General features: G+C 40.9%; 59 protein-coding genes and 1 riboswitch (2 of these 60 cut by a window edge). Of the genes, 1 reads left to right on the top strand and 58 read right to left on the bottom strand.

What is annotated here, in order from left to right; genetic code table 11:
* Both rimO and ACZ449_RS06145 read right to left on the bottom strand, forming a co-directional pair.
* Positions 1-454, bottom strand: the 5' portion of a protein-coding gene (rimO, locus tag ACZ449_RS06150) for a 30S ribosomal protein S12 methylthiotransferase RimO (RefSeq protein WP_464260171.1). Its footprint begins 875 nt before the window's first position; only the first 454 of its 1,329 coding nucleotides appear in the window; its start codon is at positions 452-454; the stop codon falls past the left edge of the window.
* Positions 455-538: 84 nt separating this feature from the next.
* Positions 539-1,570 carry an ABC transporter substrate-binding protein gene (locus ACZ449_RS06145; RefSeq protein ID WP_464260170.1) on the bottom strand — a complete coding sequence of 344 codons (1,032 nt, stop codon included), beginning with the start codon at positions 1,568-1,570 and terminating at the stop codon, positions 539-541.
* 191 nt (positions 1,571-1,761) lie between these two features.
* Here ACZ449_RS06145 and ACZ449_RS06140 point away from each other — a divergent pair, with 191 nt between their 5' ends.
* Complete coding sequence (locus tag ACZ449_RS06140; protein WP_464260169.1) at positions 1,762-2,151, top strand: hypothetical protein; 390 nt, start codon at positions 1,762-1,764, stop codon at positions 2,149-2,151.
* Between the two features lie 3 nt (positions 2,152-2,154).
* Here the strand turns inward: ACZ449_RS06140 and ACZ449_RS06135 are convergent, their stop codons facing one another.
* The 56 genes from ACZ449_RS06135 to ACZ449_RS05860 form a co-directional block, all read right to left on the bottom strand.
* Positions 2,155-4,047 carry a YgiQ family radical SAM protein gene (locus ACZ449_RS06135; RefSeq protein WP_464260168.1) on the bottom strand — a complete coding sequence of 631 codons (1,893 nt, stop codon included), beginning with the start codon at positions 4,045-4,047 and terminating at the stop codon, positions 2,155-2,157.
* Positions 4,048-4,068: 21 nt separating this feature from the next.
* The gene (locus tag ACZ449_RS06130) at positions 4,069-4,845 is read right to left on the bottom strand and encodes a helix-turn-helix domain-containing protein (protein ID WP_464260167.1); all 777 of its coding nucleotides are present in this window, start codon (positions 4,843-4,845) and stop codon (positions 4,069-4,071) included.
* A gap of 5 nt (positions 4,846-4,850) precedes the next feature.
* Positions 4,851-5,894 carry a tRNA 2-selenouridine(34) synthase MnmH gene (gene mnmH / locus ACZ449_RS06125; RefSeq protein ID WP_464260166.1) on the bottom strand — a complete coding sequence of 348 codons (1,044 nt, stop codon included), beginning with the start codon at positions 5,892-5,894 and terminating at the stop codon, positions 4,851-4,853.
* A 57-nt stretch (positions 5,895-5,951) separates the two neighbouring features.
* The gene (locus tag ACZ449_RS06120) at positions 5,952-8,120 is read right to left on the bottom strand and encodes an FtsK/SpoIIIE family DNA translocase (RefSeq protein WP_464260165.1); all 2,169 of its coding nucleotides are present in this window, start codon (positions 8,118-8,120) and stop codon (positions 5,952-5,954) included.
* Between the two features lie 94 nt (positions 8,121-8,214).
* Positions 8,215-8,448 (bottom strand): YlzJ-like family protein, encoded by a 234-nt coding sequence (locus ACZ449_RS06115; protein WP_464260164.1) that lies wholly within the window; start codon positions 8,446-8,448, stop codon positions 8,215-8,217.
* Entirely contained in the window at positions 8,448-9,239 is a 792-nt protein-coding gene (locus ACZ449_RS06110; RefSeq protein ID WP_464260163.1) for a ClpP family protease, read from the bottom strand. Before ACZ449_RS06110 ends, ACZ449_RS06115 begins: the two co-directional genes overlap by 1 nt.
* A 162-nt stretch (positions 9,240-9,401) precedes the next feature.
* Positions 9,402-11,021 carry a ribonuclease J gene (locus ACZ449_RS06105; RefSeq protein WP_464261824.1) on the bottom strand — a complete coding sequence of 540 codons (1,620 nt, stop codon included), beginning with the start codon at positions 11,019-11,021 and terminating at the stop codon, positions 9,402-9,404.
* 274 nt (positions 11,022-11,295) lie between these two features.
* Entirely contained in the window at positions 11,296-12,177 is an 882-nt protein-coding gene (gene dapA / locus ACZ449_RS06100; RefSeq protein WP_464260162.1) for a 4-hydroxy-tetrahydrodipicolinate synthase, read from the bottom strand.
* 15 nt (positions 12,178-12,192) lie between these two features.
* Positions 12,193-13,413, bottom strand: a complete 1,221-nt coding sequence (gene dapG / locus ACZ449_RS06095) for an aspartate kinase (protein WP_464260161.1) — start codon at positions 13,411-13,413, stop codon at positions 12,193-12,195.
* A gap of 10 nt (positions 13,414-13,423) precedes the next feature.
* Positions 13,424-14,455 carry an aspartate-semialdehyde dehydrogenase gene (locus ACZ449_RS06090; protein WP_464260160.1) on the bottom strand — a complete coding sequence of 344 codons (1,032 nt, stop codon included), beginning with the start codon at positions 14,453-14,455 and terminating at the stop codon, positions 13,424-13,426.
* 73 nt (positions 14,456-14,528) lie between these two features.
* Positions 14,529-15,323 (bottom strand): 4-hydroxy-tetrahydrodipicolinate reductase, encoded by a 795-nt coding sequence (gene dapB / locus ACZ449_RS06085; RefSeq protein ID WP_464260159.1) that lies wholly within the window; start codon positions 15,321-15,323, stop codon positions 14,529-14,531.
* Between the two features lie 119 nt (positions 15,324-15,442).
* Positions 15,443-15,613, bottom strand: a riboswitch (Lysine riboswitch).
* A 117-nt stretch (positions 15,614-15,730) separates the two neighbouring features.
* Positions 15,731-16,411, bottom strand: coding sequence for a general stress protein (locus ACZ449_RS06080; protein ID WP_464260158.1), 681 nt, complete (start codon positions 16,409-16,411; stop codon positions 15,731-15,733).
* A 75-nt stretch (positions 16,412-16,486) separates the two neighbouring features.
* The gene (locus ACZ449_RS06075) at positions 16,487-16,750 is read right to left on the bottom strand and encodes a YlmC/YmxH family sporulation protein (RefSeq protein WP_464260157.1); all 264 of its coding nucleotides are present in this window, start codon (positions 16,748-16,750) and stop codon (positions 16,487-16,489) included.
* Positions 16,751-16,758: 8 nt separating this feature from the next.
* Positions 16,759-17,079, bottom strand: a complete 321-nt coding sequence (locus tag ACZ449_RS06070; RefSeq protein ID WP_464260156.1) for a hypothetical protein — start codon at positions 17,077-17,079, stop codon at positions 16,759-16,761.
* Between the two features lie 75 nt (positions 17,080-17,154).
* Positions 17,155-17,598, bottom strand: a complete 444-nt coding sequence (locus ACZ449_RS06065) for a dCTP deaminase/dUTPase family protein (protein WP_464260155.1) — start codon at positions 17,596-17,598, stop codon at positions 17,155-17,157.
* Positions 17,599-17,611: 13 nt separating this feature from the next.
* A complete protein-coding gene (locus ACZ449_RS06060; RefSeq protein ID WP_464260154.1) occupies positions 17,612-18,865 on the bottom strand; it encodes a M16 family metallopeptidase in 1,254 nt (417 codons plus the stop codon).
* 200 nt (positions 18,866-19,065) lie between these two features.
* Positions 19,066-19,956 (bottom strand): N-acetylmuramoyl-L-alanine amidase family protein, encoded by an 891-nt coding sequence (locus tag ACZ449_RS06055; RefSeq protein ID WP_464260153.1) that lies wholly within the window; start codon positions 19,954-19,956, stop codon positions 19,066-19,068.
* Positions 19,957-19,983: 27 nt separating this feature from the next.
* Complete coding sequence (locus ACZ449_RS06050; protein WP_464260152.1) at positions 19,984-21,222, bottom strand: glycosyl hydrolase family 18 protein; 1,239 nt, start codon at positions 21,220-21,222, stop codon at positions 19,984-19,986.
* Positions 21,223-21,403: 181 nt separating this feature from the next.
* Positions 21,404-22,126, bottom strand: coding sequence for a polysaccharide deacetylase family protein (locus tag ACZ449_RS06045; RefSeq protein WP_464260151.1), 723 nt, complete (start codon positions 22,124-22,126; stop codon positions 21,404-21,406).
* A 114-nt stretch (positions 22,127-22,240) separates the two neighbouring features.
* Positions 22,241-24,352 carry a polyribonucleotide nucleotidyltransferase gene (locus ACZ449_RS06040; RefSeq protein ID WP_464260150.1) on the bottom strand — a complete coding sequence of 704 codons (2,112 nt, stop codon included), beginning with the start codon at positions 24,350-24,352 and terminating at the stop codon, positions 22,241-22,243.
* Positions 24,353-24,485: 133 nt separating this feature from the next.
* Positions 24,486-24,752, bottom strand: coding sequence for a 30S ribosomal protein S15 (gene rpsO, locus ACZ449_RS06035; protein WP_464260149.1), 267 nt, complete (start codon positions 24,750-24,752; stop codon positions 24,486-24,488).
* 143 nt (positions 24,753-24,895) lie between these two features.
* Positions 24,896-25,816 (bottom strand): bifunctional riboflavin kinase/FAD synthetase, encoded by a 921-nt coding sequence (locus ACZ449_RS06030; RefSeq protein WP_464260148.1) that lies wholly within the window; start codon positions 25,814-25,816, stop codon positions 24,896-24,898.
* A gap of 48 nt (positions 25,817-25,864) precedes the next feature.
* A complete protein-coding gene (gene truB, locus ACZ449_RS06025; protein ID WP_464260147.1) occupies positions 25,865-26,749 on the bottom strand; it encodes a tRNA pseudouridine(55) synthase TruB in 885 nt (294 codons plus the stop codon).
* Positions 26,727-27,716 carry a DHH family phosphoesterase gene (locus ACZ449_RS06020; RefSeq protein WP_464260146.1) on the bottom strand — a complete coding sequence of 330 codons (990 nt, stop codon included), beginning with the start codon at positions 27,714-27,716 and terminating at the stop codon, positions 26,727-26,729. Before ACZ449_RS06020 ends, truB begins: the two co-directional genes overlap by 23 nt.
* A 7-nt stretch (positions 27,717-27,723) precedes the next feature.
* On the bottom strand, positions 27,724-28,077 hold the full coding sequence (gene rbfA / locus ACZ449_RS06015) for a 30S ribosome-binding factor RbfA (protein WP_464260145.1): 354 nt from the start codon (positions 28,075-28,077) through the stop codon (positions 27,724-27,726).
* 30 nt (positions 28,078-28,107) lie between these two features.
* Positions 28,108-30,954 (bottom strand): translation initiation factor IF-2, encoded by a 2,847-nt coding sequence (gene infB / locus ACZ449_RS06010; RefSeq protein ID WP_464260144.1) that lies wholly within the window; start codon positions 30,952-30,954, stop codon positions 28,108-28,110.
* A gap of 38 nt (positions 30,955-30,992) precedes the next feature.
* Positions 30,993-31,298 carry a L7Ae/L30e/S12e/Gadd45 family ribosomal protein gene (locus tag ACZ449_RS06005; RefSeq protein ID WP_464260143.1) on the bottom strand — a complete coding sequence of 102 codons (306 nt, stop codon included), beginning with the start codon at positions 31,296-31,298 and terminating at the stop codon, positions 30,993-30,995.
* On the bottom strand, positions 31,295-31,558 hold the full coding sequence (gene rnpM / locus ACZ449_RS06000; RefSeq protein ID WP_464260142.1) for an RNase P modulator RnpM: 264 nt from the start codon (positions 31,556-31,558) through the stop codon (positions 31,295-31,297). Before rnpM ends, ACZ449_RS06005 begins: the two co-directional genes overlap by 4 nt.
* The gene (nusA, locus tag ACZ449_RS05995; protein ID WP_464260141.1) at positions 31,555-32,634 is read right to left on the bottom strand and encodes a transcription termination factor NusA; all 1,080 of its coding nucleotides are present in this window, start codon (positions 32,632-32,634) and stop codon (positions 31,555-31,557) included. Before nusA ends, rnpM begins: the two co-directional genes overlap by 4 nt.
* Positions 32,635-32,663: 29 nt before the next feature.
* A complete protein-coding gene (locus ACZ449_RS05990; protein ID WP_464260140.1) occupies positions 32,664-33,122 on the bottom strand; it encodes a ribosome maturation factor RimP in 459 nt (152 codons plus the stop codon).
* Positions 33,123-33,355: 233 nt separating this feature from the next.
* The gene (locus tag ACZ449_RS05985) at positions 33,356-37,033 is read right to left on the bottom strand and encodes a PolC-type DNA polymerase III (protein WP_464260139.1); all 3,678 of its coding nucleotides are present in this window, start codon (positions 37,031-37,033) and stop codon (positions 33,356-33,358) included.
* 35 nt (positions 37,034-37,068) lie between these two features.
* Positions 37,069-37,740: an MgtC/SapB family protein gene (locus ACZ449_RS05980; RefSeq protein WP_464260138.1), complete on the bottom strand. Its 672-nt coding sequence runs from the start codon at positions 37,738-37,740 to the stop codon at positions 37,069-37,071.
* 89 nt (positions 37,741-37,829) lie between these two features.
* Positions 37,830-39,545 carry a proline--tRNA ligase gene (locus ACZ449_RS05975; protein ID WP_464260137.1) on the bottom strand — a complete coding sequence of 572 codons (1,716 nt, stop codon included), beginning with the start codon at positions 39,543-39,545 and terminating at the stop codon, positions 37,830-37,832.
* The gene (gene ispG, locus ACZ449_RS05970; RefSeq protein WP_464260136.1) at positions 39,545-40,618 is read right to left on the bottom strand and encodes a flavodoxin-dependent (E)-4-hydroxy-3-methylbut-2-enyl-diphosphate synthase; all 1,074 of its coding nucleotides are present in this window, start codon (positions 40,616-40,618) and stop codon (positions 39,545-39,547) included. Before ispG ends, ACZ449_RS05975 begins: the two co-directional genes overlap by 1 nt.
* Before the next feature lie 14 nt (positions 40,619-40,632).
* The gene (gene rseP / locus ACZ449_RS05965) at positions 40,633-41,664 is read right to left on the bottom strand and encodes an RIP metalloprotease RseP (protein ID WP_464260135.1); all 1,032 of its coding nucleotides are present in this window, start codon (positions 41,662-41,664) and stop codon (positions 40,633-40,635) included.
* A 29-nt stretch (positions 41,665-41,693) separates the two neighbouring features.
* Positions 41,694-42,851 (bottom strand): 1-deoxy-D-xylulose-5-phosphate reductoisomerase, encoded by a 1,158-nt coding sequence (locus ACZ449_RS05960; protein ID WP_464260134.1) that lies wholly within the window; start codon positions 42,849-42,851, stop codon positions 41,694-41,696.
* A gap of 24 nt (positions 42,852-42,875) precedes the next feature.
* Positions 42,876-43,703 carry a phosphatidate cytidylyltransferase gene (locus ACZ449_RS05955; protein WP_464260133.1) on the bottom strand — a complete coding sequence of 276 codons (828 nt, stop codon included), beginning with the start codon at positions 43,701-43,703 and terminating at the stop codon, positions 42,876-42,878.
* Between the two features lie 9 nt (positions 43,704-43,712).
* The gene (locus tag ACZ449_RS05950; protein WP_464260132.1) at positions 43,713-44,495 is read right to left on the bottom strand and encodes an isoprenyl transferase; all 783 of its coding nucleotides are present in this window, start codon (positions 44,493-44,495) and stop codon (positions 43,713-43,715) included.
* Positions 44,496-44,702: 207 nt separating this feature from the next.
* Complete coding sequence (locus tag ACZ449_RS05945; RefSeq protein WP_021167616.1) at positions 44,703-44,876, bottom strand: DUF362 domain-containing protein; 174 nt, start codon at positions 44,874-44,876, stop codon at positions 44,703-44,705.
* A 3-nt stretch (positions 44,877-44,879) separates the two neighbouring features.
* Positions 44,880-45,083: a hypothetical protein gene (locus tag ACZ449_RS05940; protein WP_464260131.1), complete on the bottom strand. Its 204-nt coding sequence runs from the start codon at positions 45,081-45,083 to the stop codon at positions 44,880-44,882.
* Between the two features lies 1 nt (position 45,084).
* Positions 45,085-45,645 (bottom strand): ribosome recycling factor, encoded by a 561-nt coding sequence (gene frr, locus ACZ449_RS05935; protein WP_464260130.1) that lies wholly within the window; start codon positions 45,643-45,645, stop codon positions 45,085-45,087.
* On the bottom strand, positions 45,642-46,370 hold the full coding sequence (pyrH, locus tag ACZ449_RS05930; protein ID WP_464260129.1) for a UMP kinase: 729 nt from the start codon (positions 46,368-46,370) through the stop codon (positions 45,642-45,644). The genes frr and pyrH overlap by 4 nt, the downstream gene beginning before the upstream one ends.
* A 187-nt stretch (positions 46,371-46,557) precedes the next feature.
* The gene (tsf, locus tag ACZ449_RS05925; protein WP_464260128.1) at positions 46,558-47,205 is read right to left on the bottom strand and encodes a translation elongation factor Ts; all 648 of its coding nucleotides are present in this window, start codon (positions 47,203-47,205) and stop codon (positions 46,558-46,560) included.
* A gap of 72 nt (positions 47,206-47,277) precedes the next feature.
* Positions 47,278-47,976 (bottom strand): 30S ribosomal protein S2, encoded by a 699-nt coding sequence (gene rpsB / locus ACZ449_RS05920; RefSeq protein WP_464260127.1) that lies wholly within the window; start codon positions 47,974-47,976, stop codon positions 47,278-47,280.
* Between the two features lie 174 nt (positions 47,977-48,150).
* A complete protein-coding gene (locus ACZ449_RS05915) occupies positions 48,151-48,717 on the bottom strand; it encodes a DUF6115 domain-containing protein (RefSeq protein ID WP_464260126.1) in 567 nt (188 codons plus the stop codon).
* A 19-nt stretch (positions 48,718-48,736) separates the two neighbouring features.
* Entirely contained in the window at positions 48,737-49,084 is a 348-nt protein-coding gene (locus ACZ449_RS05910) for a hypothetical protein (protein WP_464260125.1), read from the bottom strand.
* A 45-nt stretch (positions 49,085-49,129) separates the two neighbouring features.
* A complete protein-coding gene (locus tag ACZ449_RS05905) occupies positions 49,130-50,752 on the bottom strand; it encodes a DUF342 domain-containing protein (RefSeq protein ID WP_464260124.1) in 1,623 nt (540 codons plus the stop codon).
* A gap of 42 nt (positions 50,753-50,794) precedes the next feature.
* Positions 50,795-51,556, bottom strand: coding sequence for a FliA/WhiG family RNA polymerase sigma factor (locus tag ACZ449_RS05900; RefSeq protein WP_464260123.1), 762 nt, complete (start codon positions 51,554-51,556; stop codon positions 50,795-50,797).
* 18 nt (positions 51,557-51,574) lie between these two features.
* Entirely contained in the window at positions 51,575-51,898 is a 324-nt protein-coding gene (locus tag ACZ449_RS05895) for a hypothetical protein (protein WP_464260122.1), read from the bottom strand.
* 15 nt (positions 51,899-51,913) lie between these two features.
* On the bottom strand, positions 51,914-52,399 hold the full coding sequence (locus tag ACZ449_RS05890) for a chemotaxis protein CheD (RefSeq protein WP_464260121.1): 486 nt from the start codon (positions 52,397-52,399) through the stop codon (positions 51,914-51,916).
* The gene (locus tag ACZ449_RS05885) at positions 52,399-53,019 is read right to left on the bottom strand and encodes a chemotaxis protein CheC (protein WP_464260120.1); all 621 of its coding nucleotides are present in this window, start codon (positions 53,017-53,019) and stop codon (positions 52,399-52,401) included. The genes ACZ449_RS05890 and ACZ449_RS05885 overlap by 1 nt, the downstream gene beginning before the upstream one ends.
* A gap of 30 nt (positions 53,020-53,049) precedes the next feature.
* Positions 53,050-53,514: a chemotaxis protein CheW gene (locus tag ACZ449_RS05880; RefSeq protein ID WP_464260119.1), complete on the bottom strand. Its 465-nt coding sequence runs from the start codon at positions 53,512-53,514 to the stop codon at positions 53,050-53,052.
* A gap of 18 nt (positions 53,515-53,532) precedes the next feature.
* Entirely contained in the window at positions 53,533-55,590 is a 2,058-nt protein-coding gene (locus tag ACZ449_RS05875; RefSeq protein WP_464260118.1) for a chemotaxis protein CheW, read from the bottom strand.
* A gap of 25 nt (positions 55,591-55,615) precedes the next feature.
* The gene (locus ACZ449_RS05870) at positions 55,616-56,665 is read right to left on the bottom strand and encodes a protein-glutamate methylesterase/protein-glutamine glutaminase (protein ID WP_464260117.1); all 1,050 of its coding nucleotides are present in this window, start codon (positions 56,663-56,665) and stop codon (positions 55,616-55,618) included.
* Positions 56,666-56,687: 22 nt separating this feature from the next.
* Complete coding sequence (locus ACZ449_RS05865) at positions 56,688-57,332, bottom strand: flagellar brake protein (protein ID WP_464261823.1); 645 nt, start codon at positions 57,330-57,332, stop codon at positions 56,688-56,690.
* A gap of 45 nt (positions 57,333-57,377) precedes the next feature.
* Positions 57,378-57,671, bottom strand: partial view of a MinD/ParA family protein gene (locus ACZ449_RS05860; protein WP_464260116.1) — the final stretch only. It continues 588 nt past the right edge of the window; only the last 294 of its 882 coding nucleotides appear in the window; its start codon lies off the right edge, out of view; the stop codon is at positions 57,378-57,380.

The following is a 57,671-nucleotide window of genomic DNA, read 5'->3' as shown; positions in this document are numbered from 1 at the left end:
CAATCTTTACATAAGCGCTATAAGCTGGAGTAGTTGTAATTCGCGGCATAGTTTCATCATATAGTGTATCTGTTTCACCAATAAGCAAAACCCGTTCACCAGCTAGTACAGCATTAACTGCTTCCATAATACGATGCCACGCACCGGTCCCAACAATCGCGGATATTTCCGGTAGTTCATCTAATAATTCCTGTTGGTAACGCTGGCCTAAGCAGCCAGCTACGATAACACCCCGACATTTACCATCTTTTTTATACTCAGCCATCTGCATAATGGTTGAGATAGATTCCTCTTTCGCAGAATCTATGAACCCACAGGTATTAATAACTAATAGTTCAGCATCCTGAGGATTATCAGTAATATGAATATTATTATCAGCCAAAATCCCTAACATTATCTCAGTATCGACAAGGTTTTTGGCACAGCCTAAACTAACAAATCCTACTGTAAGCATTACGTGCTCCTCCTAATTTATCTGATGACCAAATTATTCTATATACAACATGTTAAAGAATTTTGCAGATAGATGATGTGTTTCTTACTTTATCCCCAAACGTGCTTGTTGTACCCATTTATCTAATATTTTGCGCTGCTGTTCAGGAGAATACATATCATGATTGTCCAGCAGCTTTAAATTTTTAGTGGCATATTCTCGATACGTTGGTGTTTCTGAGTTGGTCGGCATAAAATAAAATTTATGTTGAGCCATAATTGAAAGCGCATCCTCCTGAGTAAGCCAATCAATAAACTGTTTTGCCTCAACCGTGTGAGCAGCGCCTCTAACTAAGCCTACCCCTGTCAATAAAAATGCGGTTCCCTCCTCAGGATAAATAATTTGTACAGGAAAACCATCTTTAACATAACGCATAGCTTCACTATGCACAGATATGGCTAGATCAACCTCTCCCATGCTAGCCATTCGCGCTGGTGTCGCCAAAAATTTGGCATACTGCACAACCTGTGGATGAATTTTTTTAAGAAAGTCTAATGTTGGCTGCTCGCCATTAGCTGCAACTAGCGTATATAAAAGATTAGCAGCAGCATCTGCTGCTAGAAAATCGGTCAACCCCAATCTCTGGTTAGCGTCTGACGGCAAATCAGACCATTTGGAAGGTTTTTTCATAGTTACATTCAGATAATCCCGATTGATTGCAAAAATTACAGGATCATACCAAACGCCTACCCAATAGCCGTCAGTATCCTGAAATCTATTTGGTATTATATCAGTGTATTCTGATTGGTACGGTATCAGTATTGCATTGTTTCGCGCCTGCTTTAATGTTTTACGGTTAGCAAGAATAATATCTGCTTGCGGAAGTCTTGATTCTTCTGTTAGTCGACTAAGCAAATCTCTTTCCGTAAGCGGTGTAATAGTAACTCTGACCTTTGCGACCCTTTCGTATTCTTGAGCTAATACTTCTACCTGCTCAATCGGCAGGGTGGTATAAACAGAAACCATTGGTAAACTGCTTTTATCTTGTTTTCCTGCATAACCGATAAGGTACGTAGCACCTGTAATCAATAGTACCACCATAAATGACATTACTAATAATGGTAGATAACGTTTCATACTTTACCCCCATGGTCGATCTTTCTTTACTGCGGAATAGTTACTATAATTAACAACTACGGCAAACATATATACTATAACTTTTATTTCTTCTTTATGCAAGTCCTAATCCCTGCTATGCAGAAAATATAACTTATTTTAAAAAATAGCGCCTTATGCTAGAATTAAGGGTATGAAAGGAGTGTTTCACTTTGACAGAAAAGCCCTCATCGTTATCTTTTCTTCACCCGGATTTGACCACCCGCCTAATTATTGTCATACTATTTTTGCTGATTATTGCTCTTGGTAATGTATTTGGCATCTACGATGGAATGGTAAATAATAACCCTACTGCTGCCTTTAATTCTTTTGTTGCTCTGCTGCTATATGCTATTCCAGCTTTTGGGTTATTCCAGCTTAAACGTTGGGCTCGCATGTTTGAGTTAGTTTTATCGATATTATTTGTAATAATCGGCCTTGTAATCATGTTTGGTTATAGCGTAACCATGGGGATTATAACCCTTGTCCCACATGGTTTAATTGCCATATACCTTGTATCAAATGACTGTCGGCGCGCATTTGGTCTCAAAAAAGAAGCCTAAGTTTTATCTAGGCTTCTTTTTTGTTCCTTTATTTCTGGAAGACTTTACGCTTCGAGTCTTATTCAACATTTTTTCTTTTTTCACGTCAGTATTAGGCTGCTTATTACGGGGTGGCCGGATTAAACAGTTAGGTTCATATCCAATTAAATCCTGTCGGCCTGCGTTACTAAGTGCTTCATAGACAAGATTGTAGTTTTTAGGATCACGGTATTGCAACAACGCCCGTTGCAGCCTTTTGTCATGGGGATTCTTGGCAACATAGACTTTTTCCCCAGTCAATGGGTGCATTCCCGTATAGTACATGCATGTTGATAAACTTCCCGGAGTTGGAATAAAATCCTGTACTTGCTCTGGGCGATAGCTGGTATCACGAAGAAATTCAGCCATTTCAATAGCTTCTTTTAGTCCAGCTCCCGGATGGCTGGACATAAAGTAAGGTACTAAATACTGTTTCTTACCCAACTCAATATTAATTTGTTCATACGCTTTTTTAAATTTTAAATATGTATTTTTACCAGACTTACCCATTAAATTTGTAACTTTTTGTGAAATATGTTCAGGAGCGACCTTTAGCTGACCACTAACATGGTGCTCACATAATTCTCGTAAAAATTCCATATCATTGGCAGCTAACAGATAATCGTAACGCAGTCCTGACCGAACAAATACCTTTTTTATCCCTGGAATTTGTCGAATTGCTCTAAGTAATTCCAAATAGTCATGATGGCTGGTGTTTAAACTCTTGCAGGCATTAGGAAATAGGCATTGCTTGCCGCGACAAGTTCCTCTTTCTGCTTGCTGCTCACAGGCAGGTTGACGAAAATTAGCTGTAGGACCCCCGACATCATGGATATACCCCTTAAAATCAGGTAGCTGCACGATTTGACCAGCTTCGCGCACTATTGATTCCTGGCTACGACTTTGGATCATTCTCCCCTGATGGGCATATAAAGCACAAAAAGAACAACTCCCATAGCAACCCCGATGACTAACAATACTAAACTTAATCTCCTGAATAGCTGGAACACCGCCAGCTGCTATATACGAAGGATGATACGTACGCTGATAAGGTAAATCATATATTTCATCCATATCTGCAGTGGAAAGCGGCATAGCAGGTGGGTTCTGCACTACATAGTTTTCCCCATGCCCCTGCACTATCGTTTTGCCTCGAATAGCATCCTGCTCTAAGTATTGGGTTTTAAAAGCTTCCGCAAACTGCACCTTATTTGCAGTAACATCTTGATAACTCGGTGTTTTGATATAGTCCCACAAATGGTCTAGTGATTCTGTAGGATAACACGTTCCTGGTATATCCCTGATATTTTCAATAGGTATGCCGGCAGATAATTGCGCGGCTAACTCTTTAATCTGGCTTTCGCCCATACCATAAATCAACAAATCCGCTCTACTATCAATCAGAATTGATCGTCGCACGCTATCTGACCAATAATCATAATGAGCAAATCTTCTTAAACTAGCTTCGATCCCACCAATAATAAGCGGCGTATGCTTCCAAATTTCCTTTATTCTATTGCAATAAACGATTGTTGCCCGCTCCGGTCTTAGTCCAGCCTGCCCCCCGGGCGAATAGTTATCTGTACTGCGGTATTTTTTGGCTGCCGTGTATTTATTAAGCATAGAATCAAGGTTGCCAGCTGAGACTAATATTCCTAACCGCGGCTTACCTAAGCGTTTAAAATCAGCCGTCGAACGCCAATCAGGCTGAGCAATTATCCCAACTTTATACCCGTACTTTTCCAGCAACCTGCCAATAATTGCAGGACCAAAGCTGGGATGGTCAACATAAGCATCTCCGCTTATAAAAAGAAAGTCCAACTGCTCCCAGCCTCGTTTAGCCATATCCTCCTTGGTCATTGGTAAAAAGTTTGTCATGTTGCTAGATTTACCTCATTCCTACTGTGTAATTCCTGTCAGTGTAAATGTTTTGACCACGACTTCACCATTACCACCAATTTTACCCACTGGGCTGCCGTTATACATTAAATCCACAACCCCGGCATTGCCAAATTTAACTGACAGTTTATTCGCGGCTTCCCAAGTTATCGATTGACCATTTTTAGGGGTACCTTCATATATCTCTTTATCGTCTGCTATTATTTGTGTCCAACACGGAGCACTATATTTAGCAGTTACAATCACTTTGCTTGCCGAATTTGCGGGAGCTGCCGATTGAGCCGGTGGAGTCGGCTGAGAACCCTGCTGCCCCTTGGCCTGTTGTTGCTGGTCTGCAGAAGGTGGCGCTACCGGGGCAGGTTGATGGCTACTTGATGTCCACCAAGTTACTCCAGCTACTATGACAGCTGCCAAGGCTGCTACCGTGAGCCATTTCGTCAAGCCACGGTTCTTGGCACCGGCGTTTCCAGCACTTGGAGATGTTTTTTTTACTGGTTCTACAACTTGCTGTTGCTGCGCCTCGGTAAGTGCATTATCATTTGTCTGCTCTTTATTTTGGCGATATAACTCCATTATTGCTTGAGGATCAAGCCCCAAAAAGGCAGCGTAGTTACGGATAAACCCTCTTAAATACACTTCACCGGGGATAATATCATAGTTACCCTCTTCAATAGCGTTAAGATACAGCGCCCTAATACTTATAGCACTTTCAACATCTTTAATTGATAAGGCTTTTTTTAAACGTTCAGCGCGCAAAGATTCCCCTACTGTTTGCAAAACAACTACCTCCCCAACTGTTGTAAGTATTGGATTATCATTTCTATCGCTTGCTCCATATTATCAGCATTTATCGCTGCATCATAGTCGTCTGTACTACTAACTTTCTCATAACCGTACATTGGATCATAATATTCTACAAGCAAGGTCTTAACAACCGCTCGAATTTGCCCTGCATTAAATTCATTTATCAACTTATCGGTTTTTGCATTGCCTAGTCGGCGGCGTAATGACGTAATACTACCGACTATTGCATCTTTGTTATCATGGTAAACATCGAGATATTCTGCTATCAATCGATCTGCCCTTATTTCAAGACTAGCAGATACCAGTAGCTTTTTGCCCTGCTGCATAGCGCTAAATAGACATTCAGGTAGATATACATTACCAATACGTTTGCTTTCACATTCAACTATTATATACGGCTGCTTATTTAGCGCATCAAGCTCTTTTAGTAAATTCGCATCAAAATTTTGCGCTGTTGCTGACCTGCCTAGACCTATTTGTCCAAAAACTGATCCACGATGATTCGCTAAACGCTCCAGGTCAATTACCGGGATATTGCGTTTAGCTAATTGCTTTAAAAGCAATGTTTTTCCTGTTCCTGTCGAACCACAAAGAACTATTATTGTCGGTTTTACTTCAAATTGTTTCAACCTGTCCAAAACATATTGACGGTACGCTTTATATCCGCCCACCAGCTGTACAGCTGGAACTCCCATCATTTCCAGCACGTTTACGATTGATTTAGAACGCATTCCCCCTCGCCAGCAATATACAATAACGTTTCGTTCTTTTTGGCTAAGCTGGCGAATTTGCTCAATGATATTCGGCAATTTTGCCGAAACAAAAGATAGCCCAAGATTTTTAGCATCTTCAACACTAACTTGTCTATAGATAGTTCCAACTTCAGCCCGTTCATCATCATTAAAGATTGGGATGTTTACGGCACCAGGAATATGCCCGCCTGCATATTCTGCAGGTGAACGCACATCTATAATAACCGTCTCTAATTTCACAGCTTCTGTTACACTAATTATATTGTCCAATATGAATCACCACTACTATTCTGCCCTGTCATAAAATGCTATAAGCATAAAAGCGATTTAATTTTTGAAATATCGAGAATAAACTTGTTCTGCTGTCATAATTATTTCTCGTGCTTTACTACCAATATTAGGACCAACGATTTGCATTTCTTCCATAGTATCAATCAGCCTTGCCGCCCGCGTATATCCAATACGAAATTTGCGTTGCAGCATTGACACAGAGGCTTGACCTGTTTCAAGTACCATGCGCACGGCATCTTCTAAAAGTTCATCCTCAAAATGAGTTGGATCTTCTTTACTGGCGTTTCCAGTTTCAACAGTAGTTATACCATCATTATATTCAGGTACAGCTTGTTCTTTGATATAGACTACCAAATCTTCGACCTCATTGTCAGCAATAAAAGCCCCCTGGACCCTAATAGGTTTAGAAGCTCCTACAGGATAAAATAGCATATCACCCTTTCCTAACAGCTTTTCAGCCCCCGCCATATCTAAAACAGTTCGTGAATCAACCTGTGATGAAACAGCAAAGGAAATACGTGAAGGCACATTCGCCTTGATCGTTCCTGTGATAACATCAACAGAAGGACGCTGTGTGGCAAGAACTAAGTGTAATCCTGCGGCCCTTGCTTTTTGCGCCAGTCGACAAATAGCATCCTCAACATCAACAGGCGCTACCATCATTAAATCAGCAAGTTCATCAATAATAATCAAAATTAATGGAAGCCGCCCATCAGTATTAAGTTCATTATAACGGGTGATATCCCGCACCCCCGCAGTAGCAAAAACTTCATAGCGGCGTTCCATCTCCTGAACCGCCCAGTTTAAGGCTGAGGCTGCTTTCTTGGCATCAGTTACTACAGGAGTTAACAAATGTGGTATACCATTATAACTTGATAACTCCACCATCTTGGGATCAATAAGCACCAATTTAACTTCGTCTGGGCGTGCTTTAAATAATATACTTGTGATAAACGTATTAATGCAAACGCTTTTTCCTGACCCAGTTGCACCAGCAACTAATAAATGCGGCATCTTCGCTAGGTCTGCAACAATTGGCTGCCCGGCAATGTCTTTGCCTAGAGCCACACTCAAACAAGAAGAAGTACGCTGAAACTCGTCAGTTTCCAAAACATCCCGCAGGGCAACACCAGATAATTCTTTATTGGGAACTTCAATACCTATGGCCGCTTTACCAGGAATAGGAGCCTCAATCCGCACTCCTGAGGATGCCAATTTTAAAGATAAGTCGTCTGCTAGGTTAACTATTTTACTTACTTTTACACCCGGAGCTGGCTCTAGCTCGTAACGAGTAACTGTCGGTCCCTGGCAAGTATTAATAACTCTGGCACTAACCCCAAAGCTATCAAGCGTCTGTTCAAGTATCCGTGCATTGTCGGCAACTTCTTTGGGTACTTTGGTTATACGTGGACGATTGGGTTTTTTCAATAACGACATGGGCGGTAATCTATAATCGGTATTACTATCAGTAATTACCTCGTTAGCTACTGCAAAGACCGGAGTCTGCAGCTGCTGCACAACTGACTCACCATTATCAGTAGGGGTACTGCTTTCTTTTTTTGGCTTCTGTCTAGTAAATTCAGGCTTAGCATCCCGTTGTTGGTCATAAAATGCTGATTGACTTTTTATGTCTTCTTGCTCTGAAAAAAGTGTTTCTGCTGACGCAGCAATAGCTTCCCTTGCGGAAGACATACTCTCCACGGCCTTGTTTTGGGCATGGACTAGCGTTTCTGCCAACGACCACGTTGTAGTCATCAGTACTGCGCAAAGCAGCAATGCGGAGAGTACAATAATTGAACCATGCACCCCTAGTAGTTTACGCAATGAAAAAAGCGTCATCCCGCCAGTTAATCCCCCGCCTGCCACCAAACTTTCAGGCAGTATTTCCTGTCCAACCGGAATTCTAATATGATGATAAATTGCTAAAACTACAAAATATAAAAGTAGAACCCCCCAGAACTTAACTGAATAAACAATGGAGCTTTTTGCCACAATGTACTTCAGACCAACTATAAAAAAAACCAAAGGTACAGCTACAGCACCAATTCCAAAAGTATATTTGAGTATCTTGGCTATAAATGACCCGAACGGACCAGCATTTAAACCCATCAGGCTGATTAACGCTAAAATTCCTCCTGTAACCAGGGTAATGCCAACCAATTCGTGCCGCAATTCAGGAGTTAAATGGGTCAACCATTTAGGCAAAACATACCACCTCTAACATTATCATGTTCTACGCAATAATAAAAATCCCTTTATTTTATTCACTTGTTCCTATAAAAGAAAAACGCTCTCATGGTTATGAGAGCGCTTCAGCAACCGGTTTACACGTAATAACTGTTCCTGGTTGCAATTCACTGCGGAGATAATCAGACGGAACTGTTGTAAGCAATCGGACAACACGAAATTGATTTTGTGATATTTTTTCCGCCATAACGGTTTGGCCTGAGTATTCAAGCTCTTCATACGCTGGCATTGGCTGGTTTTGTCCTGCAAATATAATTTCTTCCGGCACGATTGTCCATAGAATCATTACTGTTTCAGCCCCTTCCCCTCTTTATGAGCTTTGTGGGCAGTAATCAGTTCCTGTAATTTATCTATGGCCTGCGATACACCACCTATCTCGTCAATTAATCCATATTTTACCGCATCGCTGCCACCTACGGAAGTACCAATATCCCTAGACAATTCGCCAGTTTTGAAGAGTAGTTCCTTCCATTTCATTTCACTGATATTTGAATGTCCTACTACAAATTTGTTGACTCGATCTTGCATTTTTTCAAGATAATCAAATGAACTAGGTGCCCCAATTACTAAGCCAGTAAGCCGGATAGGGTGAATCGTCATGGTTGCACTTTCAACAATAAAGGAACATGTTGCCGAAACAGCAATTGGTGCACCGATACTATGACCACCGCCCAATACTATCGAAACAGTCGGCTTAGACATACTGGCAATCATTTCAGCAATGGCTAATCCGGCTTCGACATCGCCACCTACCGTATTGAGTATTAGTAACAAACCTTCAATCTCATTCGACTGTTCAATGGCCACAATTTGCGGCATCACATGTTCATACTTTGTTGTTTTATTTTGGGGCGGCAACACCATATGCCCTTCGATTTGACCAATTATTGTCATAACATGAATATTGCTTTTCGCTGTCGGCACTTCAGTAGCGCCTAATTCCTCAATGGTTTCAGTCGGGCCCGCCTTTTGGGCCTTTTTGCTTCTTTTCGAAGTCTCAGGCAAAGATGGATGTATTGGGTGCTCTTCAGGATTAGTACCGGGAGGAGCAATTACCGGATTATCATTAACTATCATATGAATATCCCTCCAGCTAATTAGCTTTCTACAAAGCTTTAAAGAAATACTTCCTACATAGTATTGGCAATGACAGCGATTTCATACTGTGGTAAATTAACAAAACAAAAGCCTTGGCTTACCAAACTGTTTTTTGCAGCAGGTAGGCGCAAGGCTTCCTCATTAGACTTCCATAATAATTGGTAATATCATTGGACGGCGTCGCGTACGCTCATATAAATATTTGCCCAGCGTGTCGCGAACATTTGATTTAATGGCCGCCCATTCGGTTACACCATTAAGTTCACATTTTTCCAGAGCCTGTCGTACTCGCTCTTTGGCATCATCCATTAGTTGCTCAGATTCGCGTACATATACGAAGCCGCGGGAAACAATATCTGGCCCAGCAGCAACTTGTCCACGCTGTTTATCCATAGTTACAACAACAATTAATATTCCATCTTGCGAAAGTTGCCGGCGATCTCTTAGCACAATGTTGCCGACATCACCAACTCCGAGACCATCTATTAAAACATTGCCAGCAGTAACCCTTCCCGTGATTGCACCTTTTTCGGCAGTAAATTCTAGTGTTTGCCCATTTTCAGCAATAAAAATATTTTCCTTCGACATCCCCAATGCTTGTGCCAATTGGGAATGCTTGATTAAATGTCGATATTCTCCATGTACGGGGATAAAAAACTTAGGCCGTATAAGATTGTGCATTAATTTAAGTTCTTCTTGACTAGCATGCCCCGAAACGTGAATCCCCGAGGTTGACTCATACACAACTTCTGCTCCCTGCCTAAAAAGAAAATCTATTGTGCGCGAAACCAACTTCTCATTACCTGGTATTGGCGTAGCCGAAATAATTACTGTATCGCCCGGAATAATCTCGACTTTTTTATGATCTGACATAGCCATTCTGGTTAGTGCCGACATTGGCTCACCTTGGCTCCCTGTTGTTAAAATGACAATTCCTGATGCTGGGTAATTATTAATTTCATCAACATTGATAATCACGCCTTCTGGTACATTCAAATAGCCTAGTTCCAGCGCAATAGTAACAACATTGACCATACTCCGGCCAAGTATCGCTACCTTGCGTCGATACTTACAGGCAGTATCGATGGCCTGCTGAATTCGATGAATATTGGACGAAAAAGAAGCAATAATAATACGTTCACGCGCTGTACGAAACGTTTCATCAAAAGTTACACCAACCGATTTTTCACTCTGCGTATAACCAGGGCGCTCGGCGTTGGTGCTGTCGGCTAAAAGCACTAGCACCCCCTGATCACCCAGCTCAGCAAATTTGTGAAAATCGGTAACCTTACCATCTACTGGCGTTTGATCAAGCTTAAAATCACCTGTATGGACAATCACCCCTGCGGGTGTCTTTATGGCTAACGCGGCTGCGTCAGCGATACTATGGCTTACCCGAATAAAATCTATTTTGAAATTACCAATTTGAATTTGGTCGCCTGGTTTAACAGCCTGCAATTTATTGGTAGAGACATTATTTTCTTTTAAACGTCCTTCCAAAATTCCAATCGTCAAGCGAGTTCCATATACAGGTACATCCAGCTGTTTTAACACATATGGCAAAGCCCCAATATGGTCTTCATGACCATGTGTCAGCACAATTGCTTTAACTAAATCACGGTTGTCCATCAGATAGGTAATATCAGGAATAACCAGATCAATGCCAAGCATGTCGTCTTCGGGAAACATCAAGCCAGAATCAATTACTATTATCTCATCACCGTAACGGATAACAGTCATGTTTTTACCAATTTCCCCCATCCCGCCCAAGGGAATTATCTGCACTTTGTTTGGTTGTCGTGACAAAAAAACATACACCTCCAGAATTTTTAAATTTAGTATTCCTTAAATTCTAACCGCCCGTTCATTAAACCGCTACATAAAAAAACCGGCCGTCCTGCCCACTTGTCAATAATTATAACCTATTTAACAACCTCTGACAACAAGTGGTACTGCTCGCTCTGGAATATTATATGCAAATATTGTCTAGACATGCAAAAAAACCGGCAGCACCCGCTACCGGTCAAAAATTTAATTATAAAGCGCCTATTGCCTGCATTACATTTTTTAGTTGTTCCTCTTCACTCGCTGTAGGAGATACTAACGGCAGTCTTACTGGGCCTGCATTTATTCCAAGAATATTTACAGCTTTTTTGATAGGTATTGGATTGGTAGTAACAAAGATAACTTTAAAGAAAGGCATAAGTTCAAGATGTAATGCCTGCGCTTTATTCAGATCACCAGCCAAAAACGCGGTTATCATTTCCTGCATACGGTTACCTACAACATGAGCAGCCACACTAATTACCCCGCAGCCACCTACAGACAAGATCGGTAAGGTCAGCCCATCATCCCCACTATACACCCAAAAGTCATTAGGTGTTGTGCGGATAATTTCAGAAACTTGGTCTAGACTGCCGCTTGCTTCTTTAACAGCAACAATATTCTCAATTTCGGCCAAACGCGCAATGGTTGTTGGTAACATATTAGAAGCGGTACGTCCAGGAACATTATATACGATCAATGGCAGCGTTGTTGAGTCCGCAATGGCTTTAAAATGCTGGTAATAACCTTCTTGCGGCGGCTTATTATAATAGGGACCAACAAGCATTGCGCCATGCACACCAATCTTTTCAGCTTCTTTAGTCAATTCAATAGAAGCTCTCGTATCGTTTGAACCGGTGCCAGCAATGACAGTAGCCTTATCACCTACAGCCTCCAATACTACTTTGAACAATTTCAGCTTTTCATCTGTAGCTAATGTAGCCGCTTCACCAGTGCTGCCTGCAACTACCAATCCATCAGAACCGTTATTTACAAGATATTTCGCCAAATTAGCGACTTCACTATAATTCACACTATAGTCAGCATTAAACGGGGTTACCATTGCGGTTAAGACTTGCCCGAAATTTTTCATTACACTCGCCCCTTATTAATTTGATAAGCCAAATTTCTCATGAAGCGATTTTACAGCAGCCCCAACATCACTTTGTGGCACAAGCACAGAAATAGATGTATGGGAATCAACTGTCTGGAGAATAGCAATTTTATTACGAGACAGAGCTTCAATAAAATTTGCCATCACGCCTGGTACTTCTCGCATTCCGCCACCAACTACAGATACCTTTGCACAATGTTCTAGTATTTCAAATTTACAACCTAGACGTTTGAGTTTTATTGATGCTTTTTCGGCCTGATCAGCATTAATAGTAAACATGATCTCGCCTGGATGAATATTAATTAAATCGACGCTAATACCATTATCAGCCATTGTCTTAAATACCTTAAAACTTGCATCATTTCCCATAGTATCATCAAGGTGAACTTTAACCTGAACAATATTAGTCAAATAGGTTACACCTGTGGCGACACGGTCAACTACAGTTACGTTATCGTTGTCTTCTTTGGCGATATTCGTAATAAGTGTACCGGGAGCTTCTGAAAATGTTGATTTTACTACAAGGGGAATATTTTTTTGCATAGCAATTTCAACTGCGCGGGGATGTATTACCTTAGCCCCTTGATGAGCCAGTTGACATACTTCCCCATAACTTATGCAATCAAGAATTTTCGCATTCTCAACAATTCTTGGATCAGCTGTCATAATGCCTTCAACATCTGTATATATTTCGATCATGTCAGCCTTTAAAGCTGCGCCTAAGACTGATGCACTAGTATCGCTGCCACCGCGTCCCAAGGTAGTAAATTCACCTTCACCCGTCATACCTTGAAAGCCACACACAACAGGTACTTTTCCCTGTTTTAAATAACTGATTATCCGTGTTGGATCACATTTTGAAATACGAGCGTCAGTAAAGTTATCATCGGTAATAATACCCGCATTTCCTCCCGTTAACATAACTGCGTCCATACCAGCGGCCTGCAGCGTACCGGCCATAATCACGGCTGAGATCATTTCGCCGCAGCACATAATCTGATCAAGCTCGCGGTCAGCAATATTCTTATAGGCTGACCGCGCAATATCGATTAGTGTATCTGTAGCGTAAGGAGCTCCCTGACGTCCCATAGCCGAAACTACAACTACCGGATTAAAGCCTTGATCCCGCGCTTTTTCAATCTTGCGCAGTACAAGTTCCCGCACTTCAGGTGATGCTACAGATGTGCCCCCGAACTTCTGGACAATTATTCGCATTTTGTACACCTCAAATTAAATTATGCTCAATCATATACTCAGCTATTTGCACAGCATTCAGCGCTGCACCTTTGCGAATTTGATCGCCTACAACCCACATATTTAATCCATAAGGCACAGTTTTGTCTGCCCGAATACGACCAACAAACACTTCATTACTGTCTGAAGTATATAGTGGCATAGGATACAACATTTCAGCCGGGTTATCTTGTACAATAACACCAGGAAATTTAGCCAATACTTGTTTTGCTTCTTCAGGCGACAGCGGGCTATTAAGCTCTATGTTTATTGATTCAGAATGACTGCGATATACCGGCACCCTCACCGTCGTCGCAGTTATTCCGATGTTATAGTCATTGAATATTTTATGAGTCTCATTTACCATTTTCATCTCTTCTTTGGTATAATCCTCTTCAACAAATACGTCTATTTGCGGTAAGAGATTAAACGCGATTTGATAATGTTTGGGCAAACTGGCGCTCGGTAAAATATTAGCTTCTACAGGACGATTTTCTACAACTGCCTTAACTTGGTCAGTCAGTTCATCAATGCCTTCTTTGCCAGCACCGGAAACAGCCTGATATGTAGAAACAACTATACGTTTAATCTTTGCCACATCATATACAGGCTTTAATGCCATAACCATAATAATTGTCGAACAGTTAGGGTTAGCAATAATCCCTTGATGATTTTTTATGGCCTCTGGGTTAACTTCTGGCACGACCAAAGGTACATTCGGGTCCATGCGGAAGGCACTTGAATTATCAATGACAACCGCCCCGCGTTTAGCAGCCTCGGGTGCTAAGGTTTTACTAATTGAGCCGCCTGCAAATAAGGCAATTTGCACATCACTAAATGAATCGGGTGTCGCCTCCTCAACAATGTAGTCTTTACCCATAAATTCGATAGTTTTACCTGCAGACCGTTCAGACGCTAACAATTTCAATTGGTTAAACGGAAAGTTGCGCTCTTCAATAAGTTTTAAAAATTCTTGGCCAACTGCTCCAGTTGCCCCTAAAATTGCTACATTATACTTTTTCATTGTAAATTAGTCCCCCATTCTATAATCATAAATATGCTCATATATTTGAAGTTGGCTTCGTTCTTTGCAACGTTTAGCCCATTATATGTTCAAGACCAAAAATCAGCCCATCAACAGTTAGCACTTTTTTACAAGCCAGTACTACTCCCGGCATAAACGATTCTCTGGATATTGAGTCATGGCGAATCGTTAGGGTTTGGCCTAATCCACCGAAAATCACTTCCTGGTGAGCTACATAGCCAGGCAGTCGAACACTGTGCAATCGAATACCTGACAAATCACCGCCACGAGCACCAGTCAGTTTTTCTTTCTCATCTGGATGGCCTTGCTGCATTGTTCCCCGTACACTGGCAATTAATTCAGCGGTTCTAAGACCTGTGCCAGATGGGGCATCCAGCTTTTGATCATGATGCATCTCGATAATTTCAACATGCGGCAAATACTTGGCGGCCTCTTGGGAAAGTTTCATCATAAGAATAGCACCTATGGAAAAATTAGGTGAAATAATTGCATTAACCTTGGAAGCTGCACATAGCTCACGAATATCCTCAATATCAGTTTCCGTTAATCCGGTTGTACCCACAACTGGGCAGACGCCATTTTTAATGGCAATTTTAATGTTGCTTAAAACTGATTGCGGATTAGTGAAATCAACCATAACTTGTGGTTTAGTTTCATTGACAACAGTAACTAAGTCATTGCCAACCGTTACTCCTGTTTTTCCTGCGCCGATAATATCGCCTACATCGGCAAAGTCGGAATTTATATCTACTGCTCCGACTACGCTTAAATGCGGGTCCTTATGAACTGCTCGCAATACTTCCCGTCCCATTTTGCCATAAGCGCCACATACCATCACTCTAATCAAGCGCTATCCACCTCCTGTTTAATAAGAAAAGCAGCTGGTGAGCGCATTTCTCACCAGCTGCCAAAACAGCATTTTTCTGACCTTAGGAAAATATATGTGTATATATATCGTCCCTGACCAGATGAGATAGCACTCCACCAAGTAATGGTGACAGTCTTAAATCTATTTGATGTAAGACCAGTAAGAAGATTCGGCATTCTTTCTTACTTCGGCGGTCGCCCCTTTTCTTTCAGCTCATCGATTCCACTCTCACTGAAAGTACTTTTGACTCCCGCACCTCTACTTCATCCTTTACAGGATGTTGCTTATTCATTTTATACACATTCTATACCAAAGGTTCCATCATTGTCAATAAATATTAAAAGCTGTTTATTTATTCATCCACGACATTCCAGTGAAAACTATGTTTAGGTTAATGCATGAGTTTCTACGTCTCTTGCCCCGTTTTGACGCAGGATCTGAGCTGCTTGATTCGCTTTCGCGGCATCAGAGCGGATTATTGCCAGAATTCCACCTTGTGCTACCTCTTGTTCATAGCGTCTTCCTACTTCAGCCGGAATGCCCCAATCAATAAGCCCACCCGTAATACCGCCTGCTACCGCCCCACTCAAAGCGGCAGCAATTGGCCCAGCGGCTAGTACTGGTCCTACACCAGGAATGGCTAAAGCACCTGCTCCCAAAAGCAAACCGCCAATACCGCCTAACGTGCCACCTGCTAGGGCACCATCGGTAATATCATCTTCAACATATTCAGTATCTTGGCCTTGCTGATTTTTGTTTTTGGAAACAATATTTATTTCTTCGGTTGTAAAGCCTTTCGTTCTAAGCGCATTTACTGCCTGCTCAGCATTATCACGAGAATTAAATACACCAATTACGCTTTTAACTCCCGTAGTACCTGCCTGCATTCCAGGTGACTTAGTTTGCGCCGCAGAACTCGTAGTTTGTGTTTGGAGATTTGCAGTTTGCGCTTGACCACCTGCATAGTTATTTACTAAAGCGTTTCCTGTCTGGCCTGTAGTTTGAGCTGTTGGCTGCTTCCCAGTATTTCCTTGCATAGCACCTGTAGAATTGTTCGTTATTGACATTAATAAGCCTCCTAACATTAGTCTGATATACAGTTTAATGTTAGGCTTAACAAGTACAACACTTTTTATTCCCGATCATCTAGAATACATGTGATCATAAGCGTTATTTAAATCAACAATAACAACTTCATCTCCGATGCGTTTGATTGCCTGCCATGGTATTGTTACTAGCTGATTGTCACCTAAAAAGTTAAATAGTGTATTTCTTTTGGGCAGAATTAATCCACCAATAACACCAGAGCGACTGTCAAAAGTAAGCTCACACTCACCAACGATACCTAACCGCGCACCATCTCCCAAATTAATAACTTCTTTTCCAGTCATTTCACTTATCCGCATACTTTCACCTACTTGCTATCAAATAGTTTAGCAAAAAACGGTTGAACAACCGCCACTACTATAGCCGTCATCGCCAGCGGATCGAACATAATTATACTGACAGTTATCCGTTCAGGTATCTCCAATTTTAAAAATGAAACAATCATTACCAAAGAAATATATACGCCGCCGGCAGTGGCAACTAAATCTCGTACGGCATTAGCAAAGGGCGATGGCTTTGGCTCAACTGAGGGTATATTGTCCAAGGACATCCGAGAGTGGCAAACACGTACCCAAACAGACCCCATAACCATCAAGACAACCAGTACTAATGTCATCCAGGTATACACAGTAGCCCTCCTTAACCTGCTTCTACCAATGTATATGGCGAATTAGCATAAGTTATGAAAAAAAATCGCCATTTGTTACTGTCCTGTACTCCCAAAACCGCCTGAACGAAGATTATTGACGCAATCGTTATCTGTTTTTAGGTACTTATAAAAAATTCCCTGGGCTAGTCTGGTTCCTTTGGTAATTGTCACAAGTTCTGATCCCTGGTTAAAAACGGGAAGTAAAATATGTCCCTCATTTTCCTGATTATTATAATAATCGGCATCAATAATACCTTGCCCATTAATTAAACTCAAGCTATGCTTAATAGCCAAACCAGAACGAATATGAATACCAAGATATTCGTCTTCTTCCATATAGGCTTTAACTCCTGTTGGAACTAAGATAACCTTTCCTGGAAGTAAAGTAATGTCTTGGGCAATTGTAAGATCATACCCGGCACTTAACGCAGTCTTACGAATCGGTAATTTTATATCTGATTCTCTATATTGACTAATTACCTCAAATCCTCTTGCCATACTATTCTCCTTCTTAAAAACTGAAATCAGTATTAATATTTAATGAGTCAGCAGGGCCTAGCGCAGTAAAACACAGTTTTTCAGCAACAAGCATTTGCTCAATCATCTGGTTTACATCAGCTAGCGTCACCCTGTCAATTTTGCTTACAACTTCATCTAAAGAAACAAATTTTTCTAAAGTAACTTCCATCTTGCCAATACGGGACATCCTGCTGCTTGAACTCTCTAAGCCCAGCAGCAGGCTCCCCTTTATTTGCTCTTTTGACTTAGTCAGTTCCTGCTCAGTTATGCCTTTCATTTTAAAATCCTTCAAGTTTTCTATAATAAGATCCAACACTTGATTTACATTTCCCGGACGAGTGCCTGCATAAACGGTAAGCAATCCGGCATCTTTATAACTATTTTGATAAGAATAAATAGAATAGGCCAGACCACGCTCTTCGCGGATAGCTTGGAACAGTTTAGAACTTATTCCTCCGCCTAGCATATTATTAAAAATATACACAGGATAGATTTGGGGATTCTCTAGCGGCACACTCAATGCGCCTAAGCATATGTGCACTTGCTCGGAATCTTTGTTAATAATCGTTCTGGCTGGTGCAAAGGCCGGGGTAGTTATCGCCAATTTTCTTTTTTGTCCTTTAAAGTCACTAAAATAACGAGCTACTAATCCTACAAACTCTTCATGGCTTATATTGCCGGCAGCAGCAATTACCAAATTATCTGGAGTGTAAAAATCATGGTAATATTTCATTACTGAATCGCGATTAAATCGTTCAATTGAATCAGTCGTGCCTAAAATATTCCGTCCAAGCGGGTGGACAGGCCACACGGTATCCAAATGAATGTCATGAACCAATTCATCTGGTGAGTCTTCATACATATGTACTTCTTCAAGTACTACCTGGCGCTCACGTTCAATGTCTTCTTCGGCAAATTTTGATGCAAGCAGCATATCGCTTAGAATATCCATAGCTAAATCAGCATGAGAATCCAAAACCTTCAAGTAATAACAAGTACATTCTTTGGCAGTAAACGCATTCAATTGCCCACCAACAGCATCAACTATCTCAGCAATATCCTTGGCTGAACGCCGCGCCGTTCCTTTAAACATCAAGTGCTCAATAAAATGAGAAACTCCATGATTATATTCCTCTTCAAACCTTGATCCTGTTGCCAGCCATACGCCCATACTAACTGATTTCACATACGGAATCGTTTCCGATACGACGCGAATTCCATTTGGCAATACTGATTTTTTATACATAAATCTCCTTATCATTGAACAAAAATGACACCTTCCTATTTTACTGCAAATTGTTCTTATTGGTATACGTTTCAAAAAAATAATTTTCTAATATAGTATAATCCTTATTATACCTAAATTTGCTAATAAAGAAAACACAGCTTGCGCCGAGCCTTTGGCGACAACGCAAACTGTGTTGCCCTTATCCTGCTTTTAAGATACTAGTTGTTAAAGTATTTTACTACTCCGTTAAAAATACCCTGGGCTATTTTATTCCGGTAATTATCTTCCTGTAACCTACTGGCCTCGCTTGCATTGCTCACAAAGCCCATTTCGACCAAAATACTCGGCATCGAGGTATTGCGCAGCACATAGAAAGTAGCCGAGGAAGTACCTTTATCTACAGCTCCTGTTTCTTTAATAATACTGTTTTGAACCTCAAGTGCTAATTTAGATGATTTGCTACTCGGATAAAAAGTCATAGTTCCATATATGGATGGGTCGGGATTGGAATTAGAATGGACACTGACAAAAATATCTGCATTGTTCGCTTCAGCAATATTCACACGTGCTGCTAACTCCTGCCCTAAGGAACTACCTTCAGGCGCAACTGTACGGTCACTGTCCCTTGTCATGATTACTCTTGCTCCGGCTTTAGTCAGCTTATCCCGAAGTTTGAGACTAACCGCTAAATTATTATCTGTTTCTCTAGTGCTATTAGCCACAGCACCTGGATTACTGCCGCCATGACCAGGGTCAACAACAACAACTTTCCCACGTAATGCACCGTTGTCTACAACACCCGTAGTCCCATCATCGGGAGGCAGTGGTGTCACTTTTACTGGATTTTCCGGTAGGGTTGTTGCTGCTTTGCCACCGCCGAAAATATTCAATATGGGTCCAAGTATTTTATCAAATAATAAACTAAACAGCTTGCTAAATACATCTGACCCACCACTAGCCCCACTATTTGCAGATGAAACAGTGGAAGCTGCCAGCGTACCAATAACACTGTCCAACGCTGCGGCATGACTTACTTGTATCGGGCCTACTATATTAAATACTAAAACCAAAAGCATCGTTACTATCAATATTTTTTTACTATCCACCATAAACCTCCTGTGTGGTTTTATTTGAAATCACTTGTGAAATAGTTCCCGCAGAACTGGCCAAACGCCGGGATCTTCTTCGCCAAGCTTCCACATAGCTGCACCAGCAATGTCATATTTGGTAATAAGCGCCAGCTTATGTTTTAAACTTTCGCCATTTTCAAACCAAACTGTATGCGCAATACCATCAACAGCAGTGTAACTAAAATACGGAGATTTCGATGCATCATCCCATTGTACTGCTTGTCCATAACGCTGAGATAAATCCATTATCGCCTTATACTCTAGCGACTGTGTGCCTTGGGCTGACCAATCATAACCATAGGCCGCAATCCCAAGGTATAATTTATTCTTAGGAATAAACTTGAGCGCATATTTTAGGCTGTTTTCTACCCAACCAATATCCGCAATCGGGCCTGGCCCACTCCACATGCCATGATTGTCATAAGCCATAATCATAATCTTGTCAGCATAGTTAGCCAGCTCTGCATAGTCATAGGCAGCTGCCACATCATTATTTTCATTTTGTTTAGGAAAAACATCAATTGTCACAAGCAAGCCTTGTGGTTTGAGACGAGCAGAAAGCTCCCGCATAAATGCTGTCAGGTTATCGCGATCCTCAGCAGGCACCATTTCAAAGTCAACATTGATTCCATCAAGATTATACTTCTTGATATATGCCTCAAAATTGTCAATCGCTTTAGTCCTAAGTGCCGGATTTGCCAGTACGGTATGAACTGGCGCAGTAGTGTTGTTATCTTGTTTGGCATTATTAACTAGCAGCAATACTGTCATATCCTTCTGCTGAGCAGTTTTAACCACTGCAGCATGGTCATTGCCGCCGCGGTCAACTACTGTGCCATCAGCCTGCATTGTGGCCCAAAATGGGGCAATTGTTTTAATTACATCAGTATTTTTTACCATCGAGTTATAGGAAGAAGTATCGGCTCCCCACCATTCGGCGTAAAAGCCCACAAATTCTTTCGCTGATGCACTAACTAATCCACTAGCAGGGTTATCTTTCGTCGCCCCACCTGTTGAATTGTTAAAGCCATTACCCAACAATTTGCCTAGCAACAGACCAAGAAAAACATCTAACATACCTTTACCTGTACTCATTCCATTCGACACACTAGAGTCATTAGCAGTAGTAGCTTGTCCTAATAAATCAGCTACCGAAAAAGCATATGCAGGGGTAACAGACAGCATAATAGTCATCATAAAAACCAACATTACTCCCCAAGATAGTAACTTCTTGTACTTGTTCATATGGCAGCCTCCATTCCATTAAAAAAGCACGGCTTACGCCGGGCCTTTGGCCAAAGTTAAAGTCCAATAACTTAACTATGAATAACCATAATTCAAATTTCATGTCTTATGTAAACATAATACTATCACAACTTTATATTTTAAGCAATAAAAAAAGCAGGCTTTCGCCTGCCTATTTATTCTATTTTAGTATATCAGATACTGTTGTTATGGTATATCCCCGCTTCTTTATTTCTTCGATCAATCCTGGTAGAGCCTGCGCAGTTGGTGCTGTCGGATGCATCAATATAATAGCACCATTGTGGAGTTTTTTTAAGACACGTTCTTTGATAACTTCGGGTGGTGGACGCTTCCAATCAATAGTATCAATACTCCACATAATGGTAGTATAATCGATTTCTTGTGCAGCTAACAATACCGTATTGTTGTATTCACCATAGGGCGGTGCATATAAGTTTGTTTTTATTCCTGTAATGCTAGCCACAAGCTCCTCTGTTTTTATTATCTGCTCTTTGTTTTTTTCTTTACTCAAGTTATTAGGATGAGGATGAGTATAAGTATGGTTTCCAAGTTCATGGCCTCGATTTGCCAAATCTTTAAGTACTTCCGGATATTTATTGGCCCAGCTGCCACCAATAAAGAACGTAATATGAATATTATTCTCGTCAAGTGTTTTCAGCATATCCGGGAGATACTCTTCCCCCCAAAACACATTGCAGGCCAAAGCAATTTGGGGCTGAGCTGGATTGCCTTGAAATACCGGCGGCGGTACAGTACCTACCTGCATAGTGTGTAAAAGTGGTTGGATATTACCTGATAACATAGCAACTACCATAAAAACACCAACAGTAAAATACACATACCAAGAACGAACTTTACCTACCATAACCACTTTACACTGCATCTAATCAACTCCTGCTCACAACGCTTGCGTAGTAATACAGTGTATTACTACTCCCTGTATTTTATGAGCAAAATAAAAAGACTTGGCTTATTGCCAAGTCCAACTGATTATCTGCTATTTTGCAGCATCTTCAGGCTGACTTTCCTTTTGTTCTGCCTTCAACAATTCCTTACGAGACAAATTAATACGTCCTTGGCGGTCAACTTCGGTCACTTTGACCATAATTTCATCGCCGACTTTAACAACATCTTCCACTTTGGCAATACGTTCAAGCGCAAGCTGTGAAATGTGCACAAGACCTTCCTTGCCAGGGAGAATTTCGACAAATGCCCCAAAATTCATTAAACGAGTGACTTTACCAGTGTACGTGGTGCCAATTTCCACACTACGCACTAAGGATTCGATGATTTTTACTGCTTTTTGGCCAGCCTCAACGTCAACAGCTGCAATGAACACTTTGCCATCATCTTCAATATCAATGCTAACGCCTGTTTCTTCAATAATTTTTTTAATCGTCTTGCCACCTGGTCCAATAACATCGCGGATTTTATCTGGATCAATTTCCATGGTAATAATGCGTGGCGCAAACGGCGAAAGTTCTGTTCTGGGTTCCTTGATCGCCTCAAGCATCTTACCTAGTATATGCATACGGCCACGTTTAGCCTGTGCCAGCGCGTCTTTAAAAATTTGTTCAGTAATCCCCGATATTTTCATATCCATCTGCATAGCAGTTACGCCTTTAGTGGTACCAGCCACTTTAAAGTCCATATCACCAAGCGCATCTTCCATGCCTTGAATGTCAGTCAAGATTGTGTAATTGCTGCCATCTTTAACTAAGCCCATGGCAACACCAGATACCGGCGCTTTAATTGGAACACCTGCATCCATTAAGGATAATGTACTGCCGCATACACTGCCCATAGAAGATGAGCCATTGGACTCCAATACTTCTGATACTAAACGGAGAGTATACGGAAACTCCATTTCTGAAGGGATAACAGGCAGTAGCGCCCGCTCAGCTAATGCGCCATGACCGATCTCGCGGCGTCCAGGGCCACGTGAAGGTCTGGTCTCACCAACACTAAAGGACGGGAAATTATAATGATGCATATAGCGTTTGGACTCCTCAACCCCAAGTCCATCAAGAATCTGTTCGTCGCCAATAGCTCCTAACGTAGTGATAGTAAACACTTGCGTTTGGCCACGGGTAAACAGCCCTGAACCATGAGTACGTGCTAACAGACCAACTTCACAGGTAATAGGACGTACTTCGTCAATCTGACGGCCATCAGGACGAATTTTATCTACTGTAATCATTTTCCGTACAATCTCTTTGAGAATCTTTTGGAACATATTGCTAATATCTTTGGCATTCTCAGGATAAATTGACAAGAAATGCTCGGTAGCTTCCATTTTAACCTGTTTAATATTTTCCTCGCGCATATGTTTGTCCGCATTAGCTACAGCGATTTTTAACTGTTCGGTTATGTACTCACGCATAGCCACATCTATTTCGGTCGGAACCTCATAAATTGCTTTTTCCATTTTGGGCTTGCCAACCTTGGCAACAATGGTCTCCTGAAAAGCCACTATCTCTTTTATTGCTTCATGACCAAATAAAATAGCCTTAAGCATAGTTTCTTCAGATAATTCATTTGCTCCTGCTTCAACCATCATGATAGCATCTTTTGTGCCTGCTACTGCTAAGTTAAGATCACTTTTTTCTTGCTGCTCTATCGTAGGATTCAAAATAAATTGATTGTCGATCAAGCCAACACGAACGCCACCAACAGGCCCGTTAAAGATAATGTCAGAAATACTTAAAGCACAAGATGCACCAATCATAGCTGCAATATCAGGCGGGTTATTTTGATCCACTGACATTACAGTAGCTACTACGTGCACATCATTACGCAATCCATCGGCAAATAGTGGTCGAAGCGGTCGATCAATTAAACGACTAGCTAAAATAGAAGCTTCACTTGGACGCCCTTCCCGCTTAATAAAGCCACCTGGAATTTTACCTACCGAATATAAGCGTTCTTCATAATCAACTGTTAACGGAAAAAAGTCAATACCTGGTCTCGGTTCAGCTGATTGAGTTGCCGCTACCAGAACTGCAGTATCGCCATAACGTACCAACACTGCACCACTAGCTTGTTTCGCCATTTTACCTGATTCAATGATCAAGGTCCGGCCGCCTAGTTCCATCTGGAATGTTTCCATATTATATTTTCCTCCTCTGTATGTGCCCCTTTTCTTTTAGCAAAGATTAACTGTTCGACATTTTTCTTATTATTCCCTTTTTTATTTTCTTTAACCTAGGAAAAAAATAAAAAGCGGAAAATCCGCTTTTTACTTATTTCCGCAAGTTAAGTTTTTCCAAGATTGAACGATAACGCTCAATATCGCTTTCACGCAGATAATTCAAGAGACCTCTGCGTTGACCAACCATTTTTAGCAGGCCGCGACGAGAGTGATGATCTTTTTTGTGTTCTCTCAAATGTTCAGTCAAGTAATTAATACGTTCAGTAAGAATCGCAATCTGAACTTCAGGAGATCCAGTATCACTTACATGTACACGGAATTGTTCAATAAGCATTTGTTTTCTTTCAGGTGTCAACACGTGGTTCACCTCCTTTTTCTTGTCTATCCCCATTAGCCAAGACATCGCCGGAGACTCGATTATCCTCGCTACGGTTAATAATGTGATTTACTCACTAAATGATATTTTATCATAAAATTTAAAGTATGTAAACCACGGAAAAATTAAAAATACTGTTTTCGAGAGAATTTAATATCTGCCTGCATTTGCTCTTTGAGTTGCTCAACACTAGCAAAAACAATCTCGCCACGAATTCTATCGATAAATTGTATTTTTAACTGCTTCCCATAAAGAATGCGGTCAAAATCCAAAATATGTACCTCAATACGGTGAGTTTGACGAGTAAAAGTAGGATTATTACCAATATTGGCGACCCCATTGAACTTGGCGCCGGTTTCATCATATATGTAAACAGCATAAACCCCGTCCGCGGGTACCAAAAGCCCTTGCACAATCGCCAAATTTGCTGTAGGAAAACCTAATTTTCGCCCGCGTTGATCACCTTTACTAACTTTTCCGGATATAGTTATCGATCGCCCAAGCAAATTTGCGGCCTGCTTAACAGCACCATCTGTAACTAATTGCCTAATGACTGTACTGCTTACGATAACCCCTTCCACATCGATCATACTTACCACATCAACAGTAAACCCGTGTTTCGCGCCGGCAGCTGTTAACAGCGCTGGCGTGCCAGTCCCCCGATATCCATATGTAAAATTAGCACCAACAGTAACATGTTGAAGATTCATGTTAGTAACTAATTTCTCAATAAATTTTTCAGGAGTTAACTGCAATAATTCTGTTGTAAAGGGAACATTAAATAACATGTCCACACCCAACTCTGCAATTAACTTAACCTTTTCCTGATTAGTTATAATGAGTGGTGGACGGCGGTCAGCGTCAATCACGTTAAGCGGATGATTACTAAATGTAAAAACAGCACTACAGCAATTTTTATTTTTTGCCTGTTGCAGCGTACGCGCGATGATTGCCTGATGTCCAATATGAATACCATCAAAAGTACCTAAAGCCATATAGACAGGTGCATCGTGCTTCACGTTCTCTATCTGGGTAAAGACTTTCATGTTTTTTCTGTTTCTCCTCATTACACGTCTATGTAAGAATCCGGACCGTTACAGGCCCGGACTTAGTATTTTCACTGGAGTCAGTGTTGCCTGACCACCCATTTGACATGTTTCTCGACCAATACCAATGAATGTGTTGTGTAGATCATACATTTTTATTAAATCTGAACCACTTTGACTACAAGAAATACTACGCCCATTTTTTATAGCCTGGGATTCCAGCTCAGATAACACAATCGCGGGAAGATGAGTCAGCACACTATCGGCATTTTGAACAGCTTGTTCTTTGTTAGCGGCAATTTCCTCAAGGGTTAAAGACTCTTCTAAATGAAAATGTCCCACTCTTGTTCTGACTAGAAAACTCATTACTGCTAAGCAATTCAACCTATAGCCGATATCAGAACATAGAACCCTAATATATGTCCCTTTAGAACAGGTTACATCAAATACAATACCTGTTTCGCCTTCTGTTATAAGTGAAATGGCATCGATTACAATCTTACGCGGTTTTCGTTCAACAACCTGACCTTGCCTAGCTAGCTCATATAGCTTTTTACCGTCAATTTTTATAGCAGAATACATAGGCGGGATTTGTTCATTGACACCGATAAAGGACGCCAATGCAGCCTCAATCTCACTCGGCTTGGGCCGGATATACGGGCGACTATTACTAATTTTTCCGGTATCATCACCAGTATCTGTTTCAAAACCAAACGTAAGCTCAGCCCGATAACTTTTATCTGCGTCGGCCAAGTATTCAACAAGCCTTGTTGCATTGCCAATAAACACGGGTAACACACCCGCTGCTGCAGGATCCAATGTACCTGCATGCCCAACACGTTTTATGCTATATAACCGCCGAATATATGACACGACATCATGTGATGTCATGCCTGGTGGTTTTAGTACATTAATTATCCCGCTTTGCATCATTGACTCCCAACCCTTTAACTAACAGCTGTTTGGCCGCGTCTATAATCAAAGTTTTAGCCTTAGCAAGCGGTTCTGTCACTGTGCAGCCTGCCGCTCGGGCATGACCGCCGCCGCCGAAGGCAAGTGCAAGCTGACTGACATCTACCATTTTTGAACGTAAGCTAACTCTAACACTGTGAGTATCAGCTTCTTTAAACATAATGGCAATTTCAACGCCTTCAATATTGCGGGGATAGTTAATAAAGCCTTCTGTATCGTCTTTGAAATCAGACAATATTTTTTGATTTAATGTTAATGCAGCTATTTGTCCTGCTTGACCACACTCAATGATTTCGAGTGTTTCAAGTACTTTGGGTAATACCTCGATAACAGACCGAGGCTTAGTATCAAGCGATTCAGAAATAATATTGGGTTTAGCACCCAAGGCCACTAGTTCTGACGCAAGTTTAAGCGTTTCTGCTGACGTATTGGCATAGCGAAAAAAACCGCAGTCAGTTGCTATTGCTGTAAATAATGCCGCAGCCATACTGCTTGTGATAGCTGCATTCATTTCTTTTAGAAGTTTGAAAATCAATTCTCCTGTTGCCGCTACTTGACTGTCTATATACCAATACTCAGCAAACTTACAATTTGATATATGATGATCAATATTAAGGATAGGCGCTGTAACAACATCCTTGACTTTACCAATCCGCTCTACATCACTTGAATCAAGCACTACCAACAAATCGGCCTCAACTACTGTATCTTGAGGTTTTTCTATTTTATCCCAATCAGCAAGAAATTTAAAAGCGCGAGGAACTTCATCATCAAGTAGCATTTTGACCTGTTTTCCTTGGGCTGATAAATAAGCATACAGAGCAAGCAATGATCCTAACGCATCGCCATCAGGATGGATATGGGCAGTGAGTACGATATGATTAGCCTTACTTAACAGCTTGGCGCTGTGTTTAATAGACACTTCCATATTGTTACTATTTGCCTTCTTCCTGCTTGATTTTTAAAATCAGTTCCTGAATACGTGCACTATATTCCAAGGTTTCATCAAGATGCAATGACAGTTCGGGAGTACATCTCATTCTAATTCGTTTGCCAATCTCCGCACGCATATATCCCAAGGCTTTAGTTAATCCGGCCCAAGTCTCTGTCTTTTGATCATCATTTCCCATAAGGCTGACATATACTTTGGCACTTCGCAAATCACCAGTAGCCTCTACACGAGTTACTGTAACAAAACCAATGCGTGGATCTTTTAGTTCAGTCAGAATGATTTTACTAATTTCTTGTTTAATAAATTCCTGCACTTTTTCTACCCGCAGTTGTCCCATCGTAATTCCTCCACTATCTCAACATACCGCTTAACCCTTCGGGGCGACCTCTTCCATGGTAAATGCCTCAATAGTGTCGCCTTCTTTAACATCGCGAAACTTTTCAATGGTTATGCCGCACTCGTATCCTTGCGCTACTTCCTTAACATCATCTTTAAAGCGGCGGAGTGATTCAAGCTTTCCTTCATGTATAACAATACCATCTCTAATAAGTCGCACTTGTGCAGTACTTGTTATTTTTCCTTCAAGTATATACGAACCGGCAACAACTGCTTTAGGAATAGAAATTACCTGCCGTACCTCTGCACGGCCTAATATAACTTCCTTAAACTCAGGTGCTAGCATTCCGGTAATAGCAGCTTCGACATCATTAATAGCATCATAGATTACCCGATAAAGCCTGATGTCAATTTTTTCACTATCAGCAGCCTTACGTGCATTTCCATCAGGACGAACATTAAAGCCAATAATAAGTGCATTAGAAGCAGCTGCCAGCATAACATCAGATTCATTAATAGCTCCGACACCGGCATGAACAATGTTGACCCTGACTTCGTCATTTTTGATATTTAACAACGATTGACGCAGAGCTTCAATAGATCCCTGTACATCTGCTTTAACAACAATATTAAGGTCTTTTATACTACCTTCCTGGATTTGATTAAACAAATCTTCAAGCGAAACTTTCTGTGATTGTTTAATTTCTTCTGTACGTTTTTTGGCCACCCGTTTTTCAGCTACAGCTCTGGCAGTTCGTTCATCGACAGCTACCAAAATATCACCTGCTGCTGGGACATCTGCTAATCCAAGTACTTCTACCGGTGTAGAAGGCTCAGCTTTCTTGATCTTCTCGCCGCGGTCATTCGTCATTGCCCGAACTTTACCATAGGCTGTTCCAGCAATAATTGTATCACCGATCCGTAGTGTACCTTTTTGTACAAGTACAGTTGATACTGGGCCACGGCCCTTGTCAAGTTTAGCCTCGATAATTGTTCCATAAGCAAGACGGTTAGGATTTGCTTTAAGATCAAGCATCTCAGCAACTAGTAAGATCATTTCCAGTATATCATTGATACCAGTCTTCTGATGAGCAGACACCGGTACCATAATAGTATCGCCGCCCCAATCTTCAGGTATTAATTGGTATTCTGCCAATTGTTGCTTGACTCTGTCAGGATTCGCTCCAGGGCGATCCATTTTATTAATAGCTACAATAATTGGTACTTTTGCTGATTTGGCATGATTAATAGCCTCTATTGTCTGAGGCATAACACCATCATCAGCAGCAACTACCAAAATGGCAATATCCGTAACTTGTGCACCACGCGCGCGCATGGCCGTAAAGGCTTCGTGGCCTGGCGTATCTAAAAAGACGATTTTCTTACCTTGGCACATTACCTGATAGGCACCAATGTGTTGTGTAATCCCGCCAGCTTCTTGCGTTGTAACATGTGTTTGACGAATAACATCCAAAAGCGAAGTTTTGCCATGGTCAACATGACCCATAACAGTAACAACTGGCGAGCGATAAACCAAGTCTTGTTCATCATCTTCAATTTCAGGAATCTCAGTCGGATCTTCCTCAGGCGGAATTGCTTCTACGGCAACCCCAAATTCTCCGCCTAAAATACAGACAGTATCAAAATCAACTTCTTGATTAATATTCACCATGGTTCCCATCAGCATCAGCTTTTTGATAACTTCACTGACTTCGCGGCCCATTTTCCCAGCAAGTTCTTTGACAGAAATTGATTCGCCAATCCGAATACTCTTAGGTTTTGGCATCTCAACTTTTACATGTGGAGCCTGATTTTTCCCTGGTTGGTGGCGACGTGGATTAGAGCGTTGATTCCTATTTCCAGGTCCTGAACTACCGCTACTGCGAGAGTTATTATTAAAAGGTCGACGATTATTATTTGCCGGTTGTTGTCCTTGTGGTCCAGCCCCCACAGGCCGATTTTGCGGCGGACGTTGTTGTGTATTAGGCTGCTGCGCAGCATTTTGCGGACGATTATTGAATTGCTGTTGCTGATTGTTATAGCCTGGGCGGTTATTTGATTGCTGCTGATTGTTATAGCCCGGTCGGTTATTTGATTGTTGTTGCTGGTTATTAAAGCCCGGCCGATTATTAGGTTGCTGTTGCTGATTATTAAAGCCCGGTCGATTATTGGGTTGTTGTTGCTGGTTGTTATAACCCGGTCGGTTATTGGGTTGCTGTTGCTGATTATTAAAGCCCGGTCGATTATTGGGTTGCTGTTGCTGACTATTAAAGCCCGGTCGGTTATTGGGTTGCTGTTGCTGACTATTAAAGCCCGGTCGGTTATTGGGTTGCTGTTGCTGACTATTAAAGCCCGGTCGGTTATTGGGTTGCTGTTGCTGATTATTAAAGCCCGGTCGGTTATTGGGTTGCTGTTGCTGATTATTAAAGCCCGGTCGGTTATTGGGTTGCTGTTGCTGATTATTAAAGCCCGGCCGGTTATTGGGTTGCTGTTGCTGATTATTAAAGCCCGGCCGATTATTAGGTTGCTGTTGCTGATTATTAAAGCCCGGCCGATTATTAGGTTGCTGATTATTAGGTTGCTGATTATTAGGGCTTGGTCGGTTTGGCTGCTGCTGATTAGAAGTCTGCGCTTCTTTTACAGGTGGCACCGCATCTCGTTGTTCCGGTTTTGCGGATTGAACAGGCTGTGCAGCCTGTGTCGGTTCGGTTGTTCCAGTCTTTCTGGCAAAAGTTCGTTCAATAGCTACTTTTGCATCATCATCCACGCTACTCATATGATTTTTAGCAGTAATACTATGGCGTCCTAAAATATCTATAATAACCTTGCTAGTCGTATTATGTTCCTTGGCCAATTCATATACTCTATATTTGGACATTGATCCACCCCCACTTTCTTTCTCTCCCATGGCAACAATTACTCTTGCAATATCAAGGTAATTGGCTTGATGAAACCTTCATCTGTTATCACCACAGCAGCCCGTAATGCTTTGCCGATGGCACCACCTAGCTGTTCTTTGGATAAAACACAGTAAATAGTGATATTTCTCGACGATGCCTGATATTGATACTCTTTTTTAGTATTTTCTGAGGCATCTGTTGCAATAATAAGCAATTTAGCTTTACCTGATTTGATAGCACCTTGCACTGCAAAGTCGCCAGAGACTATTTTTCCGGCCTTTTGAGCCAGCCCCAAAAGCGACATCAACTTTTGTTGATTCATTCTACGATCCCAACTTTAAGTGCATTATAAACCTCTTCGCCAATTGGATGTTTAAGCGCCTTTTCTAATCGTTTTTCTTTAAATGCTTTGGTTAGACATTGCTCACTACGGCACATGTAGGCACCACGTCCGGCCTTTTTACCAGTTGGGTCCAACACAATGTCTCCCTCTGGTGTTCGAACAACTCGTAACAATTCTTTTTTAGATTTCATATCCTGACAGCCGACACACATTCTGAAAGGAATTTTTTTTGGTTTCACACCAATTCCTCCTGCGCCAAATTCGCTGACGTATTCAACAATTGTGCAGCTTGTGACTCGCTCTTAATGTCAATTTTCCAGCCAGTAAGTTTAGCTGCCAGTCGTGCATTTTGCCCCTCTTTGCCAATAGCCAACGACAGTTGATAATCTGGTACAACCACCCTTGACAGCTTTTCTGCTTCCTGAACCTCTACTGAAATTACTCTGGCAGGACTTAAGGCATTAGCTATATATTTAGCCGGGTCGGTATTCCATTTAACAATATCTATTTTTTCACCTTTAAGCTCATTAACGATAGTCTGTACCCGCATACCTTTATGACCTACGCAGGCCCCTACCGGATCAACAGTTTCATCACGAGAATAGACCGCAATTTTAGATCTCATTCCTGGTTCACGTGCTACCGATTTTAATTCGACTATACCATCATGAATTTCGGGAACTTCCAGTTCAAACAAACGCTTTAACAGCCCTGGATGTGTCCTGGACACTAATATTTGTGGTCCTTTAGTAGTTTTTTTAACTTCAACTATGTATGTTTTCAGTCTATCGTTATGTTTATATATTTCATCGGGAATTTGTTCAGACGGTGCTAAAACAGCTTCCGCTTTGCCCAAGTCAATAAATACATTCTTTTGTTCAATACGTTGAACAATACCTGTTACAATGTCGCTTTCGCGATTGGAAAATTCCTCATAAATCATGCCCCGCTCGGCTTCTCTAATCCTTTGAACAACAACTTGTTTAGCCGTTTGGGCCGCAATTCTCCCAAAATTTTTAGGCGTAACTTCAAGTTCAACTACATCCTCAAGTTCGTAGCGCGGATCAATTACCTTGGCTTCAGTAAGAGATAGTTCCAGGCGTGTATCGCTAACGTCTTCAACAACATTCTTACGCGCATAGACATGTATTTCTCCCGTAGTTCTGTCTAGTGCTACCCTTACATTTTGTGCCGAGCCAAAGTTACGTTTATACGCTGAAATCAAGGCTGCTTCAATTGCATCAAACAGAATTTCAGGCGCAATACCCTTTTCTCTTCCCAGCTGTTCAAAAGCCTGCATAAATTCTGCATTCATAACAATTCCCCCTTATTCAATTTTCAATGCTAAAATTCTATATGAAGTCTGATTTGCGCAGTCTTTTCTTTTGGGATAGTTACAGTTTGACCAGCAATATCAATCTGAACATTTCCATTGAGCAAACCAATTAGAGTTCCTACCAGTAATTTTTCACCATTAATAGGCTCATAGGTTTTTATCTCTACCTTATCACCTGTATGACGGATAAAGTCCCTGTCTTTTTTTAGAGGACGGTCAATGCCTGGGGAGGAAACTTCAAGATAATAATGATCTTTTATTAAATCACTTTCGTCCAGCTTGGCTTCAAGTTGTTCGCTCACCCACTGGCAATCATCAATCTCAATACCAGCTTCTTTATCAATAAAAACTCTAAGATACCAGTCCCGTTCCTTAACATATTCTACATCAATCAATTCGAGCGTACTATCTGCAATAATATCTGTAACGATGGTTTCAATTACTGCCTCTATTTTCTCTTTCAACACAACGGATTAACACCTCCAATTAGGGCTTAATAAGCCGTAATAGTTCTTACTTTTTATTGTTTCCTAATATCCTACCCCTCATACCTAAATATGGTAAGAGCGACTAGTGCTAAAATACGATGAAAGAGTGGGTGCTCAATACCCACTCTTAAAAAGTCAAATACCTTTTATACACTCAACTATTATACCACTAAACTGGTAATCTTACAACCAAACTTTTCATCAAATTATATTCATGCAAACAATCTGGTTTGATCTGAGTCATCCATGCCTTCTAGGCAACCATGAGTTTTAAGAATATCAATTACAGTTTTAGAAACTCTACTGCGCGAACGCAAATCCTCAATTGATGAAAAATCTTTGTTCTGGCGGGCTGCCACGATATTATGGGCAGCAGATATCCCTACCCCTTGCAAGGAACCAATGGGAGGTAAAAGCCCATTATCAACAATCAGAAATTTTTCAGCGTCAGATTTATATAAATCCACTCGGTGAAAGACATACCCTCGCAAGTACATCTCGTGCGCTATTTCTAAAATTGTCTGGATACTCTTCTCTTTAGTTGAAAGCGTATTTCCTTTTTCCTCTAAAATCACAAGCTCATCTTTAAGTACTTTAGCACCTTTGACAATTAAGTCTGCATCAAAATCGGTAGCCCTAACAGTGCAATAGGCGGCATAAAAGGCCAACGGATGATGCACTTTGCAGTATGCTATCCGGAAAGCCATCATTACATACGCTACGGCATGAGCTTTAGGAAACATGTATTTAATTTTCTGGCAGGATTCAATAAACCACTCAGGTACATTTTTAGCCCTAATCTTTTCGACATCATCAGGCTTTATACCCTTACCTTTGCGCACACTTTCCATCGTTTTAAAGGCAAGCAAAGGCTCAACGCCTTTCTGCATGAGATAAACCATAATGTCATCACGCGTAGAAATGGCCTCAGAAAGTTTAGCAGTTCCACTGCGAATAAGATCCTGGGCATTATTAAGCCAGACATCTGTCCCATGAGAAAAACCGCTTATTCGTATTAGTTCACTAAAGGTCTTTGGCTTAGTATCGTCAAGCATCTGCCTTACAAATTTAGTCCCAAATTCAGGTATGCCAAAGGTAGCAACCGTACTGTTAAGCGCTTCCGGCGTAAGCTGTAGCGCTTTTGTCGAAGAAAATAGGCTCATAGTCGCAGCATCATCAAACGGAATTGTCTTAGCATCAAGATTTGTCAAATCTTCCAGCATTTTTATTACTGTCGGATCATCATGTCCTAATATGTCAAGTTTAACTAGGCGACTGCTGATTGAGTGGTAATCAAAATGTGTAGTAATTGTTGATGAGTTCTTATCGTCTGCCGGATATTGTATTGGTGTAAAGTGATGCACATCCATATCCCTAGGTATAACCATAATACCGCCAGGATGTTGACCAGTAGTTCGTTTTACGCCAGTACAGCCTCCTAAAAGCTTGTTTATATAAGCATTACGGGCAGTAGAACCTTTGTCATTCAGATAATTCTTTACATAACCATAGGCTGTCTTATCTGCGATAGTGGCAATCGTCCCGGCCCTAAATACATTATCACGACCAAATAATTCTTCAGTGTATTTGTGGGCAACCGGCTGATAATCACCAGAAAAGTTTAGATCAATATCAGGCACTTTATCACCATGAAAACCCATAAATACAGCAAAGGGGATGTCATGGCCATTTTTTTCCATAGCGGTCTGGCAATGAGGACAAACTTTCTCCGGCAAATCGAAGCCGCCACCATAACTCCCATCGGTAATAAATTCACTGTATTTGCAACTGGGACAACGCCAATGCGGTGGTAAGGGGTTAACTTCGGTTATCCCGGTCATAGTAGCAACAAAAGAAGAACCTACCGACCCCCGAGAGCCTACCAGATAACCATCATCCATCGATTTCTTCACCAATTTATGTGCAATAAGATATAGCACCGCAAAACCATGATTAATTATCGAATCAAGTTCATTCTCAAGACGTTTAGCAACAATCTCCGGCAACGGTGTTCCGTAGAGTTGTTCGGCATTTTGATAAGACATAAACTTAATATCTTCTTCTGCCCCAGGGATTTGCGGCGAATACAATTCTTCGGGAATAGGCTTAATGCTTTCAATAAGGTCATTAATACGCTTGGGAGCCTCTATTACTACTTCGTGTGCTTTTTCTGCTCCCAGATAACTAAACTCAGCCAACATTTCGTCAGTTGTTCGAAAAAAGAGTGGTGGCTGCTTATCAGCATCATCATAACCCCGTCCGGCCATAAGAATTCGGCGATATATTTCATCTTCAGGATTTAAAAAATGAACGTCGCAAGTAGCAGCAACTGGTTTTCCCAATTGTTCACCAATCGCACAAACTTTTCTGTTGATATCGCGCAATCCTTCTTCGTCGGCAATCTTACCTTTGCGTATTAAAAACTCATTATTGCCTGTTGGCTGAATTTCAAGATAATCATAATACTTAGCAATAGTAATTAATTCTTCTTGGCTGGCACCGTTAATCATAGCATGAATTAACTCACCAGCCTCACAGGCTGAACCGAGTAGCAGACCTTCCCGATAATCATCTAAAATCAACCGTGGTATGCGCGGCGTACGATGTAAATACCTAAGATGTGATATCGATACCAACCGGTATAAATTGCGAAGACCAATATTGTTTTGTGCCAAAATGATAATATGACGAGCCTGATTGATGTCGTCATCAAACAAATAGCCTTCCATACCATAAATCACTTTAATACCAACACTAGTAGCTTCCTCATAGGCTTCCGGGAAAGCTTGCACTACCCCATGATCAGTAATGGCAATGGCAGAGTGCCCCCATTTAGCAGCCGTTTTTACTAAATTTTTTGCAGAAACCACAGCATCCATAGCACTCATACGAGTATGGGCGTGTAGTTCAATCCGGCGTATAGGCGCATCGTCTTGGCGCTCCTCGATTTTTTCTGCACGACACATACTGTCAGTAAATAGAATTAATTCATTAGCAAATTTATCATATTGAACTGTCCCCTTGACTGTCGCCTGCATACCGTTTTTAATAAGTCCGGTTGCTTTATCAAACTGTTCTTTATTATCAAAAAAAGCTTTACCACTAATACCATCAGTAAGATCAACAAGATCAAAAGTCAACAAAAAGCGGCCTGATTTCAATTCCTTTAATTCATAATTTATAATCTGCCCTGTGAGAATTACATTGCGTGCTTCCTCTTGAATGGCATTAATCGGCTGCGAAGCGGCGGCCGCACCGCGAATATTACGGCCAAATACGATTGGGCTATCATTTGCCTTTGGTCTATCTTGCAGCGTAACGGCTTCCGTAAGAGCTTCCTTATATGCAGGCGTTAATAGCTCATCACACTCGGCTTGCTCTGCCACCTCTGAATGAAGGAATTCCACTTCACAGCTATGAGCGAATTCCCGCATAATGAAGTCCTTAATTAACTGCTTTATACCACGCTCAGCCAAGATAGCAGTTGATAGTCCCCCAACAGTTTCAATACTCAGCATTTTTTCATCATATGACCAAATCGCATTTAGCAGCAGATGTTTAGTCGCATAATGATTTTCTGTAATTTGTTCAACAAATTGCGGCCAGTTCTTCGCCAGATATTGTTTCAAATCCTTGGTCTGCTGTGTAAAACTAACAGTAGCTAAACCACAGTGTTGACATAGATGCTTTGCTGCAATACCAATAGTCTCTTCTGAAACATGCTGGGCTACAGTAATATATATGACCCATGTCCTAGTAACTGGGTTTACCTCAACTTTATTAACTTGCGCTGTTCTTAACAAATTCCGGTTAACCGCATCAATTGGTAACTGATCTACAAATTGAAAGAAACTTTGGCAATTTTCCGGTATAACACAATAACTAGACATTGAACATCTCCCATCAATAACAGGTCACTATTATTTTACCACGGTTTATCAATGGAAAGCACTCCGTCAATTTCCGCCAGTTCGGCAAATACCTGTATCATATTAGCATCTGCCGGGATTATTAAGACAAACTCAAGGTTTATCACTTTTTGTTCGGGTATATGGTGCATAGTTACATTTTTAATACCGATATTATTTTTCCCAAAAAATATCCCCACTTTACCAATCTGACCTGGCTGATCACGCACAGTAATTTTTATTTTGTTACGACATTTATTACTCCAGTGACGGCGTTCCATTTGCCCAAATAGTACCAATGTTAAAAATACCAAAGCAGTACCAGCTATACCGGCAAAAAACAATCCACACCCAATAGCTAAACCAATACCGGCAACAACCCACAAACTAGCTGCCGTAGTCAGACCGGTAACAGTTAGACCTTCGCGCAAAATAGTACCGGCACCTAAAAAGCCAATCCCACTCACCACTTGAGCCGCAATCCGCCCAGGATCCTTAGTAACAGTATCATAGCCAGAAAACCCATAAATTGACACGATCGTCATCAAGGTCGACCCGATACATACCAATATATGAGTACGTAAGCCTGCCGGACGATCCAAGCTCTCGCGTTCGAAACCAATTAAGCCGCCAAGAATACAAGAGACCACCAATCGTAACACAATATCTATTTCACTGATAGGCGCCATCTTCTCACCTCGCGTAATGCATTCAAGTATAGCTAAAAAAGCGTGATCCTATTGCTATCACGCCTTTAGTACAAATTAACTATATAATGTTACAAATTTTTCAAAAGTTCTTTAATATTAGTAAGGTATTCAGCTTGTCCATAATAAAGCACTTCCCCTGTGCGTCGCACTTTGACCTCAATTAAGTTCTCATTAATGGCCTTGGGACCAATTGTGATCTTCAGTGGGTACCCAATAAGGTCTGCATCCTTAAATTTAACACCGGGTCGCTCATTGCGATCATCTAGTATCGTCTCTATCCCACTCGCATTTAACTCAGTATATATTTTTTCTGCTAAGGCCATCTGCATTTCATCTTTACTACTGACAGGAACAACCACAGCATGATATGGGGCAATCGGTGCAGGCCAAATTATACCATTATTATCATAATTTTGTTCGATCGCCGCCGCCATTGTACGGCTAACGCCAATGCCATAGCAACCCATAACCATAGGTTTTTCTTTACTATCAACATCAATAAAAGTGGCCTGGAGTGAAGTACTATATTTGGTAAATAGCTTAAATACCTGTCCAACCTCAATACCTCTAGCAGTTTTAACAGGCGCACCACAGTGGGGACAAGGATCATTTTCTTGTATCAAACGGAGGTCTGTCACAATCGACGGTTTAAAATCACGACCAGGATTGACGTTAGAATAATGAGTGTCCAGTTTGTTGGCACCGCATACCGCATTATTCATATTCATAACAGTAGCATCAGCAACAATTATAATATTCTCTTTACCCTCAAGCCCAACAGGGCCAATGTAGCCAGCTCGGCTACCTAATGCCTGGGTAATGGCTTCTTCATTAGCCATCTCCAGTTGTATACAGCCAACTTTATTTAATAATTTAATCTCATTTACTTCATGATCACCACGAACAAGTGCTAATACAAGTGTACCAGTATCTGTCCGGTAAGCTAATGTCTTGATCGTCTTTTCTGCTGAGATGCTTAAGAACTGACTGACCTCAGCAATGGTCTTCATTCCTGGAGTAGCCTTTTCGTCTAGCGGCAACTGTTCCTCACTCGGAAGACAAATCGGATGCAATTCAGCTTTCTCATCGTTGGCTGCATAATCACATTTCCCACAATAGACAATGCCTGCTTCCCCTGATTCGGCAATTACCATAAATTCGTGTGAGCCACTACCGCCAATAGCACCAGAGTCAGCTTCCACTGCGCGGAAAGTCAGACCACAACGGGTAAACACGCGTGAATATGCATCATACATTTTATTATAACTTTCGTCAAGACCTGCCTCGTCACGATCAAATGAGTATAGGTCTTTCATAATAAACTCACGACCCCGCATAAGTCCAAACCTTGGCCTAATCTCATCACGGTACTTGTTTTGAATTTGATATAGCATAAGTGGCAACTGACGATACGAGCGAACATCTCCGCGAACAAGGGTAGTAATCATTTCTTCGTGAGTTGGTCCTAGACAAAAGTTACGATTATGACGATCTTGCAAGCGGAACATTTCTTCACCATAAACATTCCACCGGCCCGTTTCCTGCCACATTTCAGCTGGCTGCATAATAGGCATTGCCAATTCTTGGCCGCCTTTAGCATCCATCTCCTCACGTACTATTTTTTCAATTTTTTTCAGTATACGCCAAGCCAATGGTAAATAGGAATATACTCCACCTGCAGCTTTACGAATAAGACCTGCTCTAAGCATTAATTGATGGCTTACTACTTCGGCTTCAGCCGGAGTTTCGCGTAATGTGGGTGCAAATAATTGGGAACAACGCATTAAGTATTATCCTCCTTACTAAGTTTATCAATTTCAGCAAATAATGCACTTACCAGTTCGTCTTCTGGTACCTTGCGAATAATCTCACCTTTACTGAATAACAGACCCTCACCTTTACCACCAGCAATACCAACATCGGCATCTCTGGCTTCTCCAGGCCCATTCACAACACAACCCATTACGGCTACCGTAATAGGGTTCTTCATAGATTTCAACTTATTTTCGACCAGCTCAGCAACATCAACCAAATTGATCTGACAACGCCCACAGGTCGGACAAGATACAAGCGTAGGACCATATTGGCGTAGTCCTAAAGATTTAAGAATCTGATTGGCGACAAACACCTCTTCGACAGGATCACCAGTTAACGATACTCGAATTGTATCGCCAATCCCCTGAGCCAACAGCGCACCAATACCTACAGCTGACTTAATTACCCCTGAGCGTATTGTTCCAGCCTCAGTAATTCCTAAATGCAATGGATAATCTACAGTTTCTGACATGAGTTGATAGGCGCTGACAGTAAGTGGTACATCATGCGCTTTTAACGATATTTTAATATCATGAAAGTTATAACTTTCCAAAATAGCAATATGACTTAGAGCACTTTCGACCATGCCCTCCGGTGTCGGACGTCCACCATATTTCGCAAGTATTGCTTTACTTAATGATCCGGCATTGACCCCAATGCGAATAGGAATTCGCCGTTTCTTAGCCTCTTTAACAACTGCGGCCACATGCTCAACCTCACCAATATTCCCTGGATTTAGTCGAAGGGCATCGACGCCGCGCTCCATGGCCGCAATAGCTAACCGATAATCAAAGTGAATATCGGCAACAAGGGGGACATCACCTATGCCAGCTTTTATCTGCTCAATGGCCTGTGCTGCAGACATATCAGGTACCGCAACTCGAACGATATCGCATCCGGCGTCAGTAAGCCGCCTTATTTGGGCTACAGTATCATCAACATGGTCAGTACGGGTATTTGTCATTGATTGTACTGATATGGGAGCACTACCACCTACCAACATTTTACCAACTTGTAGCGACTGTGTCTTCTTACGTTGCATACTTCATCACCAGCTTAAAACAAATTTAATCGCGCTATATCTTTGAAAGTTGCCACAACAAATAGCAGCATTAATAGTGCTAAGCCAATCATCTGAATAAACTGCATTTGACTAGTACTAAGTGGTTTACCTCTGAGGCCCTCGACAGCCAGTGTGACAAGATGCCCCCCATCTAATACCGGCACTGGCAATAGATTAATTAACCCTAAGTTAATACTCAAAAAGGCAGCAAATTGCAATAATGGAACAATTCCTAGTTGCGCCACTTCCCCTGCCATTTGGGCTACACCAATGGGTCCGGCAACATCAGCTGCTGTTTTGCCAGTGATCATTTCACCAATACCAACAACCATAGCTTGAGCCACAGTAACCGTGTGTTTTATAGCCAAACCAGCAGCCTCAATTATTCCTGGCTGATATTTATCAATCTGGGGAATGACACCAATAATTCCGCGCTTACCTTTTTCATCATATTCAGGAATAAGCACCGCTGTTTTGTTCGTCTCTGAAGCACGTGAAAAATTTATTGCAAGCTTGGTTCCTGCATTTGTCTGAATAACACTGACAAATTGCTGCCAGGAATCTATAGGTATTCCATTTACAGCTGTTATTCTGTCACCAGGCAGCAACCCAGCAACAGCTGCTGGTTTATCGGGAAATGATTTGCCAATTATTGGTTGATTAGAGGGGCTATCAACCCCTGCGCTCAAGAATACAATAAACAGTAAGAGCACTGGTAAAACAAAATTCATAACTGAACCAGCTACAATCACTACCATTCTTGCCCAGATAGGCTTAGCACTAAATGAACGTTCATCTTGCTGCTCGTCTGGATCCATACCAGCTATTTTATTAAATCCGCCAAGTGGTATGATACGAATAGAGTAGATTGTCTCGCCAATTTTTTTACTAATCAACTTAGGGCCAAACCCGATAGCAAATTCATCCACCCTCATACCAACGCTTTTAGCCGTAATAAAGTGACCTAACTCGTGAAATAAAATTAACAAACCGAAAACAAAAATAGTCGCAATGACAGTAGCCAAATTTTCACCAACCTTTCAAGTATTGGTTATCATTTTTTCAAATCATTTACTACTAGGAGTGCTGAGCGACGTGCCCATGCATCAGCAGTATGAATCTGCTCCAAATCGGGAGTGGTAATCAGGGTATGTTTTTCCATAGTATACCGTATTACCTGAACGATATCAAGAAAACCAATTTCCCCATTTAAAAAAGCATACACTGCAACTTCATTAGCTGCATTGAAAACGCAGGGCATTGTTCCGCCTTTTTTCCCTGCACTATACGCTAGCTTTAATGCCGGAAAATTCACCGTATCAGGTTCAGCAAAAGTCAGTGCAGATAATGTCTTCAAGTCTAAACGGGGAAACTTAGATGGTAAGCGTTCAGGATAAGATAAAGCGTATTGGATAGGTAGTCGCATATCCGGCATTCCTAGCTGAGCCATAACACTACCATCAATAAATTCAACCATCGAATGAATTATGCTCTGCGGATGAACACAAACATCAATATTGTCATACTCAACGCCAAATAGCCATTTTGCTTCTATTACTTCCAAACCTTTATTGGCCAAAGTAGCAGAATCAATAGTAATTTTTCGCCCCATAGACCAATTAGGATGCTTAAGGCAATCTTCAATAGTCACCTGACTCATTTCTTCAACCGTACGCCCGCGAAATGGCCCACCAGATGCTGTTAAAATAATCCGATTTATCTGCTGTTTATTTTCTCCATTCAAACATTGAAAAACAGCACTATGCTCACTGTCAACTGGTGAAATACTAACATTATATTTCTTTGCTAGTGACATCACTAATTCACCGGCAGCCACAAGGGTTTCTTTATTAGCCAGCGCTATATTTTTTTTTGCTTTTATGGCAGCAACCGTTGGCTTTAACCCAGCAAATCCAACTAATGATGTCAAAACAGTATCTGTCTGATAAAAAGTGGCCGCTTCAAGTAGCCCTTCTTCACCAGCTAAAATTTTTGTTTTTCCTTGATAGGTATTGACCATACGGTCAGCTGCCGATTTATCAATTAATACAGCAAGCTTTGGTTTAAAATACTCAATCTGCTCAGCTAGTAACTGTTCATTTTGATAGGCCGCTAAGGCTGTTATCTTATACTTATCTGCGTTAGCGGCAATTACATCTAACGACTGCGTACCAATCGAACCAGTACTTCCTAAAATTGCAATATGCTTCATTAAGGAACTCTCCCATCTATGTCTCTAAGCAATAATAAATGCTGTTACATAATAATATACTACTGGTACAGAAAACATAATGGCATCAAAACGATCAAGTATCCCACCATGTCCTGGTAAAATATTACCAGAGTCTTTAACTCCGGTAAACCTTTTTAACACTGACTCGGCAAGATCGCCTAGTGGAGCAGCAATTCCTATCAATATGCCCAAAAAAATCATATGTAGTAAAGGCAAGCCGCACAGATAGCCCATGGAAGCTACACCTGCAATACTGCCAACTAAACCGCCGATAGCTCCTTCAACGGTTTTCCCAGGACTAATATTCGGACACAACTTGTGCTGGCCAAGCACTGAGCCCACAAAATAAGCCAGCGTATCGCTGGCCCATGTTCCTAGAAAAGCTAGCCACAGATAGACAGCACCTGCTGATAAATTGCCAAATGCCGTATACATATAATCATATTGATCGGTAAAACGGAGAAGTAACAAATGGGCAAATGGCAAACTAATATACATTGTACCCAATATAGTAAAAGCAGCCTCAGCAACCCCAAAATTCTTATGATTGAGTATTGTTTGCGCCATAATTAATAATATGGCTAACATCATTACCATAATTAATTCCTGCGCGTTTCCTATCCATGCACAACCTAGTGCTAAAATAATGCTGATAAGACCAATACTATATTGAATTTTAATATTTTTGGCCTGCATCATGGTAAAGAATTCATGCCAGGCAATCACTGCAAGCAATAGTATTGTTGCCGCAAACAGCCAACTACCATAGGTAATAATATATATGGCTATTGGAATCCCAATAACTGCTGTTAAAATACGCGTACCTAGCAATATATGCACCTACCGTTTTTTTGTATTTTTAATACCGCCAAATCTTCGTTCCCGTTGCTGATAATCGCGTATTGCCTGTAAAAAGTTATCTGGTTTAAAGTCTGGCCAATTCGTCTCAGTAAACCAAAATTCAGCATACGCAACTTGCCACAATAAAAAATTGCTAATACGAAAATCCCCACTAGGCCTAATTAATAAGTCTGGAGCAGGAAGGTTCGTTGTATATAAATTTTCTTCAATAATTGCCTCAGTGATATCTTGTACACTCAATTCTTGATTTAATACTTTTTCAGTAATTATCTTAACAGCACGCGTCAACTCTGCCCGTCCACCATAATTTACAGCTAGGTTTAAAATTAAACCGGTATTGTGAGCAGTCAGCGTCTGAGCTTTTTCTATTTTTTTCTGTAAAACTAAAGCCAGTTCCTCAATCTTACCAATAAATCTGATTTGCACATTGTTTTTATCCAATTCATTGATCTCATTATCAAGATATTCAGCCAGTAAACCCATAAGCAAGCTGACTTCATCAACTGGCCGTCGCCAATTTTCCGTAGAAAACGCGTACGCAGTAAGAACTTTTATACCAATCTCCGAAGCTGTCATGACAATTTCTCGTAGCGTTTCAGCCCCCGCACGATGGCCTAACGTGCGGGGAAGGCCTTTCTTTTGAGCCCATCTGCCGTTACCATCCATAATGATTGCCACATGGCACGGAATTCTATTCAGATCAATTGTATTATAATCGTTTTGCTTATTAGCAGCCTTATCACTAAACCACTTTTTCCACACACTAAGCCCCTCCGCCAAACTGCAGCATAGTTATTACCAAAATTATCTCCAAAATTCAGAAAAGTTAGCCAGTAAATATAGAGAAAACACGACTTGCGCCGAGCCTTTGGCGAAAGCGGAAGCCGATGTTGCCCTTATCCTGTTCTTAAGAAAGTTATACTTTCTGTTAGGGTAAATTTAAACCCCCTCTTACGAGGGGGATTTAAATTACTCTGGAGCTACTATTGCACCCGTAGGGCAAGCTTCAGCACAAGAACCACACTCAACACACTCTTCAGCATCAATGCTGTAAATTGGTTCCCCTTCTTTAATAGCTTCAACCGGGCAGGTTGCAGCACAAGAACCACAAGCAACACACTCATCTGTAATTTTGTAAGCCATTTATTAAAACACCTCCTTTCCCATTTTAGCAGCAGCTACTAAATTCAAAATACCATCAGCATCTAATTGCTGCCTTATAACGTAAAGTGTATCTTCAAGTTGAAAGGTATTTCGCGATGGCTTCGTAATGCTAATGCTATATTTGCAATTTGCTTGTTCCAATCTGCTAATAACTTTAGCTAACGGTTGAGCAACTGTATCTAGCATATTACACTTCCATTATATCTTTTTCTTTTACAGCCATAATCTGATCTACTTCTTTAATATATCTATCTGTTAATTTTTGAATGTCATCTTGCGCTTTTTTTGTCTCATCTTCAGAGACTGTCTTGTCTTTTTCAAGCTTTTTTATTGTATCATTGGCATCGCGCCTAAGATTACGGATAGCCACTCTGCATTCTTCCGCTTTTTTATGTATAACTTTAACAATTTCCGAACGGCGTTCCTGGGTAAGTTGAGGAATATTTAGTCTAATGATAATACCATCATTTGTAGGCATTAATCCTAAATCCGATTTTTGGATAGCCTTATCAATGGCATTAAGCATTGTTTTTTCCCATGGCTGAATGACAATCATCCTCGGTTCAGGAACTGAAACATTGGCTACTTGATTAACGGGTGTTGGTGAACCATAATAATCAACCATAACCTTTTCTAGAAGTGAAGGAGTTGCCCTGCCAGCACGCAGACTACCATACTCTTTCCGTAGAACTTCTATTGCCTTCTTCATTTTGTCCTCCTGGACAGAATGAATTTCCTTAATTGTCATTTCTTTTCTCCCCCAACGATAGTTCCGATATCTTTGCCTAGCGCTGCTTGCAAGATATTGCCTGGCTCATCGATACTAAATACTACAATTGGAATTTTATTATCCATACATAACGAAGTAGCTGTAGAATCCATAACTCCTAATCCGCGCTGTAAAACCTCAATGTATTCAAGTTCTTTAAACTTCTTGGCATCAGGATTGTGACGTGGATCAGAATCATATACCCCGTCAGTGTTCTTTTTTGCCATCAAAATTGCATCTGCTTCAATTTCAGCCGCTCGTAGCGCAGCTGTCGTATCTGTTGAAAAATAAGGATTTCCCGTACCTGCGGCAAAAATAACTACGCGTCCTTTTTCCATATGGCGGATAGCCCGACGACGGATATAAGGCTCAGCAACCTGTTGCATATTAATAGCAGTCTGTACTCTTGAATCAACACCACAGTGTTCAAGTGCATCTTGCAACGCAAGTGCATTCATAACGGTTGCTAGCATTCCCATGTAGTCAGCAGTAGCACGATCCATTCCTTTTGCACTACCCGCAAGACCACGCCAGATATTCCCGCCACCAACAACAATGGCCACATCCAAGTTATTTGTTTTAACCTCTTTGATTTCTTTGGCAATAGAATCAACAACAACAGGATCGATACCATAGCCTTTATTACCAGCCAAAGCTTCACCACTTAATTTTAAGACAACGCGCTTATATTTACCAGCGACCAATAGGGAAACCTCCTTTGAAATTATATTTCTACAAACAGTGAATAAATCCTTTATTTCACAAAATATTTTTTTAAAGAAAACACAGCTTGCGCCGAGCCTTTAGGCGACAGCGGAAGTCGATGTTGCCCTTATCCAGGGAAAGTTACACTTTCCCTCTGGGAGAAAAAAGAGAACACTTAGTGTTCTCTTATTTATTAACAGCCGCCATTACTTCAGCTGCAAAATCGTTGGCCTTTTTCTCAATACCTTCACCTAATTGATATCTAGTGAAACGACGAACCGAAATATTTTCACCAATTTTTGATACTCGTTCGGTAATTAATTGAGTTATTGTTTTATCAGGATCTTTGATAAAAGCCTGCTCCAATAAACAATTTTCCTGATAGAATTTTTTCAAGCGACCCTCTATCATTTTTTCAACAATATTAGCCGGCTTACCTTCGTTCAGAGCCTGCGCCCGCAGAATTTCTCTTTCGTGGTTCAAAATTTCTTCAGGTACTTCTTCTCGCGCAACATAACCAGGATTAGCCGCAGCAATCTGCATGGCTATATCTCGTACTAATGATTTAAAATCCTCAGTTTTAGCAACAAAATCAGTTTCACAATTTACCTCAAGCAAAACTCCGATACGTCCAGCACCATGTATGTATGATTCAACAAGACCTTCCGAAGCTATACGGCTAGCCTTTTTGGCAGCAGCAGCCAAACCTTTTTCTCGTAACAAGTCAACAGACTTTTCCATATCACCATTAGTCTCGCTTAATGCCTTTTTGCAATCCATCATGCCGGCACCAGTACGTTCCCGTAGTTCTTTAACCATTCCTGCAGTTATCATTTAAAATCCTCCTAACTATTATTAAAGGTAAGAGGGCCGAAAACCCCTTACCTTTAATGTGCACATAATAGTTTACTCTGCCATCTGTTCGCCTTGGCGACCTTCCATGACAGCGTCGGCAACCTTTGCGGTAAGCAATTTAACAGCGCGAATAGCATCATCGTTACCAGGAATAACATAATCAATTTCATCAGGATCACAGTTAGTGTCAACAATCCCAACAATAGGAATACCTAAGTTACGAGCTTCTGCCACAGCAATGCGCTCTTTGCGAGGATCAATAATAAAAAGTGCGCCTGGCAATTTGTGCATATTTTTAATACCACCAAGGAATTTTTGTAACCGTTCCATTTCGTGGCGTAAAGTAATGACTTCTTTTTTAGGCAATACTTCAAACATACCTTTAGCTTCCAAATCTTCCAGTTCACGCAGTCTGTTAATGCGTTTTTGAATTGTTTGGAAGTTGGTCAACATACCACCTAGCCATCTTTCATTGACATAGAACATGTCACATCTGATAGCTTCATCTTTTACAGCTTCCTGAGCTTGCTTTTTAGTACCTACGAACAGCATCGTTTGTCCCTGAGCAGCTAAGTCACGCACAAAATTATACGCTTCTTCCACCTTTTTTACTGTTTTCTGTAGGTCAATAATGTAAATACCATTACGCTCCGTAAATATGTACGGAGCCATTTTGGGGTTCCATCTTCTGGTTTGGTGACCAAAATGTACACCTGCTTCCAAAAGCTGTTTCATAGAAATAACTGACATAAATACACCTCCTGTTAAATTACCGCCGCAACCCGCATCTTTTGCCTTCACCATTTTGGCACAGTAGCAAAATTAGATTGCGTGTGTGATACACCGAAAAATAGTATATCATAACTTTCCTCTGATAACAAGTCAAATTCTCATAATTTCTTACTATTTATTATATCAACTTCCTTATTTTTTATTCAATTGCAGTAGTAGCATAATCTCGCCCTTCCCCATACCTGTTGCTTTAGCAATTTCTGTCACAGTATAGCCCTGGTCAGCCATGGCAATAATGTGACGATATTTTTCAATATTTATTAATTCGGTATGTTGATTCTCATCAGCGTCAATCGTTAGTTCCGTAACAGGCTGAATCTCCTCAAGCGTAACATCATTTGCAGCATTTAGCACTGGTGTACTACTAATCTCTGCAGTATCTATTTCCGGTTGATTAACTACGTTAGGTTTTTCCTGCAACTCTACTAGCTGCGCAATAATTTTATTGGCATGCTCAACCTGGTGGCTAAGCATGCCAATTTTCGTCTCAGCTTCTTCAAGTAATAGCTCAAGTTGCGTAGTTTCTTCTTCCATGCGTCTAATAATGGAGTCTGCTGTTTGTTCGAGTTGCTGCGTAAATTCATTAGCTGGAGCAGACATACTCAATATAAACATCTTAATAATCATTTCTTTTTTATATATCGCTAAAAAACCCAAAAGAACTATCACAAGTAAAACAACAATAACGTTGGTAAGCAAAAATATCACCTCAGTAATACTACGTTTTAATATCAATAATATGTCCAAGTACCGGATCTGGCCTCGCAGTCTGTTTTGCCGAATCTTCTGATTCTAGAGAATCGTTGGATGCTACATTTCTATTTTGGCCAGGATCACTACCATTACGCTTATTGTTTTTTTCTTTTGTGTCATCGCGTTCAACCTTGCCGCCTTGGCCCTTTACTGCACCCTGAACCTGATGTTGGCGCAACTGGGCCGTTTTTTCCAGCTGTTCAGCAAATTGCTGTTGCTGAAGTGTACCTTGATGAGCAAGATTATTCTGCTGTATTCCAACTTCTGTCACCTTAGGAATAAGCACCTGCATATCAATTGGTCTGATACTCATTACATCACCATCCAACCATATAGTAAGCGGATTGGTAGTTACTCACTATTTATAAGAGCCTGATTTAATTTCTCCGTCTTCAGCATAAAACTTCACGAACTTAGCAGCGTCACGTACTGGCTTCACTAATGTACCGATAACTACTTTGACCCCAGGATGAACTGTATCAGCTACCTTAATATGCCCATAGCGCATTTCTTCTAAAGCTATTTCAATTTCTGCCAGTCTGTTGCGCATGGTCTCAGTTTGACCAATTAAATGAAACTGAGCTTTAGTCAATTTAAGCAACATTTCGTGTTTGTCAGGTGGCATTGTACTCTGATTCATCGCTCGTAATATATTTAAAGCCTTTTGCGCTTGTTCTAAGTCAAATTCAAGTTTTCTGATTTCTTTGCGTAATGTTTGGTATTCTTCCCGCAGTGCTGGATTTACACCAACCTCAATATCAGTATTAGTGGCAGAATGAGTACCAATCGTCTTTGCCCTAATTTCTTCACCTGCAGATATTTGTCCACCAACGATAAGTCCTCGCCGCTCTTCAACAATTACTCGTTTACCAGCACTAACTTTACTATGCAGAATAACATCACTGACAAAAACGTCTTTTGCTGCAAAAACTGTTGCATTTTCAATATATTTTGCAACAACATTCTCACTTGCTGTTATATATCCCTTATTCATCCCCTGAATCCCCATACGAACAGTGACATTCTTGCCTTCAACAATACCACCACTAACATTACCGGCAATCTCTACGTTTCCTGCGGCCTTAACCGTAAAACCAGTTTGGACTGATCCTTTTACAATTACACTACCGACAAATTCAATATTACCTGTTGATAAATCAACGTCTCCCTTCACTTCAATAAGGGGAATAACACTAATTTTTTTATTAACAATAACAATTTGACCAGCTTGGCCGGCGTATGCCTTCAATCCCTCTACGGCATAAACATTTTTACCTGTTGGCAATACTACATCTTTACCTGGTTTAGCCTGAACTTCATTCCCCAAAACGTCAATACCTGCCGTCCCTTGTGTCGCAGGTACCTTTTCTGCTAGCAATTCATCTTGCTGAACAACAGTGAACATATTAAGGTTTTTAAAATCGACCCTGCCATCATCTAACTCCACAGGTCGCCCTTTGCTTTCTAAATCAACAAGATATGTAATACTGGCATTAACACCATTGATCGGTTGTAAGCCTTTTGCACAAACGCTTGTGCTTCCTGGTCTGTTAATTGCTGTTTCAATTGCCAAGTTATCAATTCCATAAACGATACCAGCCTGTTTAATCTTATCCATAATCTCATCAATAGTTATAGACCGACAACCTTTAGGCATATTCACCTGTAAAGTGCTTTCCATTCTATCACGTGAGGTCAAAATCTGAATATCCGGTTCTGTTTCAACTGGTTTGTCAGCCACTTTAACTGGAGTTCCTAATGCTTCTTTTACAACTCGCACAAGCAAAGCATTCTCTGCTTTGCCAATACCGCTTATTGCTAACTGTTCGATTATTTGAGGTGCTTTTACAGCCTGTCCATCTCCTTGTGGGGGATACACAGCTAGATAGACGCTATTTTCATCTGTAGTAATATTAAAATATCCATCAAGTGAACTTACTTTGTCATCTGCCTGTTCTAGAAAACGTGCATCGTCACTCATACGAATTCTCCCATCACTAGTACTAACGACTAGATTAGATTATTAAATAAAACTTGATTTTAGTCTTGATAGCGCACCTCGCAACCGGAAAATAGCTTTAGTATGAAGTTGCGATATACGCGCCTCCGACAGTTTCAATATCAAGCTTATCTCTTTTAATGTTAGTCCTTCATAATAATAGAGACTAACCACTAAACGCTCCTTCTCTGGCAACTTATCGATACTCTTGGCTAACATATTTTTTACTTCTTGTTCTTCAATATGTTGGGCAGGATTCGGTGTATGCTGCGAAGCCGTCTCGTTTCTAGCAAATTCTTCAAGTGGAATAAGTGTACTGACATTTAGATGATTAATAAGCTTATAAAGTTCGCTAAGTGGAATTTTCATTGCCATAGCAATCTCTTCATCTTTTACCGAGCGTCCTAGTGCATGTTCTAACTTAGTAACTGTTTGTTCATATTGTCGTGCTTTTTGTCTAATGGTAGCCGGAACCCAATCTTGAGCTCGAAGTGAATCTAGAATAGCTCCCCTGATTCTGACAACTGCATAGGTTTCGAACTTAACTCCTCGATCAGCATCAAAGCGTTCAATGGATTCCATAAGGCCAAAAAAACCATTACTAATCAAATCATCTTTATCCACATGCTGAGGAAGACTAACTGCAACACGGGCTGCTACTAGTTTAACTAAAGGCAGATAATTCTCAATAAGTTTCTCCCGAATCTCCGGGTTCCTGCCATTACTATACTCTCGCCAAAGTTTGAGTGCGTTCGCAGCCTTCTGTTCAGCATTATTATCTGCCATTGGCGCTTCCCCCCGTCATTACTTTTGCGTTAGTGTTATATTCTCAAAATTCTCAGGATTCAGGGGTTCAAAATCTGTACCTGGCAGCTCATCCCCATGTTCGTCATCACCACTTACAATATCAACATTCATGCCCTTAGGCTCTACCTTGTCCAACTTTTCTTGGAAAAAACGCTCAGCAAATTGACCACAAACATATCCAAAAATTGCAAAAAGAACTAACGATACTAATGTCCGGTATGCCATGGCTGTTAGTGTAATACTATTCTGCGCACCCACCAATAAAGTTAAGCTGCTGGCAATAAGCGCCATATATAAACTAATCCGTAACTTTAGTGCCATCGTCCTTCCCCCAAATTATAATTCTTTTTCACCTTTATCAATAGTTTTGACTCGAAAAATACCATTATCTAGTTTTAACTCAACTGTACGTCCATAATTGCCACCAGTATCTTCAGCAAGTAATCTTATCTCCAGTTTCCTTAATACTAAACGTACAGCTTCTGCATTACGTTCACCTACCCGCATAATATCTGTAGCATTGGCAAAGGTAAACATTTGCGCTCCACCGGCAATCTTCGCAGTAATACGCGACTTGCTTGCACCTAGTTTTATTATATCACTAAGCATGGCTGGTAACGCTGTATCCGCAAATTTGGCGATATTCTCTGTTGAGCGAGCTTGTGTGCTGTCAGGTAACATAATATGGGCTAATCCACCAACCTTGGCAACCGAATCAAAAAGTGCAATACCGACACAAGATCCTAGACCATAACTAATCAAGCTATCGGGATTACGCCCGACCTTGTAATCAGCCATTCCCACTTTTATTAGCTCAGCCATTATTCCTTCACCCCAATTGCTGCCAGTATTGTACTGAGAGAACCAGGATCAGGAATAAGGAAAAAATGTCCCTTGACGCCATCATTCTCGGTAGTAAACTCTGTTTCGATTACCAATGCATGGTCGCCCATTTGGCCTAATTGACTCAATATAACACTTAATATGGCCCCAGCCATATCAATAGCTAATGCCGGAATAGACGGTAATAATGTCAGTTTAGTAAAATGGGAAAGCGCATTCAAATAAGCGCCTGCTAAAATATTACCAATCTCCATCAATGCTGACTCATCCATAGAATTAAGAAGTTGCGTTTCTCCTTGTTCACGCCCCATTAACATATCGACCAAATAAAAGGCACTATCCCGTGGAAGCAGAAATAAGATGCTCCCAGGTGCCAGACCAAAAACTCTAAGGTAAACACCTGCAACCATAGCATCCGGGCCGCCTACGACATCAGGTACTTCACCAAGAGGAAGAATTGATACTTCTGGTACTGTCATATCAATTTTGTTATTAATAATTTGAGATAACGCAGTTGCCGCATTGCCAGCGCCAACATTGCCTATTTCCCTCAAGGCGTCCAACTGCAATGGTGATAGTTTTAATATATCCTCAGACAAAGTTTGCCACCCCTTTGATATCTACGCCTTTTAGCTAGCCTTAACTTCTTGGCCGATACCAAGAATTGCATCTGCATTAAGCAATATTAAAAGTCGATTCTCTAATTTACCGATGCCACTTAAATAGTCGGCAGCAATACCACCTACAACGGTTTGCGGTGGTTCAATATTATTTTGGTCAATTGTCGTTACTTCAGACACTGCATCAACAATCATGCCAACATTTATATCTTCTACTTTTATAATAATAATTCGTGTATCATCGGTATACTCCTCCGGAGGTAAATTAAGCCTTTTCTTTAAATCAATAACAGGCAAAACACTACCTCGCAAATTCATTACACCTTTAATATAATCAGGAGAATGAGGCACTCGCGTAATCTCAGTTATTCGCTTGATCTCTTGAACTTGCAAAATAGTGACACCATACTCCTCGCGCCCTAATTTAAATACCACTAGTTGAATCTCATTACCAGAATATGTTAGTTCAGACATCTTTCATTCCTCCCATTCTTACTGCTTTAACGCCCCAACATCCAAAATAAGCGCAACTTGACCATTACCTAAGATAGTAGCACCAGCAATAGCCTTAATTCCAGCTAGTAATTTCCCCATAGATTTAATTACTATTTCTTGCTGCCCAATAAGTGTGTCTACAATTATCCCGGCACGATTTTCCCCTATATGAACAATTACTACAAATAGTTCTTCTTGATTTTGCTGGCAAGTATTAGAAACATTAAGCACCTTTGCCAGACGAACTATTGGAATGATTTGTCCCCTAAGTAGTATAGCTTCTTGATTTTGAATAGTTTTGATATCCTGGGAAGTAATATTAATGGTACTATCAATGGAGCCAAGAGGAATGGCATAAATCTCTTCAGACACTTTCACTAATAATGCCTGAATAATCGCCAACGTTAGTGGCAGCCGAATCTTAAACCTACTGCCCCCATCAATTTTTGTCTCAACATCTACCATGCCGCCTAATTCTTCAATTTTAGTTTTAACAGCATCCATGCCAACACCGCGTCCTGAAACATCTGTTACTGTGTCAGCAGTCGAGAAACCTGCTAAAAATACAAGTCGAACAGCTTCAGCCGGTTCAAGCTTATCAGCCTCAGCTTGCGTAATCATGCCCTTATCTACTGCCTTTTGTTTTATAATATCGGCATTGATACCTTTACCATCATCTTCAACCATAATAATAACATTATTACCTTCATGCCGCGCAATTAGACGAACTTCACCAACCGGATTTTTGCCTTTGGCCTGCCGTTCAGCCGGATGTTCGATACCATGATCAATCGAGTTTCTAAGAAGATGAACTAAAGGGTCACCTATTTCATCAATTACTGTGCGATCAAGCTCTGTTTCTTCGCCCTGAATGATGAGATTAATTTCCTTATTTAGCTCGCGAGACAAATCTCTAACCATTCGGGGAAAACGATTAAATACTTGACCAACAGGAACCATGCGAACTTTCATAACTACTGCCTGTAAATCTGTCGTTACCCGATCCATCTGCTCCATAGTTTCAATAAGATCAGGAAGTCTATGCGTTAAACCGATTTGTTCAAGCCGGGTCTTATTAATAACTAATTCCCCAACAAGATTAAGCAAACTATCCAGCTTATCAATATCCACTCTTACTGATTGGCCACTTTTATGTTTTTTATCATTATGTTCACTTGCAGCTTGTTTTGCCGGTTTGTCAATAGCAACCTTGTTATCCAGATTGCTGACAATTGGTTTTTCTGCTTGAATATCTGCAACTGCAGCTGATTTTTCAGTAATTTCCGGAATTATGACTGGAACAACATCTACTTTTTCAATTTCTGAAATACTGAGAACAGCTGCTTCAATATTTTCAGCGTCAGCGCTTGTCACAATACTAACTTGGAACGTGTTATCGAAGTTCTCTTTTTCCAATTCTTCAACAGTCGGGACACTCTTAATTACTTCGCCAAGTTCTTCTAATGCATTCATTACCATATACGCCCTAGCCGATTTAAGGAGACAGCCTAATCGCAAACTAACCTGAACTTCATAACACTCAAGTCCTTGCTTTCTTGCAGCTGTAACAACATTGATCTCCATATCATCAAGATCGGACGGTTCACCCGAACTAGCTTCAGTCTCTTGCGTCGTCGCAGTTTGCGCAGAGTGTTGCTCAGCTACCGAAGGCAGCTCACCTTTAGCAATAGCTGTAAGTTTGGCAATAAGCGGTTTAATCTCTATAGTTGTATCAGAATTTGAGGCTACACTTTCAACTAGTTGTTCTAATGTATCGACACACTTAAATAAAATATCAGTAATATCATCATTAGCTCGAAGTGTCCCTTTACGAAGCAAATCAAGAACGTTTTCCATCTCATGTGTAAGCTCGGCAATCGTTGTAAACCCCATAGTAGCAGACATACCTTTAATGGTATGCGCACTTCTAAATATTTCATCAAGCACAGTCAAGTTGCCAGGATCATTTTCAAGATCAAGCAAACAACTGTTCAAGGCTTGAAGGTGCTCACGCGATTCTTCTAAAAACATCCCCATATACTGATTGATATCCATTCATCTACACCCCCACATTTTATATTTACTGTTTAGCCAAAGCTCTGAGTATTTCAGCGGTTATACCAGTAATGGGCGCTACCCTATCAACTACACCTGCTTCAATAGCTGATTTAGGCATTCCAAACACAACTGCCGTTGATTGATCTTCAGCGATAGTCTGACCATTTTGACGTTTAATCGCTTGGATACCTATCGTGCCGTCATGACCCATACCGGTTAAAATAACACCTATTGCTCTACTACCAAAAATACGTGCTACTGCTTCGAATAGAGGATCTACTGCTGGTCTATGTCCACCGACGGGAGGGTTTTGATTAAGTTTAACAACTACTTTACCACCTTCTCTTTCAAGCAGCATATGATAATCTCCTGGTGCAATCAATACAAGACCTGGGCGCACAACATCATTATGTTCAGCTTCTTTCACGGTTACAGAAGATAGCGAGTTTAGCCGTTCCGCTAATGACTTGGTAAATCCTGGCGGCATATGCTGAACAATAACAATTCCACAGGGTATGCTGCCAGGAATTTTAGTTATAACCTCCTGTAACGCCCGCGGTCCACCTGTAGAAGTACCAATGGCAATAATGCGTTCTTCTGGTGCCCCAAAGGCAGGTGCATATGATTGTTTTAGCGCTGGCATAGTGGTAGTAATCTGCCTTTTTGTAAGCTGCAAGACATTCGCTCTAACTGCCGCCCGGCATTTAGTCAGAATTTCAGTTCGTATTTCCGCAATATTAGAGATAGGCCCTGCCGTTTTAGCAACAAAATCGACAGCACCTAATTCAAGCGCCCGCAAAGTAGCATTAGCACCAGCCTGCGTCAGGCTACTAATCATAACAACTGGTGTAGGGCACTCTGACATAATTGTTTCTAATGCCTTAAGACCATCCACAACAGGCATCTCAATATCAAGAGTAATTAAATCAGGTTTCAAACGGTTTGCTTTATCAATTGCATCTTTACCGTTACGTGCAGTATCAATCACAGAAAAATCAGCTTCCCCGGCAAATAAATCACCCAAAAGTTTACGCATAAACACAGAATCATCAACAATCAGCACTTTTATCATAAAATCACCACCAAAATCTTAGTTATTCCATGCCTTTACGTCGCTGTTCAAGCTGTTTTTTAAAAATAAACTTAATAATATTACCACGGTCTTTTTCACTAATTTCAATAAATCCCATTCCCACCCAGAATACCATACGATCATGTTGTGGCTGGAGTACTCTGATCACTTCACTTTTTAAGGTAAGGGAACCAATCTCTGGATAATGAATTGTAACAAGTAATTTAGTTCCAATAGCCCAGCGGTGGGTGGTAACAATTTGCACACCACCACCACTGATATCTTTTGTTGAAGCATTAATTATTGTATCATCAACCGTGTTTTCATCGGTAATCGCCCTAATTTGAACAGATAAAGCCGCATCAATCCTCACAAAAGCCCTTTGCTGAATTTTTTTTATATTATAGGGCAATGCAATCTTCCATACAGGCAATGGCTTCAACTGTTTGTCCAAGAAGGAACTAGTAAATTCAAAAGCCACGTGATTAACCACTGTTCGCCCGAAAAATATATCCCCCCGCTGCAATATGACTGGAAAACCCTTAGTCATTGGCATAGCTATCACCATACTATCAGTAGTCATGTCTTCAACGCGGCTGCGATATTGCTCAGCAAGCCCGCTTCGTTCAGGAACAATTACTTCAAGACGTTGATTAAGTTTAAAAATATTTTCTGGCTTAATGCTAATATCGACCCCTCCTTTTGAGGACTACTACATATATTCTAAAAACTTATAGAAAAATCCTTTTATCCCGCTTGGCTGATGTTGTACATTTTTTCCCTGAAGTACGCCCTGGGCAATATCTTCGATGCATCTCGACGATATTGCTTCAGGAAATGATATTAAAAGCGGTATTTGGCTTTTAACTGCTTTAACCAGATTACGATCCTCATAAATATAACCAAGATGCTCAATGGCCACATCGAGAAATCGCTGGGATACTCGCATTAATTTATCTACAACCATTTGGCCTTCATCACGATCTACAATACGATTAACTACCAG

Source organism: Desulfosporomusa polytropa (assembly GCF_055380075.1).
Note: the sequence above shows the minus strand (reverse complement) of the source record. Positions and strands in the feature narration are given on the sequence as shown.

Coding starts and splice junctions, on each gene's coding strand:
- ACZ449_RS06145 (WP_464260170.1), bottom strand. CDS start 1,570: ATGAAACGTTATCTACCATTATTAGTAATGTCATTTATGGTGGTACTA.
- ACZ449_RS06135 (WP_464260168.1), bottom strand. CDS start 4,047: ATGACAAACTTTTTACCAATGACCAAGGAGGATATGGCTAAACGAGGC.
- ACZ449_RS06115 (WP_464260164.1), bottom strand. CDS start 8,448: ATGATTCTATGGACAATCGTGCCGGAAGAAATTATATTTGCAGGACAA.
- ACZ449_RS06110 (WP_464260163.1), bottom strand. CDS start 9,239: ATGATAGTTAATGATAATCCGGTAATTGCTCCTCCCGGTACTAATCCT.
- ACZ449_RS06105 (WP_464261824.1), bottom strand. CDS start 11,021: ATGGGGGAAATTGGTAAAAACATGACTGTTATCCGTTACGGTGATGAG.
- dapA (WP_464260162.1), bottom strand. CDS start 12,177: ATGAAAAATTTCGGGCAAGTCTTAACCGCAATGGTAACCCCGTTTAAT.
- dapG (WP_464260161.1), bottom strand. CDS start 13,413: ATGCGAATAATTGTCCAGAAGTTCGGGGGCACATCTGTAGCATCACCT.
- ACZ449_RS06090 (WP_464260160.1), bottom strand. CDS start 14,455: ATGAAAAAGTATAATGTAGCAATTTTAGGGGCAACTGGAGCAGTTGGC.
- ACZ449_RS06080 (WP_464260158.1), bottom strand. CDS start 16,411: ATGTCAATAACGAACAATTCTACAGGTGCTATGCAAGGAAATACTGGG.
- ACZ449_RS06075 (WP_464260157.1), bottom strand. CDS start 16,750: ATGCGGATAAGTGAAATGACTGGAAAAGAAGTTATTAATTTGGGAGAT.
- ACZ449_RS06065 (WP_464260155.1), bottom strand. CDS start 17,598: ATGGCAAGAGGATTTGAGGTAATTAGTCAATATAGAGAATCAGATATA.
- ACZ449_RS06060 (WP_464260154.1), bottom strand. CDS start 18,865: ATGTATAAAAAATCAGTATTGCCAAATGGAATTCGCGTCGTATCGGAA.
- ACZ449_RS06055 (WP_464260153.1), bottom strand. CDS start 19,956: ATGGTGGATAGTAAAAAAATATTGATAGTAACGATGCTTTTGGTTTTA.
- ACZ449_RS06050 (WP_464260152.1), bottom strand. CDS start 21,222: ATGAACAAGTACAAGAAGTTACTATCTTGGGGAGTAATGTTGGTTTTT.
- ACZ449_RS06045 (WP_464260151.1), bottom strand. CDS start 22,126: ATGCAGTGTAAAGTGGTTATGGTAGGTAAAGTTCGTTCTTGGTATGTG.
- ACZ449_RS06040 (WP_464260150.1), bottom strand. CDS start 24,352: ATGGAAACATTCCAGATGGAACTAGGCGGCCGGACCTTGATCATTGAA.
- ACZ449_RS06030 (WP_464260148.1), bottom strand. CDS start 25,816: ATGAAAGTCTTTACCCAGATAGAGAACGTGAAGCACGATGCACCTGTC.
- truB (WP_464260147.1), bottom strand. CDS start 26,749: ATGATGCAAAGCGGGATAATTAATGTACTAAAACCACCAGGCATGACA.
- ACZ449_RS06020 (WP_464260146.1), bottom strand. CDS start 27,716: ATGGAAGTGTCTATTAAACACAGCGCCAAGCTGTTAAGTAAGGCTAAT.
- rbfA (WP_464260145.1), bottom strand. CDS start 28,077: ATGGGACAACTGCGGGTAGAAAAAGTGCAGGAATTTATTAAACAAGAA.
- infB (WP_464260144.1), bottom strand. CDS start 30,954: ATGTCCAAATATAGAGTATATGAATTGGCCAAGGAACATAATACGACT.
- ACZ449_RS06005 (WP_464260143.1), bottom strand. CDS start 31,298: ATGAATCAACAAAAGTTGATGTCGCTTTTGGGGCTGGCTCAAAAGGCC.
- nusA (WP_464260141.1), bottom strand. CDS start 32,634: ATGAATGCAGAATTTATGCAGGCTTTTGAACAGCTGGGAAGAGAAAAG.
- ACZ449_RS05985 (WP_464260139.1), bottom strand. CDS start 37,033: ATGTCTAGTTATTGTGTTATACCGGAAAATTGCCAAAGTTTCTTTCAA.
- ACZ449_RS05980 (WP_464260138.1), bottom strand. CDS start 37,740: ATGGCGCCTATCAGTGAAATAGATATTGTGTTACGATTGGTGGTCTCT.
- ACZ449_RS05975 (WP_464260137.1), bottom strand. CDS start 39,545: ATGCGTTGTTCCCAATTATTTGCACCCACATTACGCGAAACTCCGGCT.
- ispG (WP_464260136.1), bottom strand. CDS start 40,618: ATGCAACGTAAGAAGACACAGTCGCTACAAGTTGGTAAAATGTTGGTA.
- ACZ449_RS05960 (WP_464260134.1), bottom strand. CDS start 42,851: ATGAAGCATATTGCAATTTTAGGAAGTACTGGTTCGATTGGTACGCAG.
- ACZ449_RS05945 (WP_021167616.1), bottom strand. CDS start 44,876: ATGGCTTACAAAATTACAGATGAGTGTGTTGCTTGTGGTTCTTGTGCT.
- ACZ449_RS05940 (WP_464260131.1), bottom strand. CDS start 45,083: ATGCTAGATACAGTTGCTCAACCGTTAGCTAAAGTTATTAGCAGATTG.
- frr (WP_464260130.1), bottom strand. CDS start 45,645: ATGACAATTAAGGAAATTCATTCTGTCCAGGAGGACAAAATGAAGAAG.
- tsf (WP_464260128.1), bottom strand. CDS start 47,205: ATGATAACTGCAGGAATGGTTAAAGAACTACGGGAACGTACTGGTGCC.
- rpsB (WP_464260127.1), bottom strand. CDS start 47,976: ATGTCAGTTATTTCTATGAAACAGCTTTTGGAAGCAGGTGTACATTTT.
- ACZ449_RS05910 (WP_464260125.1), bottom strand. CDS start 49,084: ATGAGTATCAGACCAATTGATATGCAGGTGCTTATTCCTAAGGTGACA.
- ACZ449_RS05905 (WP_464260124.1), bottom strand. CDS start 50,752: ATGAGTGACGATGCACGTTTTCTAGAACAGGCAGATGACAAAGTAAGT.
- ACZ449_RS05900 (WP_464260123.1), bottom strand. CDS start 51,556: ATGGCAGATAATAATGCTGAACAGAAGGCTGCGAACGCACTCAAACTT.
- ACZ449_RS05895 (WP_464260122.1), bottom strand. CDS start 51,898: ATGGCACTAAAGTTACGGATTAGTTTATATATGGCGCTTATTGCCAGC.
- ACZ449_RS05890 (WP_464260121.1), bottom strand. CDS start 52,399: ATGGCTGAGCTAATAAAAGTGGGAATGGCTGATTACAAGGTCGGGCGT.
- ACZ449_RS05880 (WP_464260119.1), bottom strand. CDS start 53,514: ATGTCTGAACTAACATATTCTGGTAATGAGATTCAACTAGTGGTATTT.
- ACZ449_RS05875 (WP_464260118.1), bottom strand. CDS start 55,590: ATGGATATCAATCAGTATATGGGGATGTTTTTAGAAGAATCGCGTGAG.
- ACZ449_RS05870 (WP_464260117.1), bottom strand. CDS start 56,665: ATGATAAAAGTGCTGATTGTTGATGATTCTGTGTTTATGCGTAAACTT.